This is a genomic window from Maccoyibacter intestinihominis (genome assembly GCF_040096355.1).
GTDB lineage: Bacteria > Bacillota > Clostridia > Lachnospirales > Lachnospiraceae > Maccoyibacter > Maccoyibacter intestinihominis.
This window is the reverse complement of sequence record NZ_JBBMEX010000008.1, coordinates 1-57,671: the sequence shown is the minus strand read 5'-3', so window position 1 is coordinate 57,671 and position 57,671 is coordinate 1. Positions and strand designations below refer to the sequence as shown.

General features: G+C 41.0%; 49 protein-coding genes and 1 other annotated feature (1 of these 50 running past the window's edge). All 49 genes read right to left on the bottom strand.

Annotation, left to right across the window (positions count from 1 at the left end; translation table 11 throughout):
* Window positions 1–3 carry the beginning of an amino acid ABC transporter ATP-binding protein gene (locus WMO43_RS08835; protein ID WP_353530947.1) on the bottom strand. The gene continues 756 nt to the left of window position 1, outside the view, so the window shows 3 of its 759 coding nt (coding positions 1–3); the start codon lies at window positions 1–3; the stop codon falls past the left edge of the window.
* A gap of 12 nt (window positions 4–15) precedes the next feature.
* Window positions 16–789, bottom strand: a complete 774-nt coding sequence (locus WMO43_RS08830) for an amino acid ABC transporter permease (protein WP_353530946.1) — start codon at window positions 787–789, stop codon at window positions 16–18.
* A gap of 36 nt (window positions 790–825) precedes the next feature.
* Window positions 826–1,686 (bottom strand): transporter substrate-binding domain-containing protein, encoded by an 861-nt coding sequence (locus WMO43_RS08825; protein ID WP_353530945.1) that lies wholly within the window; start codon window positions 1,684–1,686, stop codon window positions 826–828.
* A 193-nt stretch (window positions 1,687–1,879) separates the two neighbouring features.
* Complete coding sequence (locus WMO43_RS08820) at window positions 1,880–2,581, bottom strand: YoaK family protein (protein WP_353530944.1); 702 nt, start codon at window positions 2,579–2,581, stop codon at window positions 1,880–1,882.
* A gap of 387 nt (window positions 2,582–2,968) precedes the next feature.
* Entirely contained in the window at window positions 2,969–4,027 is a 1,059-nt protein-coding gene (locus WMO43_RS08815; protein WP_353530943.1) for a DUF5692 family protein, read from the bottom strand.
* A 202-nt stretch (window positions 4,028–4,229) separates the two neighbouring features.
* Window positions 4,230–5,285 (bottom strand): coiled-coil domain-containing protein, encoded by a 1,056-nt coding sequence (locus WMO43_RS08810; RefSeq protein ID WP_353530942.1) that lies wholly within the window; start codon window positions 5,283–5,285, stop codon window positions 4,230–4,232.
* 61 nt (window positions 5,286–5,346) lie between these two features.
* On the bottom strand, window positions 5,347–6,102 hold the full coding sequence (locus WMO43_RS08805) for a SigB/SigF/SigG family RNA polymerase sigma factor (protein WP_177963197.1): 756 nt from the start codon (window positions 6,100–6,102) through the stop codon (window positions 5,347–5,349).
* On the bottom strand, window positions 6,095–6,529 hold the full coding sequence (gene spoIIAB / locus WMO43_RS08800; protein WP_177963198.1) for an anti-sigma F factor: 435 nt from the start codon (window positions 6,527–6,529) through the stop codon (window positions 6,095–6,097). The genes WMO43_RS08805 and spoIIAB overlap by 8 nt, the downstream gene beginning before the upstream one ends.
* On the bottom strand, window positions 6,526–6,849 hold the full coding sequence (locus WMO43_RS08795) for an STAS domain-containing protein (RefSeq protein WP_177963199.1): 324 nt from the start codon (window positions 6,847–6,849) through the stop codon (window positions 6,526–6,528). Before WMO43_RS08795 ends, spoIIAB begins: the two co-directional genes overlap by 4 nt.
* A gap of 151 nt (window positions 6,850–7,000) precedes the next feature.
* The gene (locus WMO43_RS08790) at window positions 7,001–8,473 is read right to left on the bottom strand and encodes a tetratricopeptide repeat protein (protein WP_353530941.1); all 1,473 of its coding nucleotides are present in this window, start codon (window positions 8,471–8,473) and stop codon (window positions 7,001–7,003) included.
* The gene (locus tag WMO43_RS08785) at window positions 8,473–8,616 is read right to left on the bottom strand and encodes a hypothetical protein (protein ID WP_177963201.1); all 144 of its coding nucleotides are present in this window, start codon (window positions 8,614–8,616) and stop codon (window positions 8,473–8,475) included. Before WMO43_RS08785 ends, WMO43_RS08790 begins: the two co-directional genes overlap by 1 nt.
* Entirely contained in the window at window positions 8,609–9,910 is a 1,302-nt protein-coding gene (locus WMO43_RS08780) for a bifunctional folylpolyglutamate synthase/dihydrofolate synthase (protein ID WP_353530940.1), read from the bottom strand. Before WMO43_RS08780 ends, WMO43_RS08785 begins: the two co-directional genes overlap by 8 nt.
* A 131-nt stretch (window positions 9,911–10,041) precedes the next feature.
* Window positions 10,042–11,433, bottom strand: coding sequence for a flagellar assembly protein A (locus WMO43_RS08775; RefSeq protein WP_353530939.1), 1,392 nt, complete (start codon window positions 11,431–11,433; stop codon window positions 10,042–10,044).
* Between the two features lie 128 nt (window positions 11,434–11,561).
* Window positions 11,562–14,210, bottom strand: coding sequence for a valine--tRNA ligase (locus WMO43_RS08770; RefSeq protein ID WP_177963691.1), 2,649 nt, complete (start codon window positions 14,208–14,210; stop codon window positions 11,562–11,564).
* A gap of 119 nt (window positions 14,211–14,329) precedes the next feature.
* Window positions 14,330–14,603 (bottom strand) — a binding site (T-box leader).
* A gap of 35 nt (window positions 14,604–14,638) precedes the next feature.
* Window positions 14,639–14,782, bottom strand: a complete 144-nt coding sequence (locus tag WMO43_RS08765; protein WP_353530938.1) for a hypothetical protein — start codon at window positions 14,780–14,782, stop codon at window positions 14,639–14,641.
* A 162-nt stretch (window positions 14,783–14,944) separates the two neighbouring features.
* Window positions 14,945–15,844, bottom strand: coding sequence for a DMT family transporter (locus tag WMO43_RS08760; RefSeq protein ID WP_177963693.1), 900 nt, complete (start codon window positions 15,842–15,844; stop codon window positions 14,945–14,947).
* A 156-nt stretch (window positions 15,845–16,000) separates the two neighbouring features.
* The gene (locus WMO43_RS08755) at window positions 16,001–16,366 is read right to left on the bottom strand and encodes a DUF1667 domain-containing protein (protein ID WP_177963694.1); all 366 of its coding nucleotides are present in this window, start codon (window positions 16,364–16,366) and stop codon (window positions 16,001–16,003) included.
* Between the two features lie 2 nt (window positions 16,367–16,368).
* Window positions 16,369–17,637: an NAD(P)/FAD-dependent oxidoreductase gene (locus WMO43_RS08750; RefSeq protein ID WP_177963695.1), complete on the bottom strand. Its 1,269-nt coding sequence runs from the start codon at window positions 17,635–17,637 to the stop codon at window positions 16,369–16,371.
* A gap of 13 nt (window positions 17,638–17,650) precedes the next feature.
* Window positions 17,651–19,087 (bottom strand): NAD(P)/FAD-dependent oxidoreductase, encoded by a 1,437-nt coding sequence (locus WMO43_RS08745; protein WP_353530937.1) that lies wholly within the window; start codon window positions 19,085–19,087, stop codon window positions 17,651–17,653.
* Between the two features lie 100 nt (window positions 19,088–19,187).
* Window positions 19,188–19,904 carry an MIP/aquaporin family protein gene (locus tag WMO43_RS08740; RefSeq protein WP_353530936.1) on the bottom strand — a complete coding sequence of 239 codons (717 nt, stop codon included), beginning with the start codon at window positions 19,902–19,904 and terminating at the stop codon, window positions 19,188–19,190.
* A gap of 32 nt (window positions 19,905–19,936) precedes the next feature.
* A complete protein-coding gene (gene glpK, locus WMO43_RS08735; RefSeq protein WP_353530935.1) occupies window positions 19,937–21,433 on the bottom strand; it encodes a glycerol kinase GlpK in 1,497 nt (498 codons plus the stop codon).
* A 227-nt stretch (window positions 21,434–21,660) separates the two neighbouring features.
* Window positions 21,661–22,224 carry a TetR/AcrR family transcriptional regulator C-terminal domain-containing protein gene (locus WMO43_RS08730; protein WP_177963699.1) on the bottom strand — a complete coding sequence of 188 codons (564 nt, stop codon included), beginning with the start codon at window positions 22,222–22,224 and terminating at the stop codon, window positions 21,661–21,663.
* A 308-nt stretch (window positions 22,225–22,532) separates the two neighbouring features.
* Window positions 22,533–23,456, bottom strand: a complete 924-nt coding sequence (arcC, locus tag WMO43_RS08725; RefSeq protein ID WP_353530934.1) for a carbamate kinase — start codon at window positions 23,454–23,456, stop codon at window positions 22,533–22,535.
* 128 nt (window positions 23,457–23,584) lie between these two features.
* Window positions 23,585–24,979 carry a S1C family serine protease gene (locus tag WMO43_RS08720; protein WP_353530933.1) on the bottom strand — a complete coding sequence of 465 codons (1,395 nt, stop codon included), beginning with the start codon at window positions 24,977–24,979 and terminating at the stop codon, window positions 23,585–23,587.
* Between the two features lie 753 nt (window positions 24,980–25,732).
* A complete protein-coding gene (gene glmS, locus WMO43_RS08715; protein WP_353530932.1) occupies window positions 25,733–27,559 on the bottom strand; it encodes a glutamine--fructose-6-phosphate transaminase (isomerizing) in 1,827 nt (608 codons plus the stop codon).
* A 45-nt stretch (window positions 27,560–27,604) separates the two neighbouring features.
* Complete coding sequence (locus WMO43_RS08710; RefSeq protein ID WP_177962741.1) at window positions 27,605–28,690, bottom strand: LCP family protein; 1,086 nt, start codon at window positions 28,688–28,690, stop codon at window positions 27,605–27,607.
* 72 nt (window positions 28,691–28,762) lie between these two features.
* Window positions 28,763–28,972: a DNA-directed RNA polymerase subunit M gene (locus tag WMO43_RS08705; RefSeq protein WP_177962740.1), complete on the bottom strand. Its 210-nt coding sequence runs from the start codon at window positions 28,970–28,972 to the stop codon at window positions 28,763–28,765.
* A gap of 19 nt (window positions 28,973–28,991) precedes the next feature.
* The gene (locus WMO43_RS08700) at window positions 28,992–29,939 is read right to left on the bottom strand and encodes a type I phosphomannose isomerase catalytic subunit (RefSeq protein ID WP_353530931.1); all 948 of its coding nucleotides are present in this window, start codon (window positions 29,937–29,939) and stop codon (window positions 28,992–28,994) included.
* A gap of 90 nt (window positions 29,940–30,029) precedes the next feature.
* A complete protein-coding gene (locus WMO43_RS08695) occupies window positions 30,030–31,754 on the bottom strand; it encodes a phospho-sugar mutase (RefSeq protein WP_353530930.1) in 1,725 nt (574 codons plus the stop codon).
* Window positions 31,755–32,696, bottom strand: coding sequence for a GDP-mannose 4,6-dehydratase (locus WMO43_RS08690; RefSeq protein ID WP_353530929.1), 942 nt, complete (start codon window positions 32,694–32,696; stop codon window positions 31,755–31,757). It abuts the gene before it with no gap.
* Between the two features lie 13 nt (window positions 32,697–32,709).
* Window positions 32,710–33,741 carry a GDP-mannose 4,6-dehydratase gene (gmd, locus tag WMO43_RS08685; protein ID WP_177962736.1) on the bottom strand — a complete coding sequence of 344 codons (1,032 nt, stop codon included), beginning with the start codon at window positions 33,739–33,741 and terminating at the stop codon, window positions 32,710–32,712.
* Between the two features lie 48 nt (window positions 33,742–33,789).
* Window positions 33,790–34,860: a mannose-1-phosphate guanylyltransferase gene (locus WMO43_RS08680; RefSeq protein ID WP_177962735.1), complete on the bottom strand. Its 1,071-nt coding sequence runs from the start codon at window positions 34,858–34,860 to the stop codon at window positions 33,790–33,792.
* 30 nt (window positions 34,861–34,890) lie between these two features.
* Complete coding sequence (locus WMO43_RS08675; protein ID WP_177962734.1) at window positions 34,891–35,625, bottom strand: glycosyltransferase; 735 nt, start codon at window positions 35,623–35,625, stop codon at window positions 34,891–34,893.
* Between the two features lie 21 nt (window positions 35,626–35,646).
* Window positions 35,647–36,849, bottom strand: coding sequence for a nucleotide sugar dehydrogenase (locus WMO43_RS08670; RefSeq protein WP_353530928.1), 1,203 nt, complete (start codon window positions 36,847–36,849; stop codon window positions 35,647–35,649).
* 99 nt (window positions 36,850–36,948) lie between these two features.
* Window positions 36,949–39,324, bottom strand: a complete 2,376-nt coding sequence (locus WMO43_RS08665; RefSeq protein WP_353530927.1) for a lectin like domain-containing protein — start codon at window positions 39,322–39,324, stop codon at window positions 36,949–36,951.
* A gap of 18 nt (window positions 39,325–39,342) precedes the next feature.
* On the bottom strand, window positions 39,343–43,188 hold the full coding sequence (locus tag WMO43_RS08660) for an N-acetylmuramoyl-L-alanine amidase (protein ID WP_353530926.1): 3,846 nt from the start codon (window positions 43,186–43,188) through the stop codon (window positions 39,343–39,345).
* A 183-nt stretch (window positions 43,189–43,371) separates the two neighbouring features.
* Window positions 43,372–44,226, bottom strand: coding sequence for an NAD(P)-dependent oxidoreductase (locus tag WMO43_RS08655; protein WP_353530925.1), 855 nt, complete (start codon window positions 44,224–44,226; stop codon window positions 43,372–43,374).
* A 2-nt stretch (window positions 44,227–44,228) separates the two neighbouring features.
* Window positions 44,229–45,179, bottom strand: coding sequence for a transketolase family protein (locus WMO43_RS08650; RefSeq protein WP_353530924.1), 951 nt, complete (start codon window positions 45,177–45,179; stop codon window positions 44,229–44,231).
* Window position 45,180: 1 nt separating this feature from the next.
* Window positions 45,181–46,017, bottom strand: a complete 837-nt coding sequence (locus WMO43_RS08645) for a transketolase (protein WP_353530923.1) — start codon at window positions 46,015–46,017, stop codon at window positions 45,181–45,183.
* A gap of 11 nt (window positions 46,018–46,028) precedes the next feature.
* Complete coding sequence (locus tag WMO43_RS08640) at window positions 46,029–47,312, bottom strand: ATP-grasp domain-containing protein (protein WP_353530922.1); 1,284 nt, start codon at window positions 47,310–47,312, stop codon at window positions 46,029–46,031.
* A 1-nt stretch (window position 47,313) separates the two neighbouring features.
* Window positions 47,314–48,249: a glycosyltransferase family 2 protein gene (locus WMO43_RS08635; protein WP_353530921.1), complete on the bottom strand. Its 936-nt coding sequence runs from the start codon at window positions 48,247–48,249 to the stop codon at window positions 47,314–47,316.
* 20 nt (window positions 48,250–48,269) lie between these two features.
* Window positions 48,270–49,466 (bottom strand): ATP-grasp domain-containing protein, encoded by a 1,197-nt coding sequence (locus WMO43_RS08630; protein ID WP_353530919.1) that lies wholly within the window; start codon window positions 49,464–49,466, stop codon window positions 48,270–48,272.
* A 20-nt stretch (window positions 49,467–49,486) separates the two neighbouring features.
* Window positions 49,487–50,605 carry a DegT/DnrJ/EryC1/StrS family aminotransferase gene (locus tag WMO43_RS08625; protein WP_434784177.1) on the bottom strand — a complete coding sequence of 373 codons (1,119 nt, stop codon included), beginning with the start codon at window positions 50,603–50,605 and terminating at the stop codon, window positions 49,487–49,489.
* 92 nt (window positions 50,606–50,697) lie between these two features.
* The gene (locus WMO43_RS08620) at window positions 50,698–51,900 is read right to left on the bottom strand and encodes a lipopolysaccharide biosynthesis protein (protein ID WP_353530917.1); all 1,203 of its coding nucleotides are present in this window, start codon (window positions 51,898–51,900) and stop codon (window positions 50,698–50,700) included.
* Between the two features lie 2 nt (window positions 51,901–51,902).
* A complete protein-coding gene (locus WMO43_RS08615; RefSeq protein ID WP_353530916.1) occupies window positions 51,903–52,874 on the bottom strand; it encodes a Gfo/Idh/MocA family protein in 972 nt (323 codons plus the stop codon).
* A 53-nt stretch (window positions 52,875–52,927) separates the two neighbouring features.
* Window positions 52,928–54,322, bottom strand: a complete 1,395-nt coding sequence (locus tag WMO43_RS08610) for an NDP-hexose 2,3-dehydratase family protein (RefSeq protein WP_353530915.1) — start codon at window positions 54,320–54,322, stop codon at window positions 52,928–52,930.
* Window positions 54,323–55,192, bottom strand: coding sequence for a glucose-1-phosphate thymidylyltransferase RfbA (gene rfbA / locus WMO43_RS08605; RefSeq protein WP_353530914.1), 870 nt, complete (start codon window positions 55,190–55,192; stop codon window positions 54,323–54,325). It abuts the gene before it with no gap.
* Between the two features lie 44 nt (window positions 55,193–55,236).
* The gene (gene rfbB, locus WMO43_RS08600; protein ID WP_353530913.1) at window positions 55,237–56,256 is read right to left on the bottom strand and encodes a dTDP-glucose 4,6-dehydratase; all 1,020 of its coding nucleotides are present in this window, start codon (window positions 56,254–56,256) and stop codon (window positions 55,237–55,239) included.
* Window positions 56,253–57,587, bottom strand: a complete 1,335-nt coding sequence (locus tag WMO43_RS08595) for a YfhO family protein (RefSeq protein WP_353530912.1) — start codon at window positions 57,585–57,587, stop codon at window positions 56,253–56,255. The genes rfbB and WMO43_RS08595 overlap by 4 nt, the downstream gene beginning before the upstream one ends.
* Between the last annotated feature and the right edge of the window lie 84 nt (window positions 57,588–57,671).

Sequence of the window (57,671 nt, the reverse complement as noted above, 5' to 3'; positions counted from 1 at the left end):
CATATGAAACCTCCTCTACTCTCCACGTTTTACTTCTTCGCCCAACTGGGTTCCGATCCCCATGACATCGACTAACTCATAGTTCTGTGAACCGTCCATCTTTTTCTCCCATAAACGGAGCAGTTTAGACGCTGCTAATGTCATGATCAGATACATACACATTACGATCACTGCGGATTCAAAATAGGTATACAACGCACCTGCCACGCTCTTATGTACAAAGAACAGGTCTACGATACTGATAATGGACAATACGGAAGTATCCTTGATGTTGATGATCAGGTTATTGCCGATCTGCGGTAAAATATTCCGAAATGCCTGCGGCAGAATGACATTGGTCATTGTCTGTACATGTGTCATTCCAATTGCCTTTGCACCTTCGGTCTGTCCCGGATCGACGGAAATGATTCCACCACGCACGGATTCTGCCATATACGCACCGGTATTGATCGATACGATCAAAAATGCGGACTGCCACATTCCCATCTGGATGTTAAAAATCTGTGCAGCTCCATAGTAAATAAACACTGCCTGAACGATCATCGGCGTTCCACGGAATACTTCCACATAAATCTTTAAAATAATCTTTACAATCTTTAAAACGATCTTTTTTAACAGGGAATCTCTCTGCTTGTCCTCCGGAATCGTCTGGATGATTCCGACGATAAATCCTATCAGACAACCGATTGCTGTCGATACGAGTGCGATCACAAGTGTTGTTCCTGCACCTTTTAAATAGGAGGTTCCATATTCCTGTAACAGATAGAGAATACGTTCCCAAAAGTTCATGTTTGAAATCACGTTATCTAACCCCTTTTTAATTGATTACTCGGATAACGGCTGAACAGAAATTGCCTCGTCCATCATAGAGTCAAAGTCCTCTGTTGTCATCTCTTTTAATACGCTGTTGATCTTGTCTGTAAGCTCTGTATTTCCTTTTTTCACAGAAATACCAATGTTGATATCTTCATCGGATACTTTGTAGTTATCATCTGTATCTGTAAAATCTAAAATCTTCAGATCCGGATAAGCAACACATGCTGCTTTTGCTGTCGGAATATCTGTTGCTACTAAATCTGTACGACCACTCTCTAATGCTACTAACATTGCCGGAGCGGATTCCTGTGCCGGCTGGATATTCGCATCTTTTAACTGTGGCAGACAATTGTCGTACCAGATCGTTCCAAGCTGTGATGTACAGGTTGCACCTGCAAGATCGCTGATTCCTTTTGCATCTGCATATTTTCCATCAGATTTTACTAAAGTAACGATGGATGCATAATAATATGGCTCTGTAAAATCTACCATTTCTTTTCTGTCAGAAGTAATTGACTGACCTGCGATAACACAATCCACGGTTCCTGACTGTACTGCAGGAATTAAAGAATCCCAGTCCAGTTTTACGATCTGAAGCTCACAGCCTAATTTATCTGCGATCTTCTTTGCCATCATAACATCGTATCCATATGCATAATCTTTGCTGTCCTCGATCGGAACTGCTCCGTTAGAATCATCTGACTGTGTCCAGTTATATGGTGCATAGCCACATTCCATTGCTACTCTTAAAACCGGTGTCCCTGACTTATCTGCGTCTGCTTTTGTTTCCTTGGTCTCTTTTGAACCACATGCTGCCAGTGAGCAAACCATCACTGCCATTAAAATTACTCCAATTAATTTCCTTTTCATCCTTGCTCCTCCTTAGAATTATGTCAACTACAACAAAAAATGGAGAAAGTATGACCTTCTCCATCGAATTGTTATAATTATACACCAAATATGTCAAATGTCAACTGTGAAATTTTTACTTTTACGCATTTTTATGTGAAAAATTCGCATAATTCCTTATTCCACCGTTCTTTTCGTGTATCCGTCTTATTTTTTACTTTTTCTTTAAAGTTTCTACAAACATCAGGCTAAAACTGATCAATAAAAAGACGCAGGAAACCCATATGATATGTAAACCAAATCTTATGGATAAGATTCCACCGATTCCTGCTCCTATGGCAAAAAAGAAGATGATTCCAAAATAGTAAAGTGCCTGCTCTAACTGCTCCGGTTTTTTCTCCCTGCACCAAACGGACAATGCTGCGGTACCACTCCTTAAATTTCCGATACACATGGTACTTGCATAGGAATAACCTCCGACTTTCCGGAAGGTCTGTACCTGCATAGCACATGCAAAAGATACCATGATCGTTGCCGGAAGATTCCATTTTTCAGGCATAAAACCTACAATAAACAAAATGGCAATCTCCGCTAACAAAATGCCCTGTCTCCAATGCAGACGTTTTGCATATCGATGCCGATACTGTATCCTCTCTGCAATAAACACTCCCACCGCAAATGCCAACAGCGGCAGCAGATAACGTATTCCTTCCTGCCAGCGTCCCTCCATAAAATGCTGGCTCATCAGTACCACGTTTCCAGTCTGTGCGTTTGAAAACACCTTGCCTCTTGAATTGTAGGTATAGGCATCCTGAAATCCTCCCGATAACGCTAAAAACAGACTATTACAAAATGCTTCCGACATCTGCTTGTTTTCTACGATCAATTCCTCTACAGGATTCTCCAAACCTGCCATTCCATCACGCTCCTCTCTCGCTTCCCGCACTACATTATACACTGATTTTGGGTTCTGTAAAGTATGGAATGGGTAAAAATACATAAAAGGATTTTCTGACAGTCCTAAAATATATTCTATTTTGATTTAGATACTTATCTTTATATCATACGCTGTCCCCGGCGATTATGAAAGGTTTCTTTTTGTGCTATGGAGATGAAACTCCCGGAAGCGTGGAGCCCTCTGGCGAACACGATTCCTGCTTTTAAGGAGGTTCATCGGAATGCTTAGCACAAGGAAACCCGGAATAATCGTCAGGAGCTCGCTGAACATTACCCTTCCTAACAGATCACACAAAAAAAGAAGACACAGAGTTTCCTCCATGTCTTCTCACAATTTCTATTCTTCTTACTGCTCTTCAGCTCTTGCCATAGCAATCTGGAAGTCTTTCTGATCTGTAAAGATTTCGTTCTTGTATGGGTTCTTCTTCTGCTCAAGAGAACGTTTGATGATAATGGTAATGCAAAGTACGTTTACAACGATTGCAAGGATTGCCATTACACCCTGAGCTGTTGGGTTTGCATATGCAGGCTGAGCTGCTGTAGCTAACTCTAAACCATTTGTCCACTCTTTTCCATAAAGAGATGGTAATACTGCACACTTAGATCCTACCTGGAATAATGGGAATACCTGAGCGAACATACACCATGTTGCTAAAGTATTTGCACGGTTCTGAATCCAACCACCCTTGTTCCAGAACATTGCTGCGAATGTAGGTGCTAATAATAATGCAATACCACAGTACCAGCTATGTGTAGGAAGGTTCAGGTATGTATAAGTAAAGTTCCATACATCGTATGCTAAGATGAACTGCCATGTCATATCAGGCCATAACATATCATCTTTTTTCTTGGATGTGTAGATTCCCCACCATCCTGTCATACAGAAGATGTTAAGAATTCCGGCAATACCGTTTACCCAGTTCCACCATCCACCGTAGAGCCATACGCCCTCGTTAGATAACCAGTATCTGGAACCGGTCTCAGCAAATGCCTGTGCACCTCTGATCGCAGACTCAAAGTCAGAACATACTGCGATTAAAATGTTAATTGCTACGATGATGAATGGGAATGGTTTAAACCATTCTTTCTTTCCAATGCCCCATTTGTATTTGAGCATCATGAAACCAATACATCCTGCTACTGCTGCATACAGCTTCGCATAATGGAACCAACCGTTCATGTATTTATGTGTCTGGTTGTTTAATGCCCATTCTGAGCCGTTTGCTGCGCCTACTGCGATGGCAATAAAATAAACTGTCAATGCAAGTGGTAAGATCAGGAAAAAGAATACTCCTCCTGCTTTTGTACGACGGGCAATTTCATTACAGATAACTAATCCGGCAAATACCAGGACCCATCCGAGAAGCTGCCACATGGCGTTATCGCCATAAAGGTTGAATAACATATCTTCTTTCCTCCTTCAATGCTACTTAAATATATGATATTCTTTGGCTGGTCATACCAGCCGATGAATCCAATTTTAATACTTTTTTAATAAAATTACAAGTTTTTTAACGATTTTCTACTACTTTTTACATATTTTTCGTGATTTTTTCGTGAATACGCCCCTTCTGGTTGCTGGTCGAACCAGTGACAATGAATATTTCTTATCCCTCTTCATCCACCTGGATTCCCTTCAAATCCGCCTCTAACAGTTTCATATTATTCTTGATCTCATTCAAAGTCTGCGACACATTTTCCGGCTGACGGTAGTCTCTTGCAAGGGTCACGATCTCTCCCATATCCACATCCGATGCCTCCACGTGCTTCTGCTGTGCCCGGACTTTTCTTGCCGCTTCTTTGGTCTGCATCATCATAGCTTCCTGTTTTGCCCGTTCTAACTTCTGTTCCTCTAACTTTTTTTCTTCCTCTTTCTTCTCTTCCTTGGTATCTTTCGCCTTTTCTTCAGCTTCCTGCTGCTTTTCATCCATGTTGTCTATGGCTTCCTGTTTCAACAGACCGATAATTTCTTTGCTCGCATTTTCCATGATCTGATCTGCATTTTTCTCTGCTTCTACCATAGGATCTGACTTCAAACGTTCCAAACGGATTGCCTTGATCTTGGCTACATCCTCCTTCATACCCTTTTGGGCTTCCTTGAGTTCCTCCCGGAAATGGATACTTCGTTTATTTAATTCTAATGCCTGTTCCTGGTAGTTGGTCAGTCCAGCCTTATCGATTTCTTCACAACGTTTCCACTCCTCCTCGGTCAACTCAATATTGAATTTTCCACTCATGCAAACCTGTCTTTTCTCTAAGAGTTCTAAATCTTTTTGTTCCTGGGAATCCGGCTCTACCATGTGCTGCTCTCTCAATGCCTTTTTTTGGTCATTGATCTTTAAAACCTCATCCTGTGCCTCACTGTACAAAGTCTTCATTTTGTCATAGTGATCTCTTCGCTCCTGGATATCCGCATCAATAGAACGGTCGATATCCCAGGCATCCTTTACGACCTTCAGAGCTTTTTGCTGTGCCTCTTTCCGTTTTTTAGTTACCGGATCATCAATCAGATTCAGGTCGCCTGCAAATACTTTGCTCTTATCTTTTTTTGTACTCTTTCCATCTTCTGTTTTATCCGCCTGATCTATTGCATTCTCTGCCTGATTCATTTTTCCTAATAAATCCGTTATGCTCTGCTTTCCATACGATGTTATCCTGCTCATATTGTCACCCCACATGATTGTTCCTATTTGTAAATAATATCGGATGACTCTTCTTTTTTCTTTAGACACGCTTTCGCAGCCTCAATAGGATCTTCTTTTCTAAACGCGAAACCTGTACCTGGCTGACCCCTAATTCCTTTGCAGCCTGTACCTGTGTTTTTTCTTCAAAATACCGCAGCGTGATCAGCTTCCGCTCTTTTTCGTTTAACTCTCCTAAAAGCTGCTCCACTAAGATCCGGTTGACCACAAATTCTTTTTCATAATCTCCTTCCCCGGACTGGTCACTCCCTGCCGGAACTGCCCCGCCTTTTGCAGACAACTGCTCTTCTAACGAAATCTCACTGCCGTCTTTTTCATAAATGCTCTGCGATAAAGAAGAGACTTCCCGATTCGCCTCCGTTGCCATAAGGATTTCCTCGGTACTAAGCCCCGTCTCCTTTGAAATTTCCTCTAAGGTGGCATCCCTGCCTTTTTCCTGCTCAATTTTTTCCCTTGCTTTTGCAATATGGTATCCCTGTTCCTTCAAACCTCTCGAAACCTTCATCATGGAATTATCCCGAAAAAAACGTTTCAATTCCCCCGTGATCAACGGTACGGCATAGGTGGAAAATGCCACCTCGTACTTTGTATCAAAACGATCAATCGCTTTCATCAGACCTATCATTCCGATCTGAAAGAGTTCTTCCCTGTCATAGCCCCGGTACTCAAAACGCTTGACCACCGCATAGACTAACGGACGATTCTCCAGAATCAGCTCTTCCCTGGCCTTTTCATCTCCTGTATGTGCCCTGGTAAGCCTTTCCGTAAAATCACTCATCCTCTACCTTCCCTATTTCCTTTTCCATCGTAATCCTGGTTCCGATATGCAGCTCAGACTCCACTTTCACGGAATCCATAAATGCCTCCATAAAAGCAAACCCCATTCCGGAACGCTCACACTCCGGTTTTGTCGTATAAAACGGCTGTTTTGCTTTTTCCACATCAGGAATTCCTTTTCCGTTATCCTTGATCTCAATATGTAATAACCGGTCTAAGAGTACACAGTGGATCTCTACCATTCCTTCTTTTTCTTCGTAGCCATGGATAATTGCGTTTGTCACCGCCTCCGAAACGGAAGTACGGATATCTTCAATTTCCTCCATCGTAGGATTTAACTCCATTGCAAATGCCGCAACGGTAATACGCGCAAGACTCTCATTCACGGAATCTGCCAAAAAACTCATATACATCTCATTTTTTCTCATTCTTCTTCTCCGCCTTCCTCAATCTTTACCATTTTATGCAATCCTGACAACAAAAAAATCTTTCGGATACGTCCATTCATATGCTCTGCCCGAACTTCTCCACCCGTAAAATCCATGTTTTTGCACCGCCCGATCATCATGCCGATTCCGGAGCTGTCCATAAACTCCGTATCTTTAAAATCAAAAACCAGATTTTTCACATGATACGTTTGAAGTAACATATCCGTCTGCGAACGCAGATCAATGGAACTGTGGTGGTCAAGTTCTTTTGGCACCATGACCCGAAGACTGTTGTCTTTTAATTCATACTGAAATATCATATACCTCTCCTCTATCTTTCTTATAATTTTTTCTTGTATCATAGATTGGTTTCATATCATAAAAACTGCTGCACTATGGAGCATTTTTTATAATCAAAAAGACACCGGGCAAAAAGCCTGATGTCTTTTGTATTGTTCCTATATTGTACCACTATTCAATTCCCGGAATATCCGTATTACCGGTATCTCCAGTTGTTGTATCTCTTGTATTTTCATCCGCTGCATCATCCGGATTTGCTGTGTCCGCTTCCGCTGTACCAAATTCATCTAAATATTTCTGTGCTCTTGAGGAACGCTCCGTATTCGGATATAATTCCACCACCTTCTGGTAGTAAGTTCTTGCATTGTCAATATCGTTATTCTTGCGATAGGACTGTGCAAGGTAATACAGTGCATAACCGTCATGATAGTTCTCATCCATATCGATGATCTTCTGGAAGCCTGCTGCCGCTTCTGCATAGTTCAGGCTGCTGTATTTCTGGTAAGCATCCTGATAGGTAGAAGCTAAATACTCGCTGTTCACTTCACTGTTAACTGCATCGTAGATCTTCTTTGACTCGTCATCTAAATATTCCGCATTTACATTGCCAAGGGCATCTCCTGCCGCTGTCTTATTGCCATCACGATATGCTGCATAGGCAGTTAAAAGCTGTTGATAAGTTGCCACTTTTCCATCGGCACTGTCCGCACTGTTCTGCTCGTCTGAAATCTTTCCATTCAGTTCATCTACTTTTGCCTGCAGTGTCTTGATTTCCTGATTCTTTGATGAAAGGGAATCATTTGCCTGTAACACCTCGTTCTTTGCATTGGATTTCGCACTCTGTCTAACTCCCGGAACTACTAAAAAGCAGGTGATCAGCACTCCTACGATCAGACCGATCGCAATATTTAATACCGTAGAACCGGAACTGCTCTCCTTAAAATTAGAAACCGGACGGATGATCGTATCGTTTCCACTCTGATAGGAAACCGTCTTTTTATTTTTGTCCTTTAACGTCGTTCCCGATTCTTTTGCACGGTCATCTAACTCCTTCATATAACGAAGTGTTGTGGTATTGTTCGTATCAATGGCATGTGCTTTTTCTAATGCCTTGGCTGCCTGCTCGTAATTGCCTTCCTCTAAATAGAGCAGACCTAACAACTGATGTCCCTGTACCATCTTAGGGTTCATGGAAAGCACCTTTTTCAACTGGATGATCGCCATGTCCCTGCTGTCCTGATGACAGTACAGCAATGCCTGATTATATTTCTTAATCGTCTGGTTGATCGATTCTAATCTGGCTCTGTTCTTTTGGATCTCATCTAAGTACTCCCCGGCAATATTATTCTCCGGTTTAAAATTCTTACTGATGACCCACTCACTAAGCGCAGATACGGTCTCTCCCATCTCAAAATATACCAGTCCTAACAGGTTTCTTGCCTGGATATTCTTTTTGTTAAAACGCAGACTCTTTTTCAGGCTCTCCACTGCTCCCGACAGATCCCTGACACCTGCCCGTGAAAGTGCCTGATTATAATATGCATTCGATGTCTGCATGATCTTTTTATATACTTTTACATCTGTGCCACAGCTTGGACAAAAGGATTCTCTGCCAAGCGTTGCTCCGCATCGATAACATTCCATTATACTGTTCCTTTCATATCTTTAAGCATTTCTTTTAAGATGTCTGTCATATCTGTCAGATCCTGATTGTAAATAGCTTCCTCTGCCTCTTCCACCTCAAGGCTTGGCTGAAATTTCTTTAACTCTTCTTCAAAATCAATCACTGTTCTTACCTCCTGTAATCTCTAATAACTCTCCTATAAAATATAATGAACCGGTACAAAACAATGCCTGTCCCCGTTTCTTACCTTTTAATGCCCATTCATAGGCTTTTCTGCTGTCCTCAATTACGACAGCCTGCTGTCCGAAATGGGAAAATATCCTGGCAATGTCTTCTGCCGGAATGCCGCGCTTGTCTGAAATCGTGGTCACAATGACCTGTTCCCATTGTCCCCTCTCGGCTAAAAGCTGTATGGCTTTTTCATAGTCCTTATCCGATACCATCGAAAACAGCAATATCGGATTCTGGGGTCGTATTAATGCAACGGAATCTAAAAATGCATGAATCCCTGCCACATTGTGTGCGCCGTCAAAATAAATATTTTCTCCGACCTCCTGCATTCTTCCCTGCCATCTGGTATTTCGGATTCCTTTTAGAATCTCTTCTTTTTTTATACCTGTTTCCGGTTCTAACATCCTCATCGCCTGATATGCCAGTGTCATATTCATCATCTGATATGGTGCTGCAAACGGAATCGAAATTTTCGTATCTACATCATAGTCACATTGAAAATAAAAATCAATATATTTCCCATTAAATTTAGGAAATTTTAAGGAATTTCTATGTACCGGATAAATTTTTGCCTGACATGCCGATGCCTTTGTGCTGATTACCTGATCTGCTTTCTCATTGCCGGCATCATAGAGTACCGGTACTCCCTGCTTGATGATCCCTGCTTTTTCTGCCGCAATTTTTTCAATCGTATCTCCCAGATACTCGGTATGCTCTAAACTGATCGAGGTAATGATCGTTAACAGTGGATGCGTAAAAACGTTGGTGCAATCGAGCCTGCCTCCTAGTCCTGTCTCTAGCACCAGATATTCCACCCGTTTTTTTTGAAAGATCCACATTCCCATTCCAAAGAGATATTCAAAAAAAGTCGGATGTGCAAGTCCTTCTTTTTGCATTCGTTCTACGACTTCATAGACACAGTGAAATGCCTCTAAAAATTCCTCCACAGAGCACATTTTTCCATTGATACAAAAACGCTCTTCCATTCTTACTAAATGTGGTGAAATAAACAATCCATTGCTTTTCTGATTCTCCGTTAACACTTCGCTGATGGCTCGACAGACACTACCTTTTCCATTGCTTCCCGCCACATGGATGATCTTAAAATTTTCCTCGCGGATGTCTAGCCTCCGCAACAGCTCCTTTGTATGCTCTAATCCGTTTTTTTTCGTAAACTTTGGTATCTCATAAAGATATGAAACTGCCTGTTCATATGTCATTTTCATTTTATCAGCCTTTCCTAAATCCAAAAAAGGAAGCCTGTCCTACAGACTTCCTTTATCATATATTTCTTTGACTTATTTTGCAATACCTGCACCCGGAAAACTCATCGCAGGATCCGAGTTCCTTAGACAGATTATTCTTCTATCCGCATCATTAGGATTTTATCGACACTTTTCACAAACTGTACCCGTTCCTGTATATCCTGCACGGAAATTTTTAATTCATCAATTCCGATAGACACACCCGGATATACTGCCTTTTGTGCCTTGACGGATGCATTCTGTGCTTCTTCTACTTCCCGCTGCAAACCTTCCAGCTCTGTCTTTTCGGCTGCCATTGCGGCAATCTCCTGGATCTTTACACGCAAAAGTTCTGTTCTCCTTGGGTCGTCCTTGTAATCAATACCACGCTCTTTTCCAAGTCTTTCAAAATTTGCAAGTCCGGCTTCTATCTTTGTAATATTCTCCTGATGCGTCTCCACCTTTTTCTCTAATTCTTTGATCTGATGCAGGACTTCTTCCCGCACTCCGACTCTTATAGAGGTTGCAACTTCGCCGGGACTTCCTAATACCAGTGCTTCTATTCCGCGGACTGCAAATACATTTCCTCCGATGATCCTGCTCTTTTTTCCATTCAGAACAATCTCATCTCCACAGGTTATCTCACATCCGACAAACGCATCCGCTTCAATACTTCCTCTGACATCTACTTTTGCATATTCCACAAATTTTGCATATAAGTTGGCTTTTGTTGTAAGGACTGCCTTGCTTCCTCCTAACATTCCGCTTCGCAATACAATATCGCCATCTGCCGTAATATCCGCAGATTCTACCACACCATCGATCGTTACCGTGCCGGTCGCACGGACACTTGCTCCCGCTGTCACATTTCCATGGACCACTACATCACCGACAAAATTAATATTTCCAACGGAAAGATCCGCATTTCCAAAGATTTCATATACCTGAGAAATGGTGATCCTGTCATTCTCCATATCGATCTTGCCATCCATATTCGAGGTATAGGTATTTCCATCTTCCTGTCTGGTAAATCCGCGTCCTTTTAATGGCGGAAGTTCCCTCGCTCTCTTTGCCGGCAGTGGTCTGCCTTTGACGGTCATTCCATCTTCTCCCGGAACCGGTGGCTTATAAATAGCGATTACCTGTCCTTTTTCCACAGGCTCTACCATGTTGATACTCCAGTAATCCACACTTCCGTCCGGACGGATCTTCGGTTTTTTACTGAAAGTATTGTTAAAATGATAATCAAAATGACCGTCTATTCCATCTACCACAGGAGTTCCAACTGCGATACAGACCTCTTTATTGTAGATCCTCTCCCGGAGCATTTTTCTTAAAGTCTCCTGCTCAATCCCATGACGGATCTGATTCTTTTCTAACAGTGCAAGCAATTCCTCTAAAGTATATTCTTCCCCTTCTTTTGGAACCGGCAGTGTCAGAAACGCTTCCATTTCGTCATAGGTGATGCGGGCTTTTGGCTGTACTTCCCTTTTTGTGATAGTCATAGACGGTCACCTCTTTTCTATTGCATATTCAGAATCTGGTATCCCATATCTTACTATTATAGTATAACAAAACCCTTGATTTTGCAATATTTTTCGTTATTCGATTGTCATGCTTTTAAATTGTCACTCTATTTCATCTGTGACAGACGTTCTTCTACCTGCTGCATCATCTGCTCGTATTTTGCAAGTTTTTCTTTTTCCTCTAATACTTTTGCTTCCGGTGCTTTGCTTAAGAATTTTTCATTAGAAAGCATTCCCTTAGAACGTGCTAACTCTTTTTTCAGACGCTCCTGTTCCTTTTTCAGACGCTCTTTTTCTTTTTCAAAATCTACTAAATCCTCAAGCGGGATATAGACTACTGCACCCGGGATCACAACGGATACTGCATCTTCTCCAATACCGTCCTTTGTATCCTGAACCTGGATCTCACTTGCACTGATCAGTGCCGCATATGCTGTCTTCATAGAAGCAAAAATTTCTTCTAACTCTTTGTCCTCTGTTACGATAAAGACTTTTGCTTTACGGCTTGGCGGAACATCCATCTCTGCGCGGGTATTACGGATTCCTTTTACTAAATCTTTTACATGGGCAACTGCTTCTTCCTCTGCCTTGAAGTTCCACTCTTCTTTGAAGGTTGGCCATTCTGAAAGCATAATGGTCTCTTCTTCCTCCTGAAGTGTGCAGAAGATTTCCTCTGTAATAAACGGCATATATGGATGTAACAGTTTTAATGCCTGGATCAGTACGGTCTTTAAGGTCCACATTGCTGTTTTTGCAGACTTCGGATCTTCTTCTTTTTTATAAGTTCTGGTCTTTGTGATCTCAATGTACCAGTCACAGAACTCATCCCAGATGAAGTCATATACTTTCTGAACGGCAATTCCAAGCTCGAATTTGTCCATGTTCTCCGTTACTTCTTTTGCAAGGGAGTTCACTGCTGAAAGGATCCACTTGTCCTCCGTTGTAAAATCCTCTAAAGCCGGTGTCTCTAATTTTTCATCTCCGATATTCATCATGATAAAACGGGAGGCATTCCATACTTTGTTCGCAAAGTTTCTGGAGGCTTCTACACGCTCCCAGTAAAAACGCATATCATTTCCCGGTGCATTTCCGGTGATCAGTGTCAGACGCAGTGCATCTGCCCCGTATTTGTCAATGACTTCTAATGGATCGATTCCGTTTCCAAGGGACTTACTCATTTTTCTTCCCTGGGAATCTCTTACCAGACCATGGAATAATACGGTGTGGAATGGTGCCTCGCCCATCTGCTCATATCCGGAGAAGATCATGCGGATAACCCAGAAGAAAATAATATCATATCCGGTTACTAAGACATCATTTGGATAGAAGTAATCCAAATCCTCGGTCTTATCCGGCCATCCGAGTGTGGAAAACGGCCAGAGTGCAGAAGAAAACCAGGTGTCTAAGGTATCTTCATCCTGTGTCATATGCGTGCATCCGCATTTTGGGCATTTGCCCGGATTTTCTCTTGCAACAACAAATTCTCCACAATCTGCACAGTAGTATGCCGGGATCCGGTGTCCCCACCAAAGCTGTCTGGAAATACACCAGTCACGGATATTGTCTGTCCAGTTAAAATAAATTTTATCCATTCTCTCCGGTAACAGCTTGATCTCTCCTTCTTTGACTGCTTTTACTGCCGGTTTGATCATCTCATCCATTTTTACGAACCACTGCTGTTTGATCATCGGTTCTACCGTTGTTTTACAGCGGTCATGTGTTCCTACATTATGTGCATGAGGTACTACTTTCACCAAAAGTCCAAGCTCGTCTAAATCTTTGATCATGGCTTCTCTTGCTTCGTAGCGATCCATGCCCTGATACTTTCCACCATTTGCATTAATGGTCGCATCATCATTTAATACATTGATTTCCGGCAGGTTATGACGTTTTCCTACCTCAAAATCGTTCGGGTCATGAGCCGGTGTGATCTTTACGCATCCTGTTCCAAACTCTTTATCTACATAAGCATCTGCTACTACCGGGATTTCTCTTCCTACCAATGGGAGGATCAGTGTCTTACCGATCAGATCCTGATATCTCTCATCCTCCGGATTTACGGCAACTGCGGTATCGCCTAATAACGTTTCCGGACGTGTAGTTGCGATTTCAACGAATCTTCCTTCTTCTCCTTTTACCGGATAATTGATGTGCCAGAAAAATCCGTTCTGCTCCTCATGTTCTACTTCTGCATCAGAAATAGAAGTCTGACATACCGGGCACCAGTTAATGATACGGGAACCCTTATAAATATAGCCTTTATCAAATAATTTGATAAATACATCTTCTACGGCTTTTGAGCAGCCCTCATCCATGGTAAAACGCTCTCTGTCCCAGTCTGCAGAAGAACCCATTTTCTTTAACTGCTTTAAGATACGTCCGCCATATTCCTCTTTCCATTCCCAGGCTTTTTCTAAAAAGCCTTCTCTTCCGAGTTCATCCTTATCAATGCCCTGTTCTTTTAAAGATTCTATCACTTTGACTTCTGTTGCAATGGATGCATGGTCTGTTCCCGGCTGCCACAGTGCATTATAGCCCTGCATTCTCTTATAACGGATCAGAATATCCTGCATCGTATTGTCCAATGCATGTCCCATGTGTAACTGACCTGTGATATTTGGTGGCGGCATCACAATTGTAAACGGCTTTTTACTGCGGTCTACTTCCGCATGAAAATACTTGTTGTCTTCCCATTTTTTGTACAGACGATCCTCAATATCTTTCGGATCATATGTCTTTGCTAATTCTTTGCTCATCTTCTCTCTCCTTTTTATCAACCAAGCAGATAAGTCTGCTTTTTTCTCTAATAGAATCTAATGAAAATAGTCGTGACACGACTATTTTCCCGTGGATTAAAAAACGCCCTTTGCAATCTGCAAAGGGCGTATTGTTACGCGGTACCACCTTATTTCGCCAATCTCTTCTTATCATGATTGGCAATCTCTCGGTCTTATAACGCAGACCAGACGTGAAAACCTACTTATCGTATCTCTTATATTTGCACCTCCTGCAAATCCATTCGTTTTTACTTTCAGTTCTCCGGTTCAAAAGCTACCTTCCACAACGCCTTCTTTAAACGGTCTTTCAGCCGATGAACCATTCTCTCTTTCAAGGGTGTGCTGTGTACTCCTCTTTCTCAACACCTTTTCAATATGTTTTATCTTATAGAGTTCTGCAAAAATTGTCAAGCATTTTCTTCGCCGTCTTCATCATCTACAATGGCTGCCGCTGCTCCTGCGACAGAAGATACCACGGCAATGACTGTTGCCACAATGACAAGCAGAACTATAATTCCCATAAAAATTAAAATATTGTTTCCTTCCAGCATATGCTCCTACCATACCTTTCTATACTTATCGTGAATATAGCTCACGCAATCATTTCATTGTTCTTTCATCATGTGAGCATGTTGACTTGCTTTTAATTATTATATCGTGAGCATGACTCGCTTGCACTCATTATACCATAGCTTGCTCCCCTTGTATAGTTTCTATTCTTTCTGTCCGGTTTTCATCGGTATCTGTGCTAAGATAACTCCTGCAAAAATCAACACACAGCCAAAGATCTCCCGTGTACTCAATGCCTGTCCTAAAAGTACCCAGCCTGCCAATACGGAAAATACTGATTCAAAACTCATCAGCAATGACGCTATGGTTGGATTAAAATCCTTTTGTCCGACAATCTGTAAGGTATATCCCAAACCACAGGACAATACTCCGGCATATAATAGTGGCATCCATGCCTGTAGGATATTCCCGATGTCCGGTGTTTCAGTAAAGAACATGCAGATCCCTGAGAGGATTCCACAGACTAAAAATTGTATACAGGACAATCTGACACCATCGACCATTGGTGCAAAATGGTTTACTGTCCAGATATGAAATGGAAAAACCAGCGCACAAACTAAGACCCAGAGATCACCTTTTGACAGACTCAGGCCATCTTTGACACATAAAAGATAAAATCCTATAACTGCGATCACTACACTGACCCAGACATTCCAACTGCATTTTTTCTTTAAAAATATTCCAATGATCGGCACAAACACAATGTACAATGCCGTAATAAAACCTGCTTTTCCGGCAGAAGTATACTGTATTCCTATCTGCTGTGCATTCGTTGCCACAAAAAGGATGGCTCCGCAAAGAATACCACCAATCCAGAGTGTCTTACGGCTGCTTTTTACAGCCTCTTTTTCTTCACTGGTCTTAAACCGGTCAAAAAAGAAAATGCATGGCAATAATACCAGACTTCCGATCAGACAGCGAATGCCATTGAATGTAAACGGTTCTACATAATCCATACCGACACTCTGTGCCACAAATGCAACTCCCCAGACAAATGCTGCTAACAGCAATGCCGCACTATTTTTCCATTTTATCTTTTGCATTTTATACTCCTCTTTTATTGCTATTTTGGTACTTATTTTTAATTCTGACGATTAGTATAGCAGACTTCTTTTAAAAAGTATAGAGCCAAAAAGGGCGCGTCCAACTTGGACACGCCCTTTCGCATATGCTATATCGTGAGTATAACCCACCTATATTTACGCTTTATCTACCTGTTTTGTAGCAATGATGTCTACGCCTGTTCCTGCAACATCTTTGATGATAACATCACCAATTTTAACTGGAGCCGGTACAGCAACACCCTTTAATGCACGACATACATCAAAGATTTTGCCTTTTGGAATATCTGATTTTGTTTTAACAGATACAGCATCAATTTTACCGCCTTCGCAGATTACAGTACTTGTAACAATTCTTGTAGGATTGGTTACTTCTTTTCTAGCGTAATCATCTCCACGTTTACAAGTATTTCCTGTTACATCCTTAACTTCGCCATTCTCCATGGTTACAGTAAGAGGACAACCCATCGGACATCCGATACATGTTAAATTAATTGTTTCCATTCTTACGCCTCCTCAAGTTTTACTGTAATGGTGTTCAGGCCATCAAATGCAGCCAACTGATCTTTCTTAAGAACAACGTTCTCCATCTCACCTGGTGCCATAACCTGTTTCTTTCTATGTAAGATACGCTCATCATTTAAGTAAACGCTTACATAGTGGTTTTTGTAAACATCACCAACACGGAATCTTACGATAGAATCGCCATCCATACGGTCAACATTTACTACACTAGGTACTGTGTAACGAACACCATCTGTTGCAACGATCTTAACGTCTGGTGTCTTAGTATCTCTGTTAATCTTGCCCTGAACATAATCAGCAGCAGATTTACCAGCCATAGCAGCCTCTTCAGATACGAAGTCTACTAAGTCATGTACATGAAGTACGTTACCACAAGCAAATACACCTTCGATATTTGTCTCTAAGCTCTCATTTACAACAGCTCCGGAAGTGATTGGGCTCATTTCGATGCCTGCTCCTCTGGAGATATCGTTCTCTGGGATAAGACCACAGGAAAGAAGTAATGTATCACATGGATAGTACTCTTCTGTTCCAGGGATAGGTCTTCTGTCAGGACCAACCTCTGCGATTGTGATTCCTTCTACTCTCTCTTTACCTTTGATATCGATTACGGTATGGCTCAATTTCAGCGGGATATCGTAGTCATTCAGACACTGAACAATGTTACGTTTTAATCCACCTGAGTATGGCATTAACTCAGCTACAACTTTAACTTTTGCGCCTTCGAATGTCATACGTCTAGCCATGATAAGTCCGATATCACCGGATCCTAAGATAACAACTTCACGACCTGGCATGAAGCCTTCAATATTTACTAATCTCTGTGCAGTACCTGCAGAATAGATACCTGCCGGTCTGTAACCAGGAATGTTTAATGCACCTTTTGAACGCTCTCTACATCCCATAGCTAAGATCACTGCTTTTGCCTGAAGTTCGAACATTCCTTCTTCACGGTTCATTGCAGTAATTACTTTATCTGCGCTGATGTCCATAACCATAGTATTTAACTTGTACTCGATTCCAAGTTCTTCTACCTGATCAATGAAACGTCTAGCATACTCCGGTCCTGTTAACTCCTCTTTGAAGGTATGAAGACCGAAACCATTATGGATACACTGATTTAAGATACCACCTAACTCACGGTCACGCTCTAAAATCAGAATGCTCTCGATACCATTTCTTCTTGCTGATGCTGCTGCTGCTAAACCTGCAGGACCACCACCAATGATAATCACGTCATATGCTTTCATCTGTTCTTCCTCCTTATAATCTGTCTTTCGGGGTTCCAACGATGAACTTGGAATCGCGTCCAGATTTTCTAATTTCTGACTGATCTACGCCTAATTCTCTCGCAAGAATCTCAATCTGTCTTGGTGAACAGAAACCAGCCTGGCAACGTCCCATACCAGCGCGTGTACGACGTTTAATACCATCTAATGTAGTTGCACCTAATGGTCTGTGGATTGCATCAAGGATTTCTCCCTCTGTAATCATTTCACAACGGCATACGATACTTCCATAAGCCGGATTCTCTTTAATCAAGGCATCTCTCTCTTCTTTTGTACAAGAGTTCAGATGTGTAACACCTTTTCTTGTTCCGTTGAAGGTCGGATCTTCCTGTAAGTTTAATTTATCCTTTAACATTCCTGCAACAAGAACTCCGATAGCCGGTGAGCTTGTCAGACCTGGAGACTCGATACCTGCTGCATCAAAGAATCCCGGTGCCTCGTCTACTTCACCGATTACGAATTCATGGTTGTCCTCATGTGCACGAAGTCCTGCAAAGGAAGTGATAACCTGACGAATTGGTAAACCTTTTACTGTTGAACCAGCTTTGTTGATTAACTCGTCGATTCCTTCCTGAGTAGTATTGGTTCCTTCTTTGTTTTCAATATCAATAGCAGTTGGTCCTACGATTGTATTTCCATGGATTGTAGGTGATACTAATACACCTTTACCATATTTACCCGGTAACTGGAAGATTGTCTTATCTACGAAATCTCCTGTAACCTTGTCTAATAAGCAGTAATCTCCACGTCTTGGTGTGATGTGGATTTTCTTAGAGCTCATCATGTTATGGAATACATCAGCGTATACACCTGCTGCATTTACAACACATTTTGTAGAGATTGCTCCGTTGTTAGTTACCAACTCAAAGCCACCGTCTTTTTTAACGATATCTCTTACTTCTGTGTTAAATCTGAATTCAACACCGTTTGTAGCTGCATTTTCAGCCATAGCAATGTTTAATTCGAATGGGCAGACAATTCCACCTGTTGGTGCATATAATGCAGCAACAACATCGTCTGTTACGTTTGGCTCTAATGCCAATACTTCATCATGCTCTAAAATCTTTAATTCTTTGACACCGTTCTTAACTCCTCTTTCATAAAGAGCCTCTAAGTTCGGTCTGTCTTCTTCATGTAAACAAATTACTAAAGATCCATTTTTTCTAAAGGAGAAATCAAGCTCTTTAGAAAGATCTTCCATCATTACATTACCTTTTACGTTCAAATCTGCCATAAGAGATCCGTTTTCAGCATCGAATCCGGCATGAACAATAGCGCTGTTTGCTTTTGATGTACCACAACATACATCTTCTGCTTTTTCTACTACGCAAGCATTTACCTGGTAACGTGATAACTCTCTAGCGATTGCACTACCAGATACCCCTGCTCCAATTATTACGACATCATACATGTGTCTGTTACTCCTTTCAGAAAAGATGAGCAACGCTCCATCCTAGGATGCAGCATTGCTCAAACTCTTTATTACTATCGTGTTACATATTCCCTATAGCTTATGCCCAAGGAATGATTGCGTAAAGACCTACTGCTAATAAAGCACCGATGATTGGTCCAAAGATCGGAACTACTAAACCATAAGCGAAGTTAGATGTTCCTTTGTTCTTAATCGGTAAGCATGCATGTGCAAGACGAGGTCCTAAGTCACGGGCTGGGTTCATAGCATATCCAGTTGTTCCACCGAAGGACATACCACATGCTAAGATGATTACATATACTGCAACGTTACCCTGAAGTCCGTTCATACCGCCAACCTGAGCCATACCTTTGATTGCGAATACTAATACGAATGTTGCAACTGCCTCTGATACAATGTTCCATCCTGTGCTTGGGATAGAAGGACCTGTGGAGAATACTCCAAGGATTGTTGCTGCATCTTCTTCTGCATCGAACTGTTTCTTAAATGTAAGCCATACAATCCAAGCACCTACGAATCCACCAGCGATCTGAGCTACGATATAACCTGGTACCATGTTCCAAGCGAAGCTTCCGTCAGCTGCTAAAGCGATTGTTAATGCTGGGTTGAATGATGCACCTGAAGCTGCACCAAAGATAAATGCTGGAATCATAACGGCTGCTGCCCATGCCATAGTAATCTGAACAGTTCCGCCGCCCTTCATTCCTGATTTGCTAAGGTTAACGTTTGCACAAACGCCATCACCTAACATGATTAACATCATAGTTCCTAAAAATTCTGCCAAATATGGTAACATAAATGTTTCCTCCTCTTTACCCTATTTTATTACTAGTCTTCTTTTGCCCAACCAAAGGAGCATTTAACTGCTTTCTTCCATCCTTTGATTCTTGTCTCACGCTCTTCAGCACTGATTGCTGGTGTGAAAGTACGATCAAGAGATGTGTTAGCAATAACGTCTTCTTTGTCTTTCCAGTAGCCAACAGCGATACCTGCTAAGTAAGCAGCACCCATAGCTGTTGTCTCTACACATGATGGGCGGTTTACAGGACATCCACTGATGTCTGCCTGTGTCTGCATTAAGAAGTTGTTAGCACTTGCGCCACCGTCTACGTTTAATGCAGCAAGGTCGATTCCTGAATCAGCTTTCATAGCCTGTAATACATCGTTTACCTGATATGCTAAAGATTCAACTGTTGCACGAACGATGTGATATTTGTTACATCCACGTGTTAAACCAACGATAACTCCTCTAGCATACTGATCCCAATATGGAGCTCCTAAACCTGTGAAAGCAGGTACTACGTAGCATCCAGCGGTATCTTTTACTCTTGTTGCCATGTACTCTGAATCCGGAGCGGTATCTACAACTCTTAACTGGTCGCGTAACCACTGGATAGAAGCACCTGCAACGAATACAGAACCTTCTAATGCATAGTTTACTTTGCCGTCAAGTCCCCAAGCGATTGTTGTTACTAATCCGTTCTTAGAGAAGATTGGTTTTTCGCCAGTGTTCATAAGTAAGAAACATCCTGTTCCGTATGTATTCTTAGCTTCACCAGCTTTGTAACATGTCTGTCCGAATAATGCTGCCTGCTGGTCACCTGCAGCTCCACCAATTTTGATAGGACCACCAAATAAGCTTGGATCTGCCTCGCCGTATACACAGCTTGATGGTTTTGCTTCTGGAAGCATGCATTTAGGAATGTTCAGCTCTGCTAAGATTTCATCATCCCACTGTAATGTATTGATGTTGAATAACATTGTACGGGAAGCGTTTGAGTAATCTGTTACATGAACTTTTCCTTTTGTTAATTTCCAAATTAACCAAGTCTCTACTGTACCGAATAATAATTCGCCGGCTTCAGCTCTCTGTCTAGCACCCGGAACGTTCTCTAAGATCCATCTGATCTTTGTTCCTGAGAAGTAAGCATCGATAACAAGACCTGTTTTCTCTCTGATTTTATCAACCAGTCCTTTGTCTTTTAAGCTATCGCAGTACTCAGCTGTTCTTCTACACTGCCATACGATTGCATGGTGTACAGGTTCGCCAGTAGCTTTATCCCATACGATTGTTGTTTCACGCTGATTTGTGATACCGATTGCTGCAATGTCTGCTGCTGTTGCGCCAACATTTTCCATTGCCTGTTTAGCAACTTCATACTGAGTTGCCCAAATCTCATCTGCATCATGCTCTACCCAGCCTGGTTTTGGGAAAAACTGTGTGAACTCTTTCTGAGCTACTGAGCACATCTCACCCTTCTCATTGAATAAGATACATCTGTTACTAGTTGTTCCGGCATCGAGTGCCATAACATATTTAGCCATTAAAAAAGCCCTCCTCCTTTTTTTGTTGTACTAATAATATCACATCAAAAACCAAAAGTAATCATACAAACATGTAAAATTGTACAAAACCGACCGGTTTCTGTCTGGATTATTATATATTATGCATAGCAATTCTAAAACATGTCTTAATTTTTATTGTATTTTAAGCATAAAAACGGCTGTGTACAGGTTTTTTCCCCATACACAGCCTTGTTACTTCTTATAACTTATGCTTTTGCTGCTGACATTCCGTTACTGAATTTGAATTTTCCAAGCGTCCGGACTGCTACCGCAATCTGTTTACTGCGTTCTTCTGTCGTCATGTTTTTATTACTGGTTATAAAATCTAACAGATAATAAATGATGGATGTAGAAAAGAAATCTACCATAAACGCCCGTTCTTCACTGCGGATCCCCTTCATCTCACCTGAAGCTGACAGGAATCTGTCTACCTGCTCTGCAACAATTGCTTTTGTCCGGTCTGCCATCTGCTTCCACTCGATCTCGTTTGCTAATTTTTTATAAAATGCACGATCCGCTTCCATGGTTTCCATCAGCTTTCGCAGCCACTCTTCAAATGTAATGTCTCCGTCAACATCTACCTCTTCCATCAGTTCTTTGCAGCATATCCACTCAATGACTGCATATAAATCCTGAAAGTGATAATAAAAGCTCTGCCGTTTCATGCCTGTTTCTTCCATAATATCCTGAACCGTTATCTTACGGATGGATTTCTGGCGCATCAGTTCTTTTACAGCAAGTGCGATTTTTTCCTTCGTATTACAGCACATTTTTAGTTCCCCCTGTCACGTTCCGCATATTTTACGCATCGTAAAACAAAAATTATTTATTAACTCCGCTATTTATTATATCACGTTATGGTTTGTTTTGAAGTCGAATTACCGTTCTTTCTGTCGATTTGTACAAATAGCGACATTGTTAAACTTTTAACCATCTTTTTTATGCCTTTTATCTAATTCTATTTTTCTGTTTTTGTACACTTTGCCTATTGTGTTGAAAAATTGGAACATCAGGATATTGTGCATTCTATATTATGTCAATCATTCTCATGACACTTTTTTATTTTTGTCCAAAAATTTTACTTTTTGATGACGGTTCCGTCTTCTAAATCTGTTCCACTGCCCAATTTGGTGATCAGTACGGATTTTACTGCGGAATTGCCGATAAAGTCCAAAGCTGCCTCTACTTTCGGTTTCATCGTGCCTTCGCCAAACTGTCCTTCTTCCATGTATTTTTTCGCCTGGGCGGTTGTCATATGGTCTATCGGCTGTTCTGATGCCGTACCATATTCTAAGCAGACTTTTTCTACACCGGTTAAAATGACAAGCATATCAGCATCTACTGCCTCTGCCAGTTTTCCTGCTGCAAGGTCTTTTTCGATTACTGCAGAAGCTCCTTTTAAACGGTTCTCCTGTGCCAGTACCGGTATTCCACCGCCTCCACAGGCTATGACTACCTGATCTGCATCTGCCAATGCACGGATGGTATCTATCTCTACAATCTCCATTGGCTTTGGTGCCGCTACGATACGGCGGTAGCCGCCTTCTACTTCTACCACATGATTTCCTTTTTTCTCTTCGGCTTCTGCCTCTTCTGCGGACATGATACGTCCTATGATCTTTGTCGGATGATAAAATGCATCGTCATATGGATCTACCGTCATCTGCGTCAGCACGGTAGCCACCGGTTTGTAGATTCCGCGGTTGAGCAGTTCGGTACGGATCGCATTCTGTAAATCATATCCGATATATCCCTGACTCATGGCAGAGCAGACAGACATTGGTGTTGCCGTGTACTCCGGATATATTTTGCAGAACTCGGACATTGCCGTATGGATCATTCCAACCTGTGGTCCGTTGCTGTGTGAAATAATGATCTGATAGTCCTCTTTCACAAAATCTGCGATTGCTTTTGCCGTCTTTTTAGCTGCTGCCTGCTGTTCCGGCAATGTGGTTCCTAATGCATCATGTCCTAATGCAATAACGATTCTTTTTTTCTTCATGGGTTCCTCCCTATTTTTTCGCTACGCGCGTATTTTTCTTAGAAATTATTTTCTATATTAACACATTTCCCGCATAAGAACAATAAGCAGCTCTTATAACGGGAAATGTAGGGAGAAAGCACTATTGGTTATTCAGACGGTCTTTTGCCGAGTTTTACCGTCAGCTCTTTTTCTTTGTAGGTACCATTGTCTGCTACCTGTACTTTGACTTTGACTTTTTTTCCTGCCTTATAGTATTTGAGTATTTCCTGCATATTTTCCATGGAGGTAACTTCTTTTCCGTCAAACTCGGTCAGGATATCACCTTTTTGAATACCTGCTTTTTCTGCTGCAGAACCCTCTGCTACTTTTGTGACATAGATTCCGTTTGGCATATTATAGGTATTGGCTACGTCTTCTGTAATATCTGCACCGGAAATTCCAAGATATGCACTCTCAGACTCATCTACTGCCTCCCGGTTGATCAGATCATTGATGATCGGCTCTGCTTTTGACATCGGAATTGCATAACCCATTCCTTCGACTGCAGTATCTGAATATTTTGCGGAGTTGATTCCTATGACCTGTCCTTCGACATTCAGCAATGCTCCACCACTGTTTCCAGGGTTGATGGCTGCATCTGTCTGGATCAGTCCATTGGTTACTGTTTCTCCTGATGTCTCATCCTCTAAGGTAACTCCACGGTTCAATGCACTGATCACTCCGGTAGTTACGGACTGGCCGTATCCTAATGCATTACCGATCGCAATTGCAGTATCTCCAACTTTGATGGAATCGGAATCACCAACGGTTGCTACTTTGATCGCTTTCATGGTATCTGAAGAGATATCGGATAATTTTACTGCAACGACTGCTAAGTCACTGGATGAATCCGTTCCTTTTACTTCTGCACTGACGGTCTGGTCATCGTAAAAGCAGACGGTTAATGTTGTGGCATCTGATACCACATGGTTATTTGTTACAATGTAAAGATATTGATCATCCTGACTGATGATAATTCCGGAACCTGCACTTTCTCCTTCGTAATTTTGAACTCTTCCGAAGAAATCACGATATTGCACTTCTGTCATATTGGTAATGGCTACGATAGATGGCATAACTTCATCTACAATTCCCGAAATATCAGAAGATGTGGTTGTACCGCTCTTTGTACTGGTCGTTGTTCCTGTTACTTTTGTTGTACTGACACTCTTCGTATCGGAGGTCTGTGCTTTGGAATTATTGTCAATTCCAAGTGCTTTCATTCCCGCATATCCGGTTCCGACAAATACACCACCTGCCACCAGTCCAAAAACTAATGCCAGCGCCACGCATCTTACCATTTTTTGCTTAAAGCCACCACCATGAAACCATTTTTTCTTTTGTTTCGGTGTTTCATAATGCTGATAACTGCTTCCTGCCTGATTGTAACTGTGGCCGGTGTTGTCATCTGCTCGCCATGTAGTATTTTCATTTCCTCCATCTCTTATATAACTATAAGAATAGCTGGAGTTGTTTTCATTTCTATGATCCTGATTGTCCATAAGATTGCCTCCCTCATGTTTCTCTTTTTCTTTTCAGTTTATTTTTTGTTTATATTAAGGATTTTAGCTTGTTTTTGTGTCTACTATGTGAAAAAATGCTCAAGAGTTTGTGATGAATGTTTTGATTTTGTGTGAAAGGTGGCAGGATGAAGGATACAATATAAAATATAAAATATAAATACAATATTCAACCTCCTTGTTCAGTGTCGGGGATTAAGTGGCTCTAATCTCTCTGGAGAGGATGTTGGCAAGTGGACGAAACCGATGCAGATTCGCCATCCTGGCTCAACTGCATCTTTTGCAGGCATCCGTGCCTGCAAATTTCTGTGAATGATCAGAGAGTCAAGAGCCACTAAATCCCCGGCATAAGACAAGGTGGTTGGATATTGTATTGTATTCGAATCGTGACTCTTTTTATATCTCTTCGGCGATATGATGCAATATTCGGATTCGCTTTGCTTCTTATGGACGGAATCGTTAAGTTCTTAACACTCTGCTCTACCATCAGAAATTTCCGTGCACGGATGCACGGAAAAGGTGTGACTGAGCCATGGATGGCGAATTCACACCGGTTTCGTCCGCAGTCATCCCTTTTCCAGAGTGTTTAGAACTTTTGATTTCGGACATGGAAACAAAGTGAACCCGAATATTGCCCGACTTTCCACGAAAAAAGAGAAGACACGCATGTCTTCTCTTCCAGTTTCTTCCTATTATATAGTTGTACCCTATACGCTAACTTAACTTCTTACCTGTTTATTCTACCGTAACCGACTTTGCCAGATTCCTTGGTTTATCAACATCGCATCCTTTTCCTACCGATACATAATATCCAAAAAGCTGTAACGGTATGATCGCCAAAGAATTGGTAAAGTATTTATTCGTCAGTGGAATGTAGATCACATAATCTGCTGCCTTTTCTATATCGATATTGCCCTCGTTGGTAACTGCCATAACAAAGGCTCCACGGGTTTTTACCTCTACCATGTTGCTGACCGTTTTTTTATAAAGGTCTTCCTGGGTTGCAACCGCTACTACTAAGGTTCCGTCCTCTATTAAGGAAATCGTTCCATGTTTTAATTCGCCTGCCGCATATGCTTCGGAATGTACATAAGATATTTCCTTTAACTTTAAGGAACCCTCCATGGAAATCGCATAGTCGATGCCTCTTCCGATAAAGAACACATCTTTTGCTGCGATATAACGGTTTGCAAATTTCTGTATTTTCGTCTGGTTTGATAAGAGCAGTTCTATCTGATCCGGAAGTTTTTTCAGATCTCCTAAGTATTCCTCTACTTCCTGATCTGTGATCCTGCCTCTTGCCGCTGCAAATTTGATTGCTAACAGGTACTGTGCGATCAACTGTGCACTATAGGCTTTGGTTGTTGCAACTGCAATTTCCGGTCCTGCCCAGGTATACATGACTTTATCTGCTTCCCTTGCGATGGAACTTCCGATGACATTGACGATTCCAAGTGTCTTGATCTCCTGACTTTTTGCTTCACGCAGGGCTGCTAAGGAATCGGCTGTCTCACCGGACTGGCTGATGATAATGACTAAATCATTTTCATCTAAAATCGGATTCCGATAACGGAACTCGGATGCCAAGTCTACTTCTACCGGGATTCTTGCCATTCCTTCAAACACATATTTTGCCGTAACTCCGGTATGGTATGCCGAACCACAGGCTACGATATGAATCCGGTTGATGGCACGGATCTCCTCATCGGTCATGCCCAATTCTTCGATCTCTATTTTTCCATCTTTGATCCTTGGGCTTAAGGTATCACGTACGGTCTTTGGCTGCTCATACATCTCTTTGAGCATAAAATGCTCATATCCACCTTTTTCCGCTGCGTTGACATCCCACTCGATCATCTTGCTTTCTTTTTGGATCGGCTCTCCATCCACATTGTAGAATTCAATGGCATCTTTTTTCAAACATGCGATCTCTTCATTCTGGATGAAAAATACCTCTCTCGTATATTTGAGCACTGCCGGAACATCGGATGCGATCAGGTTTCCGTCCGTTCCTTTTCCGACGATCAACGGACTGTCTTTTCGCACGGAATATACGGTATCCGGATAGTCCGAGAAAATAATGCCCAATGCATAGGAGCCTTCTACCCTGTGCATGACTTTCGTAATAGCTTCTAATGGGTTGCCTTTGTAATAATAATCTAATAACTGTGCTAAAACTTCCGTATCAGTTTCTGAAATGAAACGATACCCCTTTTCTAAAAGCATATTTTTTAATTTCAGGTAATTCTCTATAATTCCGTTGTGAACAACCGCAATGGTCTGATCGGTATTGCAATGCGGATGTGCATTGACATCGGATGGTTCTCCGTGTGTTGCCCAACGGGTATGACCGATTCCGACATGACCCGGAAGCATGGTTCCATCATGTGTCAGTTCACTTAACACCTTTAATCTCCCGGTGGCTTTTTTTACATGGATTTTTTCTCCATCATATACTGCCATTCCTGCTGAATCATAACCACGGTATTCCAGCTTTGACAGCCCTTCTAATAAAATCGGTGCTGCCTGGCTTTCTCCTACATATCCTACAATTCCACACATACAAAATTCCTCCATATGTTGTTTTCACTACCTGCAAAAAAGTTCTTACTGTATTTTTACTGCTTCTGTCTCTTTTGTATAACCGGTATCGTTAATAATCTGTTTGCTTTTTTCTTTTACACTGTCGGTCGGAGTATATGTGTCCGAACCAAACAGGTATTCATGCAGCTCGATAACGTTTGTCTCTAAATCCAACGGAATGACACAATCGCCGCGTTTGCCCATGTTTTTGGTCTTTAACTCAAATGGGAATCCTGAATTGTCTACCATTTTATAACTTAATGCATGGCTTCCTAAGGATAACATCTGTTTTGGTGTAATGTTGGTACTGATATCATCAAACACTTCATCAACGACACTGTTAATCGTTGTGACACCTGATTTCTGAACTTTTGTTATCATTGCCTCAATAACGGTTCTCTGACGTTCGGTTCTCTTATAGTCATCTCCTGCCAGCTTACGGATTCGTGCATAAGCAGTAGCCTGTACACCATTTAAATGAAGTACACCGGAACCACTTAAGGTTGTATTCTTCTTTCCGGTTACCTGTGCAACTTCTCCGGAATATTCGTTGATCTTTGCAACTTCCTGTGGAGTAACATCAATGTCGACTCCTCCGATCAGGTCGATGGTTTCTACCAGTGCATTAAAGTCAACGGCCACATATTTTGTGATCTTTAAATCTAAGTTTGTATTCAGGGCTTCGATTGCCTGCTTTGGGCCGCCTCTCTGGTACGCAGAGTTCATTTTTGCATAAGTATCATCTTTTACATTCAGATAAGTATCACGGTATATGGATACCAGTTTGACTTCTTTAGAATCATTGTTGATACTTGCAAGCATGATCGTATCAGAGTTACCGGATTCATAAGTTCCATTGTCACGGTTGTCCAGTCCGAACAATGCAATGACCGTATATTTTCCCATGACTTCATCGGTACTATCGTCTAGATCATTCATTAAGATATCATCCTCATCCAGCTTATTATAGTCAATTTTTTCTAATTTCAGCCAGACAAAAACTGCTGCTAACAGTATTAACAGTATTACAATCTCAACAATAAACATTACTTTTCTGCGTTTTGCACGCTGTTTTTTTGTTGTTTTCTTTTTTTTCTTTGTATCTCCCATTTTCTCACCTTATTTTTTAATTATTTTTGCTTATCATACAGGAACTGTGAATAAAATACAATTATTTTTTTCTTAATTTTTCTTTTTATGCAAACACTCATGTATGTACAGCCAGCTTTTGGAGTATTCCTCCCGTTCCTCTTTTGTCATGTTAAAATATTCTTCCATCGACAATTTGATGGGCTGCATCTGTACTTCGTTCTCACATCGGTAGCAGATGACTTCCTTCCTTCTGGATGCCTCTCGGAACTGTCCGCATTCCGGGCAGATATAAATCTTCATAGCATTTTCCCTCCCTGACTTATGTCTGAACTGTGATAAATACGCCGTTACCCTGCACCTCTATGGCACCGGAATCCGCAGGTATGAAAAAACTTTCGCCTTTTTTTCCTGTTTTTTCCTCTCCGGCAACCCGTAACTTCATACAGCCTTCCATAATGGTTAACGTTACAAATGAATCTTTGCAGTTCTCTATCTTTAACTCTTCCTGACACTCATATCTTACTGCCGTAAAATAGTCGCATCGTCCAAGGATTGTTTTCTCCTGTCCTGTCTTTACCGGTATGGAAACTTCTTTTTTCTTTAAGTTGCTGACTTCGATCGCTTCCGCAATGTGCAGCTTTCTAGGATTTCCATCCGCATCCCTTCTGTCGTAGTCATAGACCCGGAAAGTACAGTTTGAATTCTGCTGGATCTCATAGATGATGATTCCTGCTCCGATCGCATGGATCGTCCCTGCCTCCACTAGGAAATAATCTCCTTTGTGTACCGGCACTTTATTCAGAACTTCTAAGACCGTATTTTCTTCAATACGTCTTTTAAACTCTTCTTTGGTCATGTCTCGATTGACACCAAAATAGATATAAGCATCCTCGTCACATTCTACAATATACCAGAGTTCTGTCTTTCCGTTGTCCATCCCAGCCGCTTTTGCATAGGCATCATCGGGATGTACCTGTATCGACAGCTTTTGTTTTGCATCAATAAATTTGCACAGGATCGGAAATGAAGCATATCGGCTTCCCTGCTCTCCTAAAATGGCTTCTCTGTGTTCTGCGATATAATCCTCTAACGGCATTCCCTCCTGTTCGCCTTCGGCTATAAAAGATGGTCCGTCAGGATGGCAGGAAATTTCCCAGCTCTCTGCCACTTTTTCACAGGTACTGCTCTTTCCGTAATCCTCTCTTAACTTTGTGCCTCCCCAAAGATAATCCTTATAGGAGGGAGCAAGTTTTATGATTTTCTCCATACTTCTTCCTTCTATTATATTGCTTGTATTTCTTTTCTGAAATTTCCTAAAAATGGTGAGGATGCCTGTGACAACACCCTCACCCCTCTGCTATTTAAACTTTTTCATCAGTGCATCTTCAAGCTCCTGTAACTGCTCTTTGGAACTCTCGAGACTGTCACCTTTTACTCCAAAATAAAATTTGATTTTTGGTTCTGTTCCGGACGGACGAACGCAGCACCATGCACCATCACTTAATTCATAATACAGTACATTGGAATTCGGAAGTCCGGTGGACTCTGTCTTTCCTGTTGCTAAATCGGTTCTGGTATCCGCCTTATAATCACGGACTGCCTGCACTTTGAATCTTCCAAATTCTGATGGCGGTTCTTTTCTTACCTTGTCCATCATATCCCGGATCTGCTGTGCTCCATCGATTCCCTTTAAGGTGATCGTGGCAAGTCCTTCCTTATAATAACCGTATTTTTCATACATATCAAGCATGGCATCCCAAAGTGTCTTTCCTTGGGACTTGCAGTAAGCTGCCACTTCACAGAGCATCATGACTGCAACGCAGGCATCTTTATCTCTTGCATAGGTTCCTGCAAGACATCCGTAGCTCTCTTCTAAGCCAAATACATAGTGATATGTGTTCTGCTCTTCAAACCACTTGATCTGTTCTCCGATAAATTTGAATCCGGTCAGCACTTCGATCAAATGAACACCATATGCTTTTGCGATCGCCTTTGCCATGTCGGTAGTTACGATCGTCTCTACCAACGCCGGTTTTTCCGGCATGGTACCATTTTCGGTACGCTCTCTTAAGATGTACTCTGCGATCAGCATACCGGACATATTTCCCGTAAAGGAAATATAGCCGCCGTTTACGGTATCTTTACAGTATACGCCGAGACGGTCTGCATCCGGATCTGTGGCTAAGACAATATCTGCATCTTTTTCTTTAGCTAACTTTAATGCTAACTCAAATGCTTTCGGATCTTCCGGGTTCGGATAGGATACCGTTGGGAAGTTACCATCCGGTTTTTCCTGTTCCGGTACAACATAAACCTGTTCAAATCCTAACTCTTTTAATACTCTTCGCACCGGAAGATTTCCTGTTCCGTGAAGCGGTGTGTATACAATTCGGATATCTTTTGCCATCGCTTTGATAATCTCCGGATGGATACTCTGTTTCTTCAATTTTTCCATATAACGGTCATCTAAAGATGCATCGATCACATGGAAAAGTCCTGTTTTGACTGCTTCTTCTTTTCCCATGGTCTTTACACTGGAGAACTCTGTAACCTTTGCAACTTCTGCTAAGATGTTCTTATCGTGTGGCGGTGTGATCTGCGCACCATCTTCCCAGTATACTTTATATCCGTTATATTCACGCGGATTGTGGCTTGCCGTGATGACAATTCCGGCTATGCAATGCAGTTCCCGCACTGCAAAGGACAATTCCGGTGTCGGACGCAGACTGTCAAAAATGTAGGTCTTTATTCCATTTGCATTTAAGCAGAGTGCTGCTTCTGTTGCAAATTCCGTAGACATTCTTCTCGAGTCATATGCGATTGCCACACCCTTTTCCTGTCCGTTCTGGCTCAGGACATAATTTGCAAGTCCCTGTGTTGCCTGACGCACGGTATAGATGTTCATGCGATTTGTTCCGGCTCCGATCACTCCACGCAGTCCGCCTGTTCCAAATTCTAACTGACGGTAAAATCTGTCTTCTATCTCTTCTTTGTTATTCTCGATTGCTTTCAGCTCGGCTTTTGTAGCATCATCAAAATAAGGATCACTGCACCACTGCTGATATATTTTCATATAATCCATTTATTTTACCTCTTTACGCCAATAATCTAATGTCTCTTCTATCGTACGTTCTAATGGAATCTCCCGTTTCCAGCCGGTACACTCCACCAGCTTCCGGATGTCTGCCTCTATGATCGGCACATCGACCGGTCGCAATTTTGCCGGGTCTACCTCTACTTTGATATCGGCTTTGGAAAAAGATACGATCGTGTCTAAAATCTCCTGGATAGAAACAGCATGTCCGCTTCCGACATTATATGTCTCACCGGCTTTTCCATGCTCCATGATCAGTGCATAGGCACGGATCACATCTCTGACATCCGTAAAATCTCTCTTCGCACTCAGATTTCCCACACGCATGACTGCTTCTCTTTTTCCTGCTTCAATCTCTGCTGCCTGCTGACAAAAATCTGCCACAACAAACATCGGTGTCTGGTTCGGTCCGATATGATTGAACGCCCGTACCATCATGACATCTAATCCGTAAGCATCTGCATAGATTTTTCCAAGCATATTCTGGCATGCTTTCGTTGCCGCATAGATGTTGCCCGGTCTGCTGCAGTTATCTTCTTTGATCGGTGTCTCCTGTGGCAGAATGTGTCCGTATTCCTCACCGGAACCGATCAGTAACATTCTTGCTTTGATACCGGATTCCCGAAATGCTTCTAATACATTCGAGCCGCCCTTGACGTTTACGTCGATCGTCAGCGCCGGATTCTTCCAGGAAACACTAACGGAGCTCTGGGCTGCTAAGTGAAAGATCCAGTCCGGCTGTTCTGCCTTAAAAAGCCCGGTAATGTCATCTTTTTTTAAAATGTCCAGATCACATACTTTGACATTCTCTGCCTCTATCTGCTCCTGCGGCATCTTTGTAACCGTAACTTCCATATGAAGTTCTTCTTTTAAATAACGCATCAGGTACGCACCTACAAAGCCTGCTCCACCTATAATCAATGCTTTCATATTTTCGTCCCTATTAAATATTCTGGATTTTAATTTCTTCTTCTACAAGAGCCATATCGTTCTTTACCATACGCTCTACTAATTCCGGAAATGCGATCTCACGTTTCCAGCCAAGTGTTGTCTCTGCTTTTTTCGGATCTCCGATCAAAAGCTCTACCTCTGCCGGACGGAAGAATTTTGGATTTACTTTGACTAAAACTTTTCCGGTTGCTTTGTCTTTTCCGATCTCGTCTACGCCGCTTCCTTCCCATGCGATCTCGATTCCTGCCTGTGCAAATGCTGTCTCTACAAATTCACGGACGGTTCGTGTCTCGTTGGTTGCGATCACATAATCATCTGCCTCTTCCTGCTGAAGCATTAACCACATTGCTCTGACGTAATCTTTTGAATGACCCCAGTCACGCTTTGCATCCATGTTTCCAAGCTCTAAATGATCCTGTACACCATGCTTAATTCTTGCTACTGCATCTGTGATCTTACGGGTTACAAACTCTTTTCCTCTTCTCTCACTCTCGTGATTGAATAAGATTCCGCTGCATGCATACAGTCCGTAGCTTTCACGATAGTTCTTTGTGATCCAGTGTCCGTAAAGTTTTGCTACTCCGTATGGACTTCTCGGATAGAACGGTGTGGTCTCTTTCTGTGGGATCTCCTGTACTTTTCCAAACATTTCGGAAGTAGATGCCTGATAGAAACGGCAGCTTGGTTTTACGGTACGGATCGCTTCTAACATATTGGTAACACCTAATGCATCAATCTCTGCTGTTCCGATCGGTGTATCCCAGGAAGTCGCAACAAATGACTGCGCTGCTAAGTTGTATACTTCATCTGCCTGAGAAATCTTCATTGCAGAAATCAATGAGATCGGGTCTGTCATATCTGCATAGATAAAGTTGATCTTATCTTTGATATGGTCTACATTTCCGTAATCTACGACACTCTTTCTTCTCATGATGCCGTATACATTGTAGCCCTTTTCTAATAACAGTTCTGCTAAGTATGAACCATCCTGTCCTGTGATTCCTGTAATTAATGCGTTTTTCATGTTTATTCTCCTTATTTTTCTTCCTTTGAAGCTTTTTACTTTTCGTATTTAGATATACTCATCACGATTGCAGATCTTTAAGTTTTCGAGTACCTTTTTGATATCTCCGGCACTGTTTTTGTTGCAGATCAGGGTTGCATCCTCTGTATCTACGATGATCAGGTCTTCGATTCCAACCGTGGCGATCAGCTTCTGACTTCCCTCTATAATATTATTCTTACTGTTTATGGTAATAATATTACCATTTACTACATTTCCGTTTTCGTTGGATTTTTTGATTCTTCCAACCGCTAACCAGGAGCCGACATCGTCCCATCCGAACACTCCCGGCAGAATATAGATATTGGATGCCTTTTCCATAATGCCATAGTCGATGGACTCTGACTGGAAAGTCGGGAAAATATTTTCAAGTACAATATCTTCTTCCGGTGTTCCGATGGCATCTTTGATCTTCATCAGTCCCTCATAGGTAGAACCCATATATTTTTTCAGATTATCCAAGATCGTGGAGATCTTCCAGACAAACATTCCACTGTTCCAGAGGTATTCCTCTGTTGCTAAGTATTCTTTTGCAACCTCTAAACTCGGTTTTTCTACAAAGCGTTCTACTTCATATGCCTGACCGTCTGTTTTATCAGAATTGAACTTGATGTAGCCGTAACCGGTCTCCGGATAGTCCGGGGTAATTCCGATCGTTACCAGATTGGCACCCTTTTCTGCTACTGCGCAACCTTCAGACAGTGTGTTGACAAACATGGTATTGTATTTGATCAGATGGTCTGATGGCAATACCATCATCAGTGCATCCTCATATTTTTTTGCTATGTGTATTGCTCCTAAACCGATACAAGGTGCCGTATTTCTTCCGATCGGTTCGCAGAGGATGTTCTCCTCCGGAATTCCCGGAAGCTGTTCTAATACGAGCGGTTTGTAATCTTTGTTTGTTGCAATATAGATATCTTCTAATTCTACCAGCGGACGGATTCTCTCTACCGTAAGCTGTATCATTGTCTTTCCATCATCTGTCAGAGATAAAAACTGTTTCGGCATGTGCTTTCTGCTTCTTGGCCAGAAACGTTCTCCTCTTCCTCCTGCCATGATCAAGGCTGTCTTTTTCATGCATCAGTCCTCCTGTTTGTATTTTTAGAATTATTTCTTTTTTGATCTTTTTAATAAGGATACCAGATTTATGCGGATCAGCATAAACAACGTAACGATATAACCTCTGATAAATTTCAAAAGCTGACGTTTGGATTCCCCGTACATCCGCTTGTTAAATGTGATCGGTGTCTCGCCTATATTTAATTTCTTTCCCTGCTCACGCTTATTGATCTTCATCCGCAGGATAACCTCCTGCAGCACATCGTAATTATTGCGTGTCAGTGTTACCGCTTTGATCTGCTTTGCATCATACATCCGGTAACTTGTGGAAATGTCTTTTGCCCGGATTCCCAGACAAAGACGCATGGTCGTATTGAGAATCTTTGACATGATATAGGAAGTCTTTGAGTCATTGGACACTCCGCCTTTCGTATATCTCGAACCTATGACAATGTCATAACCTCCTCTATCAAACATTCTGCTGATATCTGCAATATTTTTCGGATTGTGAGAACCATCGGCATCTAATACTAACATTCGTTTTTTGGTTACATACTTGATACCGGTACGGAACGCTCCTGCATATCCCGGCTCTTCCTGCGGATAATACAGAGTATTATTTTTCTCACATACCTCCTTGGTGTTGTCTAATGGTTTCGCAGAATCAATTACTATGACTTCGTAATCGTCCTTTAATTTCTCCATCACTTTATGAATCTGTGGCAATAAAATTTTCAGATTCTCGGCTTCTTTATACGCCAATAACACCACGCTGGTCGACATAATTCTTCTCCATTTCTCCTTTTAATCTCTCATATATAAGTCTCTGGTGTAGACTTTTTCAAATACATCTTCTAACTCATCTGTAAAACGGTTTGCCACGATGACATCACATTCCTGCTTAAATGCATCTAAATCATGTGTCACACGGCTTCCGTAGAATTTCTCTTCGTTCAGTGTCGGCTCGTATACTACAACTTCTACACCTTTTGCTTTGATACGTTTCATAACACCCTGTATGGATGACTGACGGAAGTTGTCGGAATTGGATTTCATGGTCAGACGGTATACACCGACTTTGACATCGGATTTTTCCGGAAATCCTGCTTTTTCTAAAATTCTCTCTGCCACAAAATCTTTTCTGGTACGGTTGGCATCTACGATCGCCTCAATGATGTTCTCCGGCACGTCCTGATAATTTGCCAATAACTGTTTGGTGTCTTTTGGCAGACAGTATCCACCGTAACCAAAGGACGGATTGTTGTAATGAGAACCGATTCTTGGGTCAAGTCCCACACCGTCAATGATCTGTTTGGTATTGAGACCATGCACCTCTGCATAAGTATCTAACTCATTGAAAAAGCTTACGCGCAGTGCTAAATAAGTATTCGCAAATAATTTTACCGCCTCTGCCTCTGTCGTATCCGTAAACAGCATCGGAATGTCTTTTTTGATCGCACCTTCTGCGATTAAATCTGCGAATTTTCCTGCTGCCTTACAGAGTCTTTCATCATCCTGTGGTGCACCCACAATAATTCTGGACGGATAAAGGTTGTCATAAAGTGCCCGTCCTTCTCTTAAAAATTCCGGTGCAAAAATGATGTTCTCACAGTTGAATTTTGCACGCACATTTTTTGTATATCCTACCGGAACTGTAGATTTGATGACCATGATCGCATTTGGATTGATGTCCATAACGGTTTCAATGACCTGCTCTACGGAACTGGTATCAAAATAATTTTTCTTCTCATCATAATTTGTCGGTGTTGCTATCACTACAAACTCTGCATCTGTATACGCTTCTTTTGCATCCAGGGTTGCTGTCAGGGAAAGTTCTTTTTCCGCTAAATATTCTTCAATCTCCTTGTCTACGATCGGAGACTTCTTATTATTAATCATTGCCACTTTTTCCGGTATAATATCTACGGCATATACATCATTATGCTGTGCCAGTAATACGGAAATTGACAATCCCACATATCCTGTTCCTGCTACTGCAATCTTCATATTATTTTCCTCACATTACTATTTTTATCTATTTTACCTAGTGTGTTCATAATAACTAATTAATTGTAACACAAAATATTGGTAATGTCTAACAGTTCCTTACTTTGTCCTGACCTTTAAAATGTCAGAATAAGAACCGTAAGCCGTTGTATTGCCATTCTGTCTGTATGCACGGACTTTATATTGATAAGTTTTCTTAGATTTCAGTTTCTTATTCGTATAAGTTACCGTAGTACCTTTTTTGATGGTCGTTACCTTTTCCCACTTCTTTTTTGTGGAATTATAACGATATATCTGATATCCGTCTGCCCGCGTTGTCTTTTTCCATGTCAGCTTTACACTGTTTTTTGTTTTCTTTTTTGCAGTCAGAGCACTGACTTTTTTCGGCTTTGCTGCCGTATAAAGGACATCCGAATAGCTGCTGTATGAGGTCTTACCTCCTGTACTCCGGTATGCACGGATTTTATACTTATATGCCCTTGCCGCCTCACGTTTTTTATCGGTATAAGAACTCTTACCGGATGATACTGTCTTAAGTTTGACATATTTTTTCTTTGCGGAATCATATCGGTATATCTGATAATTCGTTGCTCCGGTCAGTTTGTTCCACTTGATCTGAACGGAATCTGTTTTTAATGTACCATTTTTTAACCCCTTTACCTTACCTAATTGAATCTTAAAAGAGGAACTCAAAGTGCCACTGTAATTTCCTTTAAATGTCACTTTTACGGTATAGGTTCCCGGCTCTTTTCTGCCGGAACTCCGGCTTATCGTATAATTTGCCGCCGAAATCACTTTTCCGGTTTTATCATATACCTTTACCGATGGTTCTTTCGTTTTTCCATCATAGGTATAGGAGTCATTTCCTAATACGATCTTATTCGGTGCTGAAATGTTGCTCTTACTCAAAGTGATATTACAATCCTTACATTTGGTGGTGATGCTTCCATCCGTGCCCTTCGATGCATCTGCCTTTGTAACGGAAGTTTCCTGATCCGTATGCAGGCAGGCAGTGGTCTTTGTAAATGCCTTGATCCTTGCACACATCGGAGTTGTGTTTGTATGCAGGTCATACCAGCCGGATGTGCTGCTCATTTTGAGCAGGCTCTGTCCTGCTGCCGTACTGCTCTTAAAGGAAATCCAGCCGCCATTTGTATAAGAAGTGTCTACAAAAATCGTCACTTCATTTCCCGACGGATTTTCTAACTGATATACCACGGAAAAAGTATGTCCCGGATATAAAATAATCTGTTTTTCTAATGGAATCGTATAATATCCTGCATATCCCGGCATTGTTCCGCTCTGAGTTGCTGCAAGTGTGCCGCTGGTCGGATTGCCTGCATCCGGGTCTTTATATATGGATAATTTGTATTTTACATTGGTATCATATATTCCTAACGATACTGCCGAAAGTATCTGTGGTGAGCTTCCATAAACTTTGAATATGTCACCCGCCATGCCATTGTTATTGATCTTGATCCTTGAGATTCCGTTTCCACCATCATACTGATAATTATAACTGTAATTATCCGCTCTTTCAAAATCAAATACAAATGCCTGAGAAGATATGGATGCATCTTCATAGGACATCCAGAAATATCCGTTTTCTCCCGAATCAGTTCCCCAACTGTTGCGGATCAGCCATGCACCGTCCTCTTTGGGGGTCTGATTGAAATGTTCTTTTGAAAAGGCATCATCCCAGCCGACAATGGTGACTGCATGACCGCTGCCTGTTCCACTTGGATTATAATATGAATTATAGGTTGCGTTTCGATAGCCGCCACTTTCCTGATATCCGATATTTACTGCCCCATATTGCATGACCATCTGTTTGATGGATTCCATATCACTCGAACTGATCCAGTATGCATTCTGCATATGTGCCCAATCCTGTCCATATGCCAGTGAATCCGGTAACTGTGCCGTTGTACTTAACGTATCATATGGCAGCGCACTTTCTAAAGCTGCTCCCTGCCAGCCGGCAAGTGCCCAGGTGGTAAACATGGAATTACCGCCCTGATTTGCAAAATCTTTTGTCAATGGCCTTGTTGCATCACCTTCTGTATTTCCAAGCGGGTCTGTCACATGGTGATAGAAAAAGTATGCAAGCTGATATTCTGATAAATCTAATGCATTGGTAGCATAGCCTTTTGTAATTAAGGATGCTTCTGCCGATGCTAAAGCCGCAAAGGACCAGCAGGTCTGATAACCGCCCTGTTTTCTGACAGTTCCGATCAGGCTTCTGGCATCATACTTTTCAGGAATGCCGGCACCATATGCCCGTACTCCTGCTTTTGACTGTGTTCCGGCTGTCTTTGGCAGCTCCAAGTCCACAAAATGATACCCCTCTCCCTGTTCTGCTGTCTGTTGACTGTTCTCTGCCTGTCCTGTTTCGTTCTCAGCATAAACAGTCTGGGGACACAATCCAATGATCATGGCTGTTATTAAAAATACTGCTGAAATCCTTTTTATCATATACGGCCCCTTGTCTGTTTAATATTTTTTCATGAGTCCTATTATTCTAAGCAGGTTGTATCCGTAACCCTGAGCTGCTGCCCAGCCTTTTCCTGTTGGATTATCCGGAATTCCCAACCACTCTACATACGGTGCACAGCCTCTTGCTACATATTTAAAACGCTCATCCACACAAGTCTGTTTTAACGGTTCTGTGCTTGCATAGGCCTTCAGGTGCTGTACCTGCGCACGGATTCCTGTTCTTACATCCGGAAATACATTTCCTGCAACTCCGCCACCGGTTGCTCCAAGTCCTCCAAAGTTACACTGTGTTGCCTGCACATCGCCACCAAACTGTAAAAATCCTGTTTCTAAGCAGATCTGTGCAAACAGTACTTCGGCACGCACTCCTTCGGCGGTTGCTTCTTCCACGACGATCTTACAAAATTCATCAATATTGGCTGCCCCTTTAGAAGCATAGATGTCTGCCGGGAATGTTTTTCCTGAGCTACGGTAATATGCTGCCATCTGTGCTGCATTTACGGTAGAGGCTCCCATGATCTTATAACCCATACTCAAAGTTGCTACGTCGGAATAGGAACCATAGTTTTTACCATTTCCCGATGTCTTGATCGCACGGATCTGATAGTAATAGGTTGTTCCTACGGAAGATACCTTACTATCCCTGTATTGTGTTCCGCTTACGGTTGCCACAACCTGATAACCACTGTTTTTTGCGGTACTTCTTTTAATCTGATACTGTGTTGCTCCGCTGACACCACACCATCTTACGAGTGCTTTATCGCCTTCTATGACTGCCATTGCACCCTGAACCTTCTTTAAGGTTTTTCCTGACTTCACACTGCTTAGAGAACTTTTGCCGCTTACTGTACCTGATAACTGATAAGCGCGCACTTTGTAATAGTAGGTTTTTCCCTCGGTACGATTGGTATCTGTATAGCTGGTTGCCGATGTACTTTTGATTTTTTTATAGGAACCGTTCTTTTTCGTACTCCGGTAAAGTTCGTATCGATTTGCTCCGTTCACTGCATTCCACTGAATCTCTAACTTGGTACTGGAAGCAGAACGAACAGAAGTAATACCTGATTTCTTTAATGCACGACAGGACTTAATTCCTGAAAAGGAACCATATCCTGTTCCGCTCTTCTGCTTTTTTATTGCCCGAACCTTATAATAGTAAGTCTTTCCGGCAGAACGCTTCTTATCCAGATAAGTGGCAGAGGATGTCTCTGCCACTTTCTGATAGTTACCATTTTTAGATGTGCTACGGTATATCTGATAACCGGATGCACCTTTTACGGTTTTTATCTGTAATTTTATCTGTGTACTGGTGTAAGAATACACCTTATTAATGGATGCAGTCTGAAGTGTACTTCCGGATACTACCTTTGAGTAGGAGCTGTATCCTTTTACACGTCCTGTCTTATTCACTGCACGCACCTTATAATAATAGCTTTTTCCTGTCTTAAGAGAACTGTCAGTATATTCTTTTCCCTTTACGGTAGCAACATAGCTGTAGGTACCATTCTTAGAGGTACTGCGATAGAGCTGATAATAGCTTGCACCAGTTACCTTGCCCCATTTTACTTTCAGCTTTTCTCCGCTATAGGATGTCACGGAACTAATCACGGGTGTCTTTAAATTTCTTGCACTCTTCTGACTGCTGTAGGTACTATAACTGTAAACTTTATCTGCTACTTTCTTCACTGCACGGACTTTATAATAATATTTCTTACCCTCTGTACGATTTTTATCTGTATAGGATAACGATGTTGTTTCTTTTATTTTCTTATAAGTGCCGTTTTTGCTTGTACTGCGGTATACCTGATAATATCCTGCACCTGTCACAGACTTCCATGCCACTTTCAGTTGTCCTGCTTTTACGGATTTTACATAACTGATGGTTGGCTGTTTCATGGAGACACCGGATACTGCATTGCCATATCCGCCATATCCCAGTGCATTCACCGGTTTTATTTTATAGGAATACTTCACTCCTGCTTGTGCAGTTGTATCTACAAAGTAATCTTTATCCCCTGTTGTTCCGATCTGCTGATAGCTTGCTGCTCCGGACTGTTTTCTCGTTACAGTATACTTTGTTGCACCAGCTGCTTTTTCCCATTTTACCGTAACGCCTCCGGAAGTTCTGGATTTTACATATAATGCTTTGACGTTTCCTAACGGCACTCCGGTTTTCACGTCACTGTAGTTACTATACTGATTTGCCGCTAAAATAGAACGGACTTTATAATAATAGGTCTTTCCTTCAATACGGTTCGGGTCTGAATATGTCTTACCGGTTACGGTTGCCACTTTCTTGTACCCGCCATCCTGACGTGTGCTTCGGTATACTTCATATCCCTGTGAATCATTGGCACGCCAGTTGATCCGAAGCACGTTTGCTCCTTTTGGACGTATGCTTGTAATAACCGGTGTTGTCGTATTTTTGCTAAGTCCATAATAGTTCGCGATTCCGGTTGCATCTGCAACACCGAATCTCCGTAATTTCTCATCACTGTTCAGATAGTTTGCATCTGAAGTATCTATGTATGCATGCTCAATTAAAATTGCCGGTATTCCAGCTAATTTACTTCTTCTGATGACACCTAAATAATCTGCAAGGCTTCCATCCGGATAAAGTGTATTGTCTTCGGAATTACGAATCTTTAATCCCTGACCATGCTCACCGATTCCAAGTTCTAAAATCTTATTTAAGATCTGCTGTGCAAGATCATGTCCTGTTGTTCCAAGATCTGAACGGTAATTCTGGTTCGGGTAGAAAATTTCCGCACCATTTCCGCCACCTGCATTGATGTGCATGCTGACATAGACATTTGCTCCAACACTCTGTGCATACTCTACTCTTTTTGCATTACATTCTGTAGAAGTAACGGCTCCACCACCATTTGCACAGGCACCGCTCTCACGCGTCATGTATACGGTTACTCCCTGATACTGACTGAGCTCTGCTTTACAGTACTGAGCAATTTTTAATGTTAAGTCTTCTTCTTCTAAACCGTTTCTTCTTGCTCCGGCATGTGTATCATCATGTCCCGGATCTAATACTACTACAATATTTTTTCCTGCACCCATTGCTGCAACCTCATCACTGCTGTTGGTTGCAGGTGTCTCTAACTGTGCATTCTGAATTGCATCTCCGATGCTCTCTGCTGACTCTGTATTTCCATTCTCATCCATGGTCACTACATCCACATTGGCTGATGGCTCTTCGACTACTACGCTGTCCGGATTGTTTTCTACTGTTGTATTAACACCAAAACGCATATCCATTCCGGCATCCTGAAACAGTAAGGTCTGCTCTGTTCCATTGATCTGATAGGTTACTCCTACCAGACGGTAAGCTCCTGCCTCGGAACCTTCCGGAAACTCCATCGTAAACAGCATCGCATCCTGACTGATCGTAGCTGCCTGTACCTGATATGCCTTTCCTGTTGTCTCGTTGACATAATCCAACACTGCCTTTTCGATGACTGTATGCTCATCTCCGATACTTAAAAGTACGTTCTGTGTTCCCGGCATCTCAACTGTCGGCTGATCGATGAGTGCATAATTCAACAGTGCAGTCTGCTCTGTCTTGTTCTCTGTGCTTCCTGCACTCTCTGCCTGTTCTGCTGCCTGGGTGTCTGTGACAACCTCTGTTTGTTTTGCAGCTTCTGATCGCTGGTCATTGTCCTGGTTTTCCACATCTTCACTCGGCTTTGCATCCTCAGCATCCTGTTTTGCGCTTTCCTGTGCAACAGGCTCTGATTTGGCTGCCACGGCTGCTGCCTGCACATAAGGCATGTCCATGGTTCCAACCATGCAAAGACACAGAAATCCTGCTAAAAATCTCTTCATTCGCATTTTCCACTTCTCCTTTATAAGCTTTAAAATCTCTTATGCTATATTTTACTTTTTTTTACATAAAAAGTAAATATTATTAAGAAATTTGTAAGAAATTACCGTAAAAAGAAGGCGTAGTGCAAATGCTTTGCAATACGCCTTCTTTCCCCATCCATGATACTTTAAACTTTTCTACACAACTATCTATGATTCATACATTTTTACTATCGCACACATATCTTCATTTCCATCATATTTTTCAGAAGTGTTTTCAAATATTTCTTTTGCTGCTTTTCCCAATACTAACGGAGTATCTGCCATTTCCTCACATAATGAAAGGTCTTTCTTAATAATATCCACACTTCCTCTGACATGGTAATCTTCTTCCATTAAACTTAAAAATCTTGTTTCAAACATTTTAGATGCACCGGCACTTTTACATATCACATCATATACCATCTTTAAATCTACGCCAATGTTTTTTGCAACGGTAAACGCCTCGGCTGTTGCCTGCATATGGATGCCGACTAATAACTGATTCAATAGTTTAACCTTCTGTGCATCTCCCGGCGTATTCCCGACTACATATAAATTTTCGCAAAAGACTTGAAGATATGGTCTTAGCACTGCTATTGCGTCTTCCTCGCCTGAAAGCATCATTGTCAATGTGCCCTTGGAGGCTTTTGCTGTACCACCACTAATAGGTGCATCTATAAGATGGATTCCCTTTTCGTTGCAACTTTTATAGATATGCTCCATAAACCTTACACCGATTGTAGAGGAAATCACGATCATTCCATGTTCCATTTCTGATAAGATGCCATTGTCTCCAAGAATACAGTCCACGCACTGCTCTCCATTTCCCAGCAATACAAAAATGATGTCACATGTTTTTCCTAACTCTTTCAGCGACTTTACCTGTTTTCCACCCAAGGCATTTGTTTTTTGGATAACTTCCGCTCTGCGTGCAAAAAAGTATAATTCCGATTCTCCTTTTGCTAAGATATTTTCCACAATCGGCATTCCCATCATGCCAAGTCCTAAGAATCCAAGTTTCATATCTAACTACGTTCCTTCTTTAATGCGATCACCATTCGTGCAGCTTCCATCATATCTTCTACCGTCATCTTATTCTTTCGATATAATTCCTCCGGTGCACCGGACTCTCCGAATGAGTCCAATATTCCAATTCGTTTTACAGGTGTTGGGATTGTCTCTGAAAGTACCTCTGTCACAGCTGCTCCAAAACCACCTAAAATGGTATTGTCCTCAACGGTAACTAAGGCTCCTGTCTTTTTAGCTGCTGCTATAATACTCTCTTCATCCAAAGGTTTGATCGTATTAAACTCTATAACATCTGCTGCAATTCCCTCTTCCTGTAAATGCTCTGCTGCTTCAAGTACCTTTCCTAATAAAATTCCCGTTACTAAGAATGTTACCTGTGCATTTGTTTCATTTCGCATTACATTTGCTTTTCCTATTGTAAAATGATAATCCTCTTCCTGATGCACATCAGGCACCGGTGCAAAATGAAGTCTTACATAAAGAGGTCCTTTAAATTTAATTGCCTCCCGTGCCATAATTCTTGCAGACACTGCATCTGAAGGTTCTATAATCGTAAGGTTCGGAATTGCACGCATGATGCTTAAGTCCTCTACCGCTATGTGTGACGCTCCCTCGGTTCCTGTCAAAAGACCTGCATGTGTTCCAAGCATCATGACATCAAATTGCGGTTGGCAGACATAGGTTCTTACCTGTTCACATGCGCGCAAGCATAAAAACACACTATAAGTTGCTACTATGACCTTTGTTCCACAGCTTGCCATACCGGCTGCCGCTCCTAATAAATTTTGTTCGGCAATTCCAAATGAATAAGCTCTATTCGGGAAACTTTCCTCAAAATGTTCTAAATGACATGTCTTTGTATCTGCATTAAAAACAACAAAATCTTCATTCTCTTTTGCAATTTCTATAATCTCATTTCCAAAAACAATTCTCGTAGGCAGCATCATACTACAGGATACCCCTTTCTAAGTATTTTTGCATTTTCTCAATCGGCTGATCGGCATTTGGTGTAAGACTGTGCCAATAAGCAACGTCCTCCATAAATTCAACCCCCTTGCCTTTTACGGTATAGGCTATGATCGCTGTAGGATTTCTCATCTGTTTTGCCCTATGAAATGCCACTAAAAGTTCTCTGATATCATGACCGTCAATTTCTATCACTGACCAGCCAAATGATTTCCATTTATCTGCCAATGGTTCGATTGTCATAACATCATTGACCCAACCGTTGATCTGCAGTCCATTGCAATCTACAATAGCTGTCAGATTACTCAGTCTGTGATAAGATGCTGCCATAGCTGCTTCCCATACCAGACCTTCCTGCAATTCTCCGTCTCCCAGTACCACATAGGTATCATATGTATCTTTTTTACGCTTTGCATTCAGTGCCATACCAATTCCAGTAGAAAGTCCATTGCCAAGAGAACCTGACACCATATCAATTCCAGGAGTCCGCATATCCGGATAGCTTGTACATAAAGAGCCGAACTGTCGGAATGTCTCTAACTCTTTCTTATCAAAATAACCCAGATCAGCAAGAATCGTATACAATGTCGGACTTCCATGTCCTTTGGATAATACAAAGCGGTCGCGATGTGGATCCGTTGGGTTCTTCGGGTCTATGTTGAGAATATGATAATATAACGTTGTAAGTATTTCTACTTCTGAAAGCGAACCACCCGGATGTCCCATTTTTGCCATACAAAGCATCTTCACAACTTCTTTTCTTATTTTTGCCGCTTTACTCTCCAGGCGCATAATGTCGTCGTTTGTAAAATAGTTCATCGTTCCTCTCCCTAATCATTCCAATTATAACTATCTACATCAAATCCCTGTAACAGCATAGGATTACCATCCGTATCTTCTACATGCAAACAAGCCTGCACCTTATGGATTGCCTGTTTCAATTTTTCCGTGTTCTCTGCGTATACATAAATTCTGGCTAAAGATTGTACCAGAGAACCCATTGTTTCTTCTGGTACCACTTCACCATCCTGATAAAATTGTACCACATGGATTACTTCCGGCATTTCCCGGATCGTATCCAGACAGGAACATGACGCTATCTTACCTGATTTCAACAATGGAATTAAAATACAATATTTGTTTTTAAAATATGGATTATCATATTTTGTGTTGTCCCAACCCTGGAATTTTCCCGTAAGTGCCATCTGAATATACATATCCAGGGTATTGATCTCATTTTCTTTTGAAACGATCACATATTCATTTGCACCGCACAGACGATATCCCATTTCAAAAACAATGAACTCGTCTCCTTTTACAAAAGCCTGAATGAACATTGTTCCATTCTGCATCTGCAAAGATCTTGCAAATTCTTTTACATTTTCATGCAGATTTTTCATGTAGGAATCCAAATGTCTGGACGGGAACAGCAATGCATTTGGCTGTGGTGCTTTCCCCTCCTGTTGCGTATTCACATCACGATCTGTCATTGCAGATAATGTCACATTACCATCCTGTATTGTATAATACATACAAATATCATCATAACCCTGAATATATTTTTCTACAACAACCTCTCCTGTTTTAGAATATTGCAATGCATGTTCAAATGCTTCTCTCAGTTCTTCTACGTCATTACATATGGAAATACCTCTGCTTGCATAGCCGTCTGTCGGTTTGATGATAACAGGATATTCCCGGATTTTATCCAGATCTTCTTTGTTTTGTGCCAAATATTCCTCTGCAACCGAAATACCACATTTTCTGCATTGTTCTTTAAATCTCTTTTTATTCATTGACACTGCAAACTGCTCCGGTGTCGCATAAAACGGCATTTTCATGCGTGCACAAAGTTCCTGTACAAATCTTATATTAACCTCGCTGCAACCTGTAAAAATACCATCAATCTGTTTTGAGATAACCAGTTGCTCTAATGCATCTAAGTCAGATGTACTAATTGTATATGATTCATCTGCTATTTCCTTAGACACACCACCATCTAAATAATCCGTAACAATGACATAAGCCCCCAACTCCTTTGCATGAGATACAACATCGTATGTAGAGACAGTACCGCCTAATACTAATAATCTTTTTCCTTCCAATTCCAACATGTTATATTCCTTCCACATTTTTCGGCATTTCATCAATCACTTCATCCAGCAAATAACGCGGTCTTCCTTTAGAAAGCTCATAATTCCGCCAAAGATATTCGCCCAGGATGCAATTTCCTATCAACAATATTCCCGTCATAAGCAACATAAATGATAGGATCAACCCTAATGCCTGACCTCTGATCGCTAAAATAATACTTAATACCCCACCTGCAATGACAAATATAACTGCCAGTGCTAATAGCTTTCTCAACAGTATAATGGAATTACTAACGATCAATTCCATTGCAATACCAATCTTTCGTAAAAAACCAAAACCTGATTTTCCAACTTCTCTTTTCTTACGCACATAGGGAATTTCTTTCTGCTCATATCCCATCCAGTATCTAATGAGCAGACCGCCCGTATATTGCACATCAATCTTTAAATACTCACTTACAACGGAACGATCCATAAGAAAGAAATCCGAACCGCCTTCTGGATAATTAGGATTTAAATGTTTCTTTATAAAGTTATGGAACGCGGATGCACATGTTGCATATATGCCTTTTTCATCTCTCCCTGAGCGAACTCCTGCAACAATTTTATATCCTTTTTCCCACTCTTTCAGCATATCTGCAAAAAGTTCAAACGGTTCCTGCATATCTGCCGAAATCACTCCAATGACATCTCCTTTTGCTAAATCCATTCCTGCATGGATACATGCCATTTGTCCAAAATTTCTGCTCAATGATGCTATCTTTATTAAATCCGGGTACTCACTTTGATACTTCTTCATAACTTCCCATGAGTTGTCCGGTGAGCCGTCATTTACCATGATAACCTCTACCCGATAATTCTCAAACAACTCCAAATGTTCTATAATATACGGAACTGTAATAGGAAGATTCTTTTCATTCCCATAAATTGGGATTACGACTGAAAATAATGATTTCATACTTTTCCTCAATTCTAGAATTACTCAACCTCTACTGTAATATAATCATACATATTGTCCATCTTATGAAGCATTTCTTCCATAGAATCATATCTTAAAATGAGGACACCAACCGTACCATTAGAACCTGTAAATGGGATCAGTTTCTCCCCTTCCTTTACATGTATATGTTCTTCCACAATATTCTTCTTTATCTCATCCGTATATTGGATTCTTTTAAAATTGCCTTCTTTTAATGTATGTAAGATATAGCAGGACCAAAATCCTTCCGGCTCTACCATTTTCAGCTCTGAACAGTCTTCACCCATAGCTGCTTTTAACATATATTCAACAAATGGTATACCTGTTGCTTTCTCTATTACCTGTGCGATCATATTACCGCCGTTACGCGGTCCGACTTCCATGAGATAAACATTATAATCCTTATCGATACGGATATCAAAATTATATGCCTGTGTTTTCATGTCTAATAATGTGAGCAGCCTCTGAATTTCTGCATGTACTTTCTCATGCACCTCTTTTGGCATATCATATGGAAAACTCTCTCCGATCGGAACATATGGGCTTGCTGCCTTATTACTAAAATGCTCATTTGCAAAACAACGAAAAACTAATTTTCCATCAACAGAAAATCCATCGCCTGCAATTTGATATCTGTATTTTTCAACATATTCCTCAATAATAAAACGTTTACATCTGGAATACTGAAGGGCATTTTCCACCAGCTCTTCTAACTGACCTGCATCATCCATCCGTGCTACGCCCTTGCTGCCCGCTGAATCCACCGGTTTTACCATAACCGGAAATTTGAAATTCTCTAAGTCCTTCTTTGCTTCCTCAACAGAACTGTATCCTCTGGCACGAGGAGTACAAAAACCATTTTCCTCTAAAAATGCTCTGAATTTATCCTTGTTCGTCAAAATGTCTACTGACTTATAAGGACTGGTCGGAAATCCCATTGCCTCTGAAACATATGCTGCTGTTGCTGCCGCAACATCTGTAGCATACGCAAGAATTCCATCAATCTGAAGTTCTTTTGCCAATGCAAGAACTGCCTCTTTATCTGTTGTACTAACATTGTGATACTCATCTGCAAACTTATGCCCCGGATTATCCGGAAGATAATCACAGGTAATCGTATAATATCCCATCTTTTTTGCTGTTAAAATAGACGGAATCTGTGTGTTAGCTCCACCAAGCAAAAGTATCTTTTTCATCTTCTTTTCTCTCTCCAATCCTATTTCATTACGATATCACAAATCCGATCTACTTCTTCCTCTGATAAGCCTGCATATAATGGAAGTGTCAAAATCTCATCTGCAATTTTACCAGCAATCGGTGTATCCTGAACCACAAACTTCTCTTTTATAATTGTAAAATCTGATGTTAACGGATAAAAATATTTCCTTGGTACAATTCCATTCTGTATCAATTCATTTGCCATCTGATCTCTTGATTTTCCGAAAATCTCTTCGTTAAAACGAACCGGAAAATATGCATAATTATAGGAAACATTTTCCTTTTGCGGACATATGTAGATTCCTTCCACTCCTGTTAAACGTTCTATATAACGTTCATACGCCATTTTACGCTTATTGATTTCCTCTAACACATGTCGTAAATTACACAGTCCCATTGCCGCATGAAACTCTGTCATTTTTGCATTTGTGCCAAGCATCTCAGCATCCTCTTTTCCATACATACCAAACTGGCGGATTGCCGCAAACTCTTTACACAATGCGTCATCCGCAAATGTAAGTCCTCCCCCTTCTACCGTGTTAAATACTTTTGTTGCATGAAAACTGAACATAGAAACATCACCCAGATTTGCAACATTTTTTCCATCGATTGTTTCACCAAATGCATGTGCTGCATCATAGATCACCTTCAAATGATGTTTTTCAGCAATCTCTTCGATCTTTTTGTAGTCGCAAATATTTCCATAAACATGAACCGGTACAATTGCTTCTGTTTTTTCTGTGATCAAATCTTCGATCTTATCTACATCCATTGTGTAATCTGTTTCATTGATATCACAAAATACAGGTGTTAATCCCACATCTGCAATTGCCTGTGTTGTAGACGCAAAAGTAAAAGGAGTAGTGATTACTTCTCCTTTTACTTTTAAAACTCTTAATGCCAATTCCAATGCCATATGACCATTAGAGAACAATTCCACATTCGGAGTATCCAAAAAACTTTCGAGGTCTTTTTCTAACTGCTGATGTTTTGGTCCCGTATGTGTCAGCCATCTGCTCTCCCATATATCAGAAATCTCTTCTACATATTCTTCAAATGGAGGTAATGACGCACGCACCACATTAATCACTTTATTCATAATACTTTCGCTCCTAATTTTATATCCAACAAATAAATCCTTACATATTCTTTTATTATAGACAATGCATCTTTATTCGTCAAGATTTTTCCAAGTTTAGCATCTATGCCCTATTTCTGACGATTTCCATTCTTTTTCGCAAACACGAATCCCACGATTGTCGTCAACAAGAAGTAAAGTATACTGGATATGCAGGCAGCAATCGAAAATCCTAATAATCCCTTTTGTGCCGTCAATACAATCGCTGATCCCACAAATATAACTGCATATACAACCTGTATCACAAACTGCCATCTGATCTCACACATTGTCAGGATAATGACCAGTAATACATTTGTCAGGAAATAAAATATCTGAGCTACATTTACAAGAACATTTAGATCAACAACTGCCTCATATAAATTCGGATATAAAATTTTAATATAGATCGGGGTCACTATACTGCATGCTACCAGCGCAAGCAGTCCAAAACCCACCAGCAATCCCACACCTTTCAGATAACTCTTTGTCTTAATCTTCTGGTTTCCTTTGGTAATGTACCCGATCAGGATACTGTTGACCGGTCCACTGATAATTGCCATTGTCTTTCCCAATAGAGACAAAACATAATATTGTGAAACTGCTTCACTGTCGATCATATATGCAAGAATAAACCGATCCAGATTCAGCAGGATGTTTGTCAATAGGTAGGACGCAGATAAAACAAATGCACTTTTAAAGACCTCGCTAAAACGTTCTTCTGTTTTTTCACTCTGATGACGCAGCACATTTCCTGTTAAGAAAACATATAAAACAGCAATTGTTTCACCTAGAATAAATACCCAATACCATTGTTCGCTTTTCCAAAATATCAGTAATCCCAATATATATCCGATTGATAACGCAAGGTAAAATACAAACTGCCTTTTAAATTCCAGGGATAACCGGTATTCTACACATGCATACATACGATAAATGGACATCACAATGATATATACAAACATCACAATTCCGACTGCTGTTGAAATTCTGGCTGCTCCCACGATTCCTGATATCACCGCCGAGATAATTGAAAAAATCCCTAATGTTAAAATATACTCTTTGTTTTTTAATGTTTCACGCTCCGGCATAACCAACCGTGCATTTGCCGTTCCCTGTCCAAAAGAAGGTGCTAAAATATTTAAAATCCCCAGCAAAAATAACATATTTCCAAACTCATTTTCACCCACACGATTATTAATTACCGGATATACGATCAACTGCAATACGGCATTCATCATTCCCACAGCACCTACACAGTATAGAAAATCTGCAGCAATTTTTTTCTTTTTCATGTTTATTTCCTACTTCCGCTTATCATTCGAATATCTTCTACCATCCGTGCCTGGATCAATAAATCCTCATACATTTTCATCCGCAATGTGTCATTTCCAAATGCCTCTGCAAATTTTTCAATAGAATGTGCAAAATGTGCGTCTTCCGGCAACTCAATCTGCTGTTTTCCCTCGTTTGTCTCTAACTCTAAGATTGGTGTATATCCCGGAGGTGCCGTAAAAATACGGTTGGTAAAGGCCTTTCCCTTATTTCCCCATACTTCTAAACAACACTGGTAATAACTGTCCATACTAAAAGAACCTTGAAGTACATCACCCTCTTCATTTGAATATGTTGCACTTCCATACATGTCTACTTCATAGCCTTCTAATCCATTCAAAGTTGCCGTATCTACTTTCACCGTGCTTCCAAGCATCAGTCTCGCCAATTTGGTCACATAGCCTGCTGCATCTAAAAGTGCTCCGCCTCCTAAAGCTTTATTATATCGGAAATCATTTGCTGCACGAAGAGGGAATCCAAAAGAAGCTTTCATCAGACGGATATCCCCTATCAAGCCCTCTTTTAACAATTTCCGGATTTCTGCAATCTGTGCATGATATTGGAACATATAATTTTCCTGTAATACAAGGTTTCTCTGCTTTGCAATTTCTACCAGTTCACTCGTTTGTTCATAACTGATCGTAGACGGTTTTTCCACAAATACATGTTTTCCATGTTCTAATGCTGCTTTTGCATAAGGAAAATGCAACGCCGGTGGCAACGGAATATAAACAGCATCAATATTTTCATCCTCAATGATTGCCTGAAAATTCTCTGCACTCTTAATTCCAAACTCTTTTTCAAACTGCTCTAATTTCGATTTATCATACTCCTCTGCAATACAGACACATTCAAATTCCTTGTTCTCCATCAATGCCGGCAAAAATCTGCGAAATGCAATTTCTGCACAGCCCAGTATTCCTATTTTTATCATATCTTATTGTTCCTTTCTCTATTTCCTATACTGTATATTTTCCATCCACATAACTATATATCCAGCAACGACAACAGGTTCCGCAACTGTATATTCAGACAGTTATTAATCTGCACCATCCGATTTAAGGTTGCGTAATCAACCCAGAAGTATCCCTCCGGCAATACACCGGTTTCTTCTTTTTCAACTTCAATGATGACATTCTGATTCTGCTCATGATAGAATCGTCCGCCCTCTTCTGATAATAAAACATTCTTTTTAATACCTTGCTGCTCTTCTAACTTTGTAAAAAAGAACTCTTCTAGTTCATTCTTTCGATTACTCTTGTTAGATGGCTCCATCTGCACGGTTGGTCCTAATTCTATAAAATCATGACAGCCCACTTCCGGTTTTGCATGTACTAAGAACTTTCTTACCCCATTCTCTACACAGGTAAACAATCCAAAGACAGCAATTCCAATAGCTTCAAACAATGGCTGTGTCCACTGTTTTACTTCCCGGCCTTCCATTTCAATATCACAGTAAACCACTTTAAAATCATAATCATGCTTACAGTGAATCTCATTCTCTGTAAATTCCCAGTCTTTTAACTCATGCAAGGGTACCAGTCTCGTTTCTCCCTCTGCAAACATTTTATAATTGTTGATATAACGATATAAGATTGGAATCAAATTTTCTCTTGACGGCTCAAACATGGAACAATATAATGCCTCATCTTTAAAGCTGGAGCGGATCTCTGCTTTTTCTGAAGCTGTCAGCTGCTCTGTGGAATATGGAATACAGGAAAGTACGGTCCGTGTGTCCATATTGACAAGATTATCGATTTTCATCAATTCTTTGATCTGCCCTAATGTCATCCATTTATGACTTGGCAGTACTTCAACCTCTACATCTTCTCCCAATTCTACTAAAATATTTCGATTCCGCTTTTTATAAAATCTGGATGACTGTTCCGATTGTATCTGATCTACTACAATATGATACTGTTCTGCATTCATAAAATAGTCTAAATATGGTGGCTTGGCTCCTCCGTGTTTTTGTGTAAAATTGCTCTTTGTCGCCTGAATAGTAGGGGATATCTGTATTTTATTGATATTTCCCGGTTCTATTTTTGCCTGCATAAGAAAATGAAGAACCCCGTCTATTTTTTTACACAAAATACCCAAATAACCAATCTCATTCTGGATAATGATCGGCTGTTCTATTATGACTTTTCCTTCTTCGATTCTTTGATATCCACAAACGGAAAAAAAGCTGTGATTCCTGTTACAGATACAGCCTTCCTCCTCATTGTAGTACCAAAAACCATCCTTTTCAAAATCAGTCTTATCAATACGAACCTTTACGGTTGCATTTCTCTGTTCTACCCACTCTAATATTTCTTTTGTGGGATTAACTGAACTGTCTGATGCCGCCCATGATCTTACGATATCTACAACTGTATTCATTTATTTTTCCTCCGGTACTCTTAACAGATACTGTCCGTACTCTGTCTTACGAAGCGGTTCTGCAAGGCGATATAACTGCTGCTTATTGATATAACCTCTGCGGTATGCAATCTCTTCAATACTGGATACATAGTATCCCTGACGTTTCTGCATAATTGCCACAAAATCCGTAGCTTCTTTCATTCCGTCATATGTACCGGTATCTAACCATGCCACGCCTCGACCAAGCTCCCTTACCTTGAGTTCGCCACGTCTTAAATACTCATTATTAACGGCTGTGATCTCAAGTTCCCCTCTTGCCGACGGCTTCACATTTTTAGCGATCTCTATTACCTTATTATCGTAGAAATACAACCCCGGAACTGCAAAATTAGACTTTGGATTTTCCGGCTTTTCCTCGATGGAAAGAACCTTTCCATCCTTGTCAAATTCAACGATCCCGAACTGTTTTGGGTTCTTTACCGGATAACCAAAGACAACTGCTCCACTCTCTAAATTTGCAGCTTCCTTCAGCACACTGGAAAAGTTTCTCGCATGGAAAATATTATCTCCTAAGATCAATGCCACATTATCTTTCCCTACAAAACGTTCCCCAATGATAAATGCCTCCGCTAATCCATTTGGTGCATCCTGCACGGCATAGGTCAATTGAATACCATAATCGCTTCCATCACCTAACAACTTCTGAAAATTCGGAAGATCATGTACCGTTGATATGATCAAAATATCCCGGATACCTGCTAACATCAACGTTGATAACGGATAATATATCATTGGTTTGTCATAAATCGGCAGTAATTGCTTAGATACTACTTTTGTAATCGGATACAGTCTTGTACCGGAACCTCCTGCTAATATAATTCCCTTCATATAGATTTCCTCCTGTGTTTTTCGCTCTATTCTACTAAAATATTCTATCTGTTTCCATACATTTTTTCATAATATTGCTGATACTCTCCGCTAATGATATTTTCCCACCACTCACGGTTATTTAAATACCAGTCAATTGTCTTTTGAATGCCATCCTCAAACTTTGTCTGCGGAAGCCATCCTAAATCATGATGGATCTTTGTCGGGTCAATCGCATATCTCATATCATGTCCTGCCCGGTCCGTAACAAACGTGATCAGATCCTCGGATTTTCCTAAATGCTTGACGATCAGTTTGACAATGTCAATATTTCGCATTTCATTATGTCCGCCAACGTTATAGACCTCGCCTTCTTTTCCATTGCGGATGATCAGATCGATCGCAGCACAGTGGTCTTCAACATAGAGCCAGTCTCTGACATTGATTCCTTCCCCATAGACCGGAAGTGGCTTATCATTTAACGCATTCGCGATCATCAGCGGTATGAGTTTTTCCGGAAAATGATATGGTCCATAGTTATTTGAACATCTTGAAATACTGATTGGCAGCTTATAGGTTCTGCCATATGCCTGTACCAGCAGATCTGCGCTTGCCTTTGATGCAGAATACGGGCTGGAAGTATGTATCGGTGTCTCCTCGGTAAAGAACAAATCCGGTCTGTCTAACGGCAGATCCCCATAGACTTCATCGGTAGATACCTGATGATATCTTTTGATCCCATATTTACGGCAGGCATCTAATAAGACCTGTGTACCTAAAATATTGGTCTTTAAAAAGATTTCCGGATTCTCAATGGAGCGGTCCACATGACTCTCTGCCGCAAAATTCACAACAATGTCCGGATGTTCTCTTTCAAATAATCCGTAGGTTCCTTCTCGGTCTGTAATATCCAACTTTTCAAACTGAAATTTCGGATTGTCCATAACGGAAGCTAAGGTCTCCATATTTCCTGCATAAGTCAGACAATCTACGCAGATAATCTCATCCTCCGGATGTCTGTCTAACATATAGTGGACAAAATTGCCTCCGATAAACCCTGCTCCTCCTGTAACTATAATTTTCATCGTACTTTTTTCCTCACTTTTTTTCTTTTATATTTTCGAACTTGTTTCCTTTTGTATTTTCGGATTTTTTCCCAAAAAATCAATACAACCAGTGCCAATCCTGAAATCATCATTCCATACTTTAATCCCGGGATCGTATAAGATAATACAATCTTATTATACCCTACTTCCAATGGTACCGCCATATACATTCCATTCGCTTTGACAATATTGACTTTTTTTCCATTCACGGTAGCACTCCAACCTTTATGATAAGGAATTGCTATACATGCCATACTCTTATCTTTTACTTTAATTTCACCGGTAACCTGATTTCCACGGATTTGAACCTTTTCAGCAGCATATTTCTTTCTTTCTGAATAATATTTTTCCACATTGTCCATAGAATGTGTCACTACTTCTATTTCAGAAAACTGATACTCCCCCAAAGCCTCTAATGTCAGATAAAACTTCTTTTGGGACTTATCATAATAGCCCATGTTAATTTCTATATCCCTGGCTCCGGTATCATACTGGCTGTTCGCCCCCCAGATCATACTTTTCTTTACATTACTTCCATACTTTACCCTCAGTATGGCCGTTGGATTTGCTCTTCCATAATTCCTATACCGTTCATCAAATACACGTTCATCATACCGGCTGCTCTGATCTCCCAGCAATACATCTTTATAAACACCAGGATTCTTTGGAATATATCGGATTCCCTTCACACACAGATACAATTCGGAATTTTTATATTTTTCCGGAATTTCAAATGTCAGTGTTGTAGATGACTGTTTGTTTTCTATTCCTTTGGTCGTTAACTCTACTAATCCTGTATCACCTGTTTGCTCCTGAATTTGTCTTTTTATTTCCTTTGTATCCAAAATGACTGTGTCATCAAATTCAGGTGTAACTGTGGCTAAATCACTACTTTTCTTTTTATCTATGACCAATCCCTGTAACATCGCTTCTTCTTTTTCATACGATGCCATCTTTTTGTAATCGGTCTCCGGAATAATTTTTGCATAGGAATAAATCAATGGGAGCTCGTATTTATTTCTCAATAATTGTACTTTTTTCTCCTCTCCTCCCTGTATCACGGTTTCCTCTTTTATTACTTCGTAACCCCATGGTTCTTTCTCTTCGCCATCTGCATATTTGGCAATATATTTTACGCCTCCTAACATATAAAGCGTTGTTCGGCTGTCAAAATCCATGATATTAAAAGGTGCATATCCTTTATTTATCTGCCACTCCTGTACCGCATCCATGATGCTTCCATAAGTATAGCTGAAATATCCGTCAAATGTATAGCTTCCTGTACGAAGACCTGCATTTGCTTCTTCCATTTTATTTTCATAGTTTTTATCATTCCTTTCGCTTCGCTCAAGGCACAAACAAGTTATGAAAAATGTTGTGCCCCTCCACTCTTT

Bases quoted from the DNA above. Each gene is read 5' to 3' on its own strand.
- WMO43_RS08830 (WP_353530946.1), bottom strand. From the start codon at position 789: ATGAACTTTTGGGAACGTATTCTCTATCTGTTACAGGAATATGGAACC.
- WMO43_RS08825 (WP_353530945.1), bottom strand. From the start codon at position 1,686: ATGAAAAGGAAATTAATTGGAGTAATTTTAATGGCAGTGATGGTTTGC.
- WMO43_RS08820 (WP_353530944.1), bottom strand. From the start codon at position 2,581: ATGGCAGGTTTGGAGAATCCTGTAGAGGAATTGATCGTAGAAAACAAG.
- WMO43_RS08815 (WP_353530943.1), bottom strand. From the start codon at position 4,027: ATGTTATTCAACCTTTATGGCGATAACGCCATGTGGCAGCTTCTCGGA.
- WMO43_RS08810 (WP_353530942.1), bottom strand. From the start codon at position 5,285: ATGAGCAGGATAACATCGTATGGAAAGCAGAGCATAACGGATTTATTA.
- WMO43_RS08805 (WP_177963197.1), bottom strand. From the start codon at position 6,102: ATGAGTGATTTTACGGAAAGGCTTACCAGGGCACATACAGGAGATGAA.
- spoIIAB (WP_177963198.1), bottom strand. From the start codon at position 6,529: ATGAGAAAAAATGAGATGTATATGAGTTTTTTGGCAGATTCCGTGAAT.
- WMO43_RS08795 (WP_177963199.1), bottom strand. From the start codon at position 6,849: ATGATATTTCAGTATGAATTAAAAGACAACAGTCTTCGGGTCATGGTG.
- WMO43_RS08790 (WP_353530941.1), bottom strand. From the start codon at position 8,473: ATGGAATGTTATCGATGCGGAGCAACGCTTGGCAGAGAATCCTTTTGT.
- WMO43_RS08780 (WP_353530940.1), bottom strand. From the start codon at position 9,910: ATGAAAATGACATATGAACAGGCAGTTTCATATCTTTATGAGATACCA.
- WMO43_RS08775 (WP_353530939.1), bottom strand. From the start codon at position 11,433: ATGACTATCACAAAAAGGGAAGTACAGCCAAAAGCCCGCATCACCTAT.
- WMO43_RS08770 (WP_177963691.1), bottom strand. From the start codon at position 14,210: ATGAGCAAAGAATTAGCAAAGACATATGATCCGAAAGATATTGAGGAT.
- WMO43_RS08765 (WP_353530938.1), bottom strand. From the start codon at position 14,782: ATGCTGGAAGGAAACAATATTTTAATTTTTATGGGAATTATAGTTCTG.
- WMO43_RS08760 (WP_177963693.1), bottom strand. From the start codon at position 15,844: ATGCAAAAGATAAAATGGAAAAATAGTGCGGCATTGCTGTTAGCAGCA.
- WMO43_RS08755 (WP_177963694.1), bottom strand. From the start codon at position 16,366: ATGGAAACAATTAATTTAACATGTATCGGATGTCCGATGGGTTGTCCT.
- WMO43_RS08750 (WP_177963695.1), bottom strand. From the start codon at position 17,637: ATGAAAGCATATGACGTGATTATCATTGGTGGTGGTCCTGCAGGTTTA.
- WMO43_RS08745 (WP_353530937.1), bottom strand. From the start codon at position 19,087: ATGTATGATGTCGTAATAATTGGAGCAGGGGTATCTGGTAGTGCAATC.
- WMO43_RS08740 (WP_353530936.1), bottom strand. From the start codon at position 19,904: ATGTTACCATATTTGGCAGAATTTTTAGGAACTATGATGTTAATCATG.
- glpK (WP_353530935.1), bottom strand. From the start codon at position 21,433: ATGGCTAAATATGTTATGGCACTCGATGCCGGAACAACTAGTAACAGA.
- WMO43_RS08730 (WP_177963699.1), bottom strand. From the start codon at position 22,224: ATGTGCTGTAATACGAAGGAAAAAATCGCACTTGCTGTAAAAGAACTG.
- arcC (WP_353530934.1), bottom strand. From the start codon at position 23,456: ATGAAGAAAAAAAGAATCGTTATTGCATTAGGACATGATGCATTAGGA.
- WMO43_RS08720 (WP_353530933.1), bottom strand. From the start codon at position 24,979: ATGGACAATCAGGATCATAGAAATGAAAACAACTCCAGCTATTCTTAT.
- glmS (WP_353530932.1), bottom strand. From the start codon at position 27,559: ATGTGTGGAATTGTAGGATATGTAGGAGAAAGCCAGGCAGCACCGATT.
- WMO43_RS08710 (WP_177962741.1), bottom strand. From the start codon at position 28,690: ATGGGAGATACAAAGAAAAAAAAGAAAACAACAAAAAAACAGCGTGCA.
- WMO43_RS08705 (WP_177962740.1), bottom strand. From the start codon at position 28,972: ATGAAGATTTATATCTGCCCGGAATGCGGACAGTTCCGAGAGGCATCC.
- WMO43_RS08700 (WP_353530931.1), bottom strand. From the start codon at position 29,939: ATGGAGAAAATCATAAAACTTGCTCCCTCCTATAAGGATTATCTTTGG.
- WMO43_RS08695 (WP_353530930.1), bottom strand. From the start codon at position 31,754: ATGGATTATATGAAAATATATCAGCAGTGGTGCAGTGATCCTTATTTT.
- WMO43_RS08690 (WP_353530929.1), bottom strand. From the start codon at position 32,696: ATGAAAGCATTGATTATAGGTGGAGCAGGCTTTGTAGGTGCGTACCTG.
- gmd (WP_177962736.1), bottom strand. From the start codon at position 33,741: ATGAAAAACGCATTAATTACAGGAATCACAGGACAGGATGGTTCATAC.
- WMO43_RS08680 (WP_177962735.1), bottom strand. From the start codon at position 34,860: ATGAAAAAGACAGCCTTGATCATGGCAGGAGGAAGAGGAGAACGTTTC.
- WMO43_RS08675 (WP_177962734.1), bottom strand. From the start codon at position 35,625: ATGTCGACCAGCGTGGTGTTATTGGCGTATAAAGAAGCCGAGAATCTG.
- WMO43_RS08670 (WP_353530928.1), bottom strand. From the start codon at position 36,849: ATGAAGATTGCAGTAGCAGGAACAGGATATGTGGGATTGTCAATTTCC.
- WMO43_RS08665 (WP_353530927.1), bottom strand. From the start codon at position 39,324: ATGATAAAAAGGATTTCAGCAGTATTTTTAATAACAGCCATGATCATT.
- WMO43_RS08660 (WP_353530926.1), bottom strand. From the start codon at position 43,188: ATGCGAATGAAGAGATTTTTAGCAGGATTTCTGTGTCTTTGCATGGTT.
- WMO43_RS08655 (WP_353530925.1), bottom strand. From the start codon at position 44,226: ATGAAACTTGGATTCTTAGGACTTGGCATGATGGGAATGCCGATTGTG.
- WMO43_RS08650 (WP_353530924.1), bottom strand. From the start codon at position 45,179: ATGATGCTGCCTACGAGAATTGTTTTTGGAAATGAGATTATAGAAATT.
- WMO43_RS08645 (WP_353530923.1), bottom strand. From the start codon at position 46,017: ATGAACTATTTTACAAACGACGACATTATGCGCCTGGAGAGTAAAGCG.
- WMO43_RS08640 (WP_353530922.1), bottom strand. From the start codon at position 47,312: ATGTTGGAATTGGAAGGAAAAAGATTATTAGTATTAGGCGGTACTGTC.
- WMO43_RS08635 (WP_353530921.1), bottom strand. From the start codon at position 48,249: ATGAAATCATTATTTTCAGTCGTAATCCCAATTTATGGGAATGAAAAG.
- WMO43_RS08630 (WP_353530919.1), bottom strand. From the start codon at position 49,466: ATGAAAAAGATACTTTTGCTTGGTGGAGCTAACACACAGATTCCGTCT.
- WMO43_RS08620 (WP_353530917.1), bottom strand. From the start codon at position 51,900: ATGAAAAAGAAAAAAATTGCTGCAGATTTTCTATACTGTGTAGGTGCT.
- WMO43_RS08615 (WP_353530916.1), bottom strand. From the start codon at position 52,874: ATGATAAAAATAGGAATACTGGGCTGTGCAGAAATTGCATTTCGCAGA.
- WMO43_RS08610 (WP_353530915.1), bottom strand. From the start codon at position 54,322: ATGAATACAGTTGTAGATATCGTAAGATCATGGGCGGCATCAGACAGT.
- rfbA (WP_353530914.1), bottom strand. From the start codon at position 55,192: ATGAAGGGAATTATATTAGCAGGAGGTTCCGGTACAAGACTGTATCCG.
- rfbB (WP_353530913.1), bottom strand. From the start codon at position 56,256: ATGAAAATTATAGTTACAGGAGGAGCAGGGTTTATCGGAGGCAATTTT.
- WMO43_RS08595 (WP_353530912.1), bottom strand. From the start codon at position 57,587: ATGGAAGAAGCAAATGCAGGTCTTCGTACAGGAAGCTATACATTTGAC.